The sequence below is a fragment of the Shewanella sp. 0m-6 genome, from assembly GCF_052977325.1.
In genome coordinates this window covers 1-57,671 of sequence record NZ_JBRIMD010000007.1, presented here as the reverse complement: position 1 = coordinate 57,671, position 57,671 = coordinate 1, and the positions used below count along the sequence as shown (strand labels likewise).

Sequence of the window (57,671 nt, the reverse complement as noted above, 5' to 3'; positions counted from 1 at the left end):
TGAAACTGAACCTATGCTGAACCCGAAACAGGCTTTTCTTAATCAATCAACTCTATCGACCTGATTCTTGCTGTACTCGCCATAAATTAGCATAAAGACCGTTAGCCGCAAGTAAATCACTATGGTTACCGGTTTCGACAACCTTGCCCTTACTCAATACTATGATTCTATCCGCATCAACCACAGTTGAAAGTCTATGGGCAATGACTAAACTCGTGTGGCCTTTTGCCACCTCCTTCAGTGCCGTTAAGATTGCCTGCTCCGAATGACTATCTAATGAGGAAGTCGCTTCATCAAACACTAAAATGGGCGACTTTTTCAATATGGCTCTGGCTATTGCGACGCGCTGCTTTTCCCCACCCGACAATTTTAAGCCTCGCTCACCGACTCGAGTTTGACCACCCTCGGGTAAGCTTTCGATAAATTGACTGAGATGCGCCATCTTTATCGCACTGTTGACCTCTTCCATAGTGGCACTTGGTCGACCATAACGCACATTTTCAATCAAGGTATCATTAAATAACACCGTATCTTGAGGGACTATAGCAATAGCCTGCCGCAAACTGTCTTGAGTAACGCTGCGAATATCCTGCCCATCAATACAGACTCGCCCACCAACCACATCGTAAAAACGAAATAGCAATTTAACTAAGGTCGACTTACCCGCGCCACTATCACCAACTATGGCCACTTTTTGGCCCGCTTCAATGGTAAAACTGACATCATCTAAAATAGTCCGAGAGTCATATTGAAAGCTTACATTTTCAAATGATACTCGCCCTTGCGTTAGTGCTTGAGCTTTGGCATTCGCGGCATCGTTAATCATAGGAGCCCTGTCCAATAGAGCAAACATACGCTCAATATTGGCAAATGCGCCTCTGATCTCTCGATACACAAATCCTAAGAAGTTAAGCGGAATAAATAGCTGCATCATAAAAGCGTTAACCAACACAAAGTCACCTATGGTCATATCGCCTTGAACAACATCGAAGGCCGCCATGCCCAGCATCAATGTCATCGCAACGGAGATGATACAAGCTTGCCCCGCATTTAACGCAAACAGGGATAAGCGATTCTTGCGCTTAGCCTGTTCCCATTGCGCCAATGCAGCATCATATTGGTTAGCTTCGTATTGCTCATTATTAAAATACTTCACTGTTTCATAGTTAAGTAAACTATCAATCGCCCGTGTACTAGAGATTGAATCTGCTTTTGCTGCGTCACGAACGTAGCCAGTACGCCACTCGGTAGCCACGATAGAATAGGCGCCATAGGCGATAACCGACAGTAATGTCACGCCAGCAAATGCATAGCCATAGTTATAAAATAAAATCCCTACAACCAAAATGATCTCTAAAATCGTCGGTACAATATTGAACACCATAAATCGCATCAAGAAACTCATGCCGCTGGTGCCTCGTTCAATATCTCGAGATAAGCCCCCGGTCCTACGCTCTAAATGAAACGCCATATCTAAACGATGTAGGTGCTCAAAGACTGCCATGCCTAATCGCCTAATTGCACGCTCGGTTACCCGTCCAAATAGGGTGTCTCTTACTTCCGAAATAATGGTATTGAGTAATCGAATACCGCCATAGGCGATAACTAATGAGATAGGGACTGCCACAAGCTCTTTCGGTGACGTACTTGATAACCCATCCACCAGCGCCTTAAGTAAAAAAGGCAGCCCAACACTGGCAAGTTTTGCTACGACTAAACACAGTAATGCCAGGCCAACCCTTTGTTTAAATTCTATTAAATATGGCCATAGCATACGCAGAACATGCCAATTTATGTTGCCAATCGGTTCATCAAAATACAGAGAGGGGCGCATTTTTTATCCCAAAGAAAATTTACAATTGACCCACTGACCACGACTCATTTAAATGACAATCAGCGAGTGATCTTAAGTACTATTAAAAAGCCATTAATGTAGCAAAAAAGTTAACAGACTATGACGACTGTCTATGTTATCGTGCAACTTTAGCCTTACTAGGCTAAAGGAGTGGCTTTCTAAATGGGTTAGTTTGCACGTTTTTCGACAAACTTGTACGAATTAACGCAAATTCTGTTAACCCAAAGAAAAGAATTTGCTACTCTCTGCGCAATAAAACGAAGAGTGACAGGTTAAGAGCCAACTACAGCTCTTTCAAGTTAACTAGATAAAGGATGCAAACATGCTTGACTCATCCCAGCCAAAATATCCCCCCTTACCACTCATCCAAACATGGATATGGATGATGACTCAATCAGGAAATCCGGAAATTCAGGAAAAGGGTCAAAACAATCTAATTACTTCGTTTGGCAGCTTAGCTAAAGCCAATGAGTACTTACTTGAGCAAGGTAAGAAGTAATGCTAATCGAAGCTAATTGAATAAATTACTCGATCAAAAAAGGAGGCCTATGCCTCCTTTTTTGTATTGTAAATTAAGCGACTCTGCGCTTAACAACACTATCATTCAATGTTGCCAGCAGCTTTTCACTATCTTGCCACCCAATGCAAGCGTCTGTCACACTCTGACCATAGCAAAGAGACTGCCCTTCAATATGATCCTGACGCCCTTCAACCAAGTTACTTTCAACCATCACACCAAAGATAGACGTATCACCATTAGCCATTTGCGCTCCAACATCATCGCCAACCAACATCTGGCGCTCGAACTGTTTGCTACTGTTTGCATGGCTAAAATCAATCATGATGTTATTCGCTAAACCTGCCTTGTCTAATTGCTTATTAATCGCAGCAACATGCTCAGCGCTATAGTTTGGCTCTTTGCCACCACGCAAAATAATATGACAGTCAGGATTTCCTTTGGTCTCAACAATAGCCGAATGGCCAAACTTAGTCACAGATAAGAAATGATGCGGCGCGCTTGCAGCACCAATAGCGTCAATCGCCACCTTAATTGTGCCATCTGTGCCATTTTTGAAACCCACTGGACTTGATAGACCCGATGCTAATTCGCGATGTACTTGAGACTCGGTAGTACGTGCACCAATTGCCCCCCAGCACATGAGATCGGCAACATACTGCGGCGTGATCATATCTAAAAACTCACCCGCGGTAGGTAAGCCCATGTTGTTTAAGTCTAACAAAAGCTTACGTGCGGTACGTAAACCATCATTTAGCTTGAAGCTATTATCCATATCGGGGTCGTTGATCAAACCTTTCCACCCCACCGTGGTGCGTGGCTTTTCAAAGTAGACTCGCATCACGATTTCTAGCTGGTCTTTATAACGCTCTCTAAGTTCAACTAAACGCTTACCGTATTCAAGTGCTGCGACAGGATCATGAATAGAGCACGGCCCAATAACCACTAATAGGCGGTCATCTTTCTTCGCTAAAATATTATGTATGCTTTCGCGGGCATTAAATACGGTCGCTGATGCGTTCTGTGTTGCGGGAAATCGCTCCAAAATAGCAATTGGAGGTAACAACTCTTTTATCTTATTAATTCGAACATCATCATTTTGGTAATACATGGTAATACTTAGCTCCGTCTAGCCTATGAATACAGATCTCTCAATTGCGATACTGCATTCAATTTATCCAGTATGAACTTAGATTGCAATCAAGTTATGATTATTTCATATAATTATTTTTAACTATTTGTTTAAAAAGAAATTAGAAATTAAAAATTTATATAAAGTGTCAAAGTAAGCTGCAAATAAGCCCACTAAACTGTTAATTATTCCTAAAGATTACAATTTAAAAGCTAAAGCCTGCTGTACGCAAAAAATAATAAAATTTATCCATAAAATAAGCCTGTACGGCTTGCCCGCGAGCCAATTTAAAGCGCAGTAGGCTCAGCAGTAAGTTCACCCTGTCAGTGAAACAAATGGACTCAATTAAGCTGCTTGGCGAGATAGAGCGAGACTATTAAGCGAAGCAGTTAAAGCGAAGCGAAAAATAGTCTAGCAATATATGTGCGCTGACACTTGGCAGGACTCAAGATGAATCCCGAGTAACTCCTAAACTGCCGCGATGCATATACTAACAATACCTAAATCGAACGATTAGCGCAGTTGCTCTCAAGGCCTCAAGCTCTAATCGAGCGGTACCTTAGCGCCCTGCTCTTTAGGAGAGTCGATTTGAATAAAAAGCTCCTTATTTTGGTAAGCATAAGGTCTGTAAAATAAACCTTGGCAGGAAAAGTATCGATAAGGCATTGCGAAAGGCACACAACCAAAAGGTAAGCTTTGTAATATTTGGATCTGTTGCTGATAACGCAGCGCTTCACGCCATGCATGCTGCCTTTGCACTTCATCCCTAACCGCAAATGCATCAAACGGCTCACTGGACTTTCGCACTATAACTTGGCCAGCGCTGGCACTTGTCGCCAGCGCCATAAGCAATATAGTGCTCAGTAGTTTCAATGCTTTCATAAAAGATCCATGCTCAACCCGCTGATAACTTACTTTAGCCTAATTCTGTTGAGCCTTAAACTCTCTGATCACATAACAATACATGAAACAAAAGAGCTTATACCCATAGGCATAAGCTCTTTATTTATATCACGGCTTGTAACTGTTGGTTACTCTGAAAGCCTAACTACCACTCTTAACCGATACAAACTCTGGATAAGCATCAATTCCGCAATCAGAAGCATCCATTCCATTATATTCTTCTTCTTCTGTAACACGGATCCCCATGGTCACCTTCAGTGCAAACCAAACCACAGTCGACGCTAAAAATACCCAGCCAAAAATTACGGCCGCGCCATATAACTGGGTCAAGAGTGACGCATCAGCATTTGATACTGGCACTAATACCAGTCCAAGCAATCCTGCAACACCGTGAACAGAAATCGCACCAACTGGATCATCAATCTTGATCCTATCGAAGGCAACAATCGAGAACACCACTAAGCCACCCGCGACAGTACCAATCACACCAGCCATGACTAATGAGGGTGACAATGGATCCGCTGTAATCGCTACCAGCCCAGCTAAGGCACCATTTAAGATCATGGTCAAATCAGCCTTCCCCCAAATCAGTCGACATACAATCAGCGCAGCAATCGCGCCAAATGCTGCCGCCGAATTGGTGTTAACAAATATTTTAGCCACAGCGCTGGCATTCTCAGCATCCGATATCAAAAGCTGCGAGCCACCATTAAAGCCAAACCAGCCCATCCATAAAATAAACATACCCAGCGTTGCCATAGGTAAATTTGAACCCGGAATAGGGTTCACTTGACCGTTAGCGCCATACTTACCTTTACGCGCACCGAGCAGTAATACACCTGAAAGCGCTGCTGCAGCCCCCGCCATATGTACAATGCCACTGCCTGCAAAATCAACAAAACCAGCTTCAGACAGAAAACCGCCGCCCCATGTCCAATAGCCTTCAACAGGGTAAATTACCGCCGTCATAAATACTGAGAAACACAAAAATGCCCATAATTTCATACGCTCGGCAACCGCGCCAGATACAATAGACATTGCCGTAGCCACAAACACGACTTGGAAAAAGAAGTCTGACTCCAATGCATGATCAGCCCCTTCCCCTTGAGAGCCAATTAATGAGCCGAATGAGGGCAACCATCCCCCTTCGGCATTACCAACATACATGATGTTGTAGCCCACAATCAGGTACATCACACAAGCAATAGAATATAGACACACATTTTTAGTGAGAATTTCAGTGGTATTTTTAGAGCGAACTAACCCGGCTTCTAACATGGCAAATCCTGCAGCCATCCACATGACTAGTGCGCCTGAAATCAAAAAATAAAATGTATCTAGGGCAAAGCGTAACTCTGTTACCGTCAGTCCCAACTTAGTTAAATCATCCATCAGCTTTCCCCTTACAGTGCTTCGTTATCAACTTCGCCAGTTCGAATACGGATAGCTTGCTCAAGATCCGTAACAAAAATTTTGCCATCGCCTATTTTCCCTGTTCTCGCTGCGCCAGTGATCGCTTCGAGTAACAGTTCTAGCCTGTCAGCTTTGATGGCAATTTCTAATTTCACTTTTGGTAGAAAATCCACTTGGTACTCTGCGCCACGATACAGTTCGGTATGGCCTTTTTGACGACCAAAACCTTTTACCTCTGTAACCGTCATCCCCTCAATGCCCACTTCAGCTATCGCTTCTCTAACATCGTCTAATTTAAATGGCTTAATTATCGCGCTTACCAATTTCATGGTTATCTCCCCAATTACATTCCCTATTTGCTTAAACATAATTCAAGCATTAGGCCAAAGTTATTAACCATTTAAATTCAACAAGATAAGATTTTACGCGCAATTAACACTGCATATTAACGCACCAAACAAGTGCAAGCATGCAGGGGCTGCACAAAGATAAAGCAGCAATATCGAGCCAGATTAGACCTATTTCTAATTGGATAAACCAAACAGATCCGCTTTACTGAACAATTAACTCCCCTTGCAAAATAGAGAAGCCTAAGATGCTAAAAGCAGAAGAATGTGTATTGGTTGTGGTCGATGTACAAGGTCAACTCGCACGGGTTATGCACCAAAGTGAGCAACTGCATCGTAAGCTAGAGATATTAATTAAGGGGATACAGCTATTTGATATTCCAATTTTGTGGCTCGAACAAATACCACAGAAGTTAGGACGGACAAGTGAAAACCTAGCCCTGGCGCTGGCAAAAACCACAGAATCTATCGTCAAGGATCATTTTAGTGGTTGGCAAGCTGATACATTTAGAGAAAAGCTCAGCTCGATGGAGCGTAAGCAGGTTATCTTAGCGGGTATTGAAACTCACGTGTGTGTTTACCAGACCTGCAGAGATCTGTTAGATCACGGCTACCATGCTCATCTTGTAACTGATGCGATGTCGTCAAGAGAAGAGAGTAATAAGGTAAGCGGATTAGAGATGATGTTAAGTTATGGTGCAATGCAGACCAATGTTGAGTCACTACTGTTTGAGTTACAACATCAAGCTAATGGCGATCGTTTTAAAGCCTTGCTTAAACTCATCAAGTAAAAGCCAAAAAAAGCCCTCCGAAGAGGGCTTCTATGCTAAAGACTTATTCTAGACACTTAACTTGTAAGCACTTAACTTATAAGCACTATATAGTGTCAGTGTCAGTAGACTTATTTGTAAGTCGCTTCACGCTTTTCAGCTTCTGCATCCCACTTAGGTAGCACAGTCTTCTTGAATTCAGCTTTATCAGCATTCATCTTATCCATATCCATACCTAGAGCCGCTTGCGCCTTAGCTTTAGTAGAGATATCTGGAAGAGCGATAGGCTGTGGTACGCCTTTCTTAGCAAGTAGTTGAGCTAGCTTAACGCGAGCATCAGCAGCTTTGTTTAGTGCAGTACCTAGTACACGTAGCGCTTCATCTGGAGCATGAGATGCTACACCATGAGAGGCGATTGCATAATCCCAGCGCCATTGACCGTGACGGATATCCAATAAGATTGGAGCCATTTCAGCTTCTGTTGCGCCGGCTTCCCAAGCTGCACCAGCTTCGAAGTGAGCTTTAACTAACTGCTCTTCAGCTTGAAGTTGGATCTGCTTAACCTTCGCTTTACGCTCGTTATCTAGGTTAACCATGAACTCTTTGCTTTGATCATGACAAGTACCACACGTTTCTTCGAAACGATCGAACGGGTTACCCACTTTGTGATCGGTAAACTTACGACCTTCAGCATTCTTAACTTTAGGCATGTGACAGTCAGTACAACTTACGTTGTTTTTACCGTGCATACCTAGCTGCCAAGTTTCATAACCTGGGTGCTGTGCTTTTAGCATTGGCGTCTTAGAAATGGCGTGAGTCCAATCTGCGAAATCGATAGCATCATAGTATGCTTCCATATCTTCTACAGTTGTGCCCTTGTCCCATGGGAACTTAACAAAACCTTTCTTATCAGCAGTTTTTTCGAAGTAGTACTCTACGTGACACTGACCACAAACCATTGATTGCTTGTCTTTACGAGAAGCTTCATCGAATGGTGTGCCAATTGCTTCCATACCGCGCTCAGCGAATGGACGAGAGATGCGTAGCTTAGACTTGCCTTTTTCGTGACAATCAGAACAGCCGATAGAGTTAACGATTTCTGGACCGCCTTTAGACCACTTACCTTTAAAGTAACCGTCTTCACCTTGCTCTTCGATCATGCGAGGTACATCTGGGCTCTTACAAGACCAACATGCCATTGGCATTGGACCATCTTCAGCAGTCTTTGGTGCACCAGAACGTAGTGTATTACGTAAATCTGTCACTGCGTAAACGTGACCACGAGCTTTGTTATAATCTTTAGCAAAACCATAACCCGCCCAAAGAATCACTAGATTTGGATCTTGCTCAAGTGCATCAATAATTTCTACACTTTCAGATGTGTCATGCCAAGTTTTATATTGGTTAGAAAATTTATCTTTATAAACTTCGTTACGCGGCTCAGTTTTATCACTTGCGAATGCACTGCCCGCCATTAGGCTTGCTGCTACGATTGCACTCAGTGCAAAAGACTTTTTAGTTAATGTTTTCACCATCTCATCTCCATGTTACTTTTATAATATTTATATAGTCCCACCTATTTCTAGGTCGAACTTAATCACTTCCAGTTAACAAAGACATACCCCTAAGGGGGTATCCGTGGTGAAGTTTGCGTTAGATCAAATTGTGAACGTGTTGTTGCTCACACTTTTGCATTTTTGTTAATGTAATCAAGTAACCACTAATGTAGAACCGCTACCAATGAATAACTCGAATACCATAACGATGAGATTTTATAAATGAAAAAAGGCAGACTCACTTCAGCGATTTGGGGCTTCATGTTAACGCTAATTTTGCTGTCGAGTGGACTGGCTATTTTTGCGATTATCAACCTGTCTTATAGCCTTGGGGATGCTAGAGCTATAAACGCTTCAGGTTCACTTAGAATGCAGAGTTATCGCTTAATGTTCTACGCCAATTCAGGTAGCGAAGCGGCTAATGAAAAAATTAAAGAGTTTGAAAATACATTAAATTCTCAGGCTCTTAAGCGCTCACTTACCTGGTATACCCCTCAAGATCTTAAAAACAAATACCTTACGGTTATCGATAAATGGCAAGTGATGCGTTACTACATAAAAACAGAAAATTCACGCCTCTATGCGGAATCGCTTAAAGACTTTGTCGATACGATTGATTTATTTGTACTCGAAACCGAACAATACGCGGCACTCAAGCTCAAAATTTTGGCCATCAGCCAGATAGGTGGATTGGGCTTAATGTTACTGATTGCCTTTATTACCGTCAGAATTGCCAAACGCAAAGTTGTTAAACCGCTGCAACAATTAATGCAAGCCGCCGATACTATTTCACAAGGTGATTTTAATGTAGAGATGCCTAAAACAGAGTACCTAGAATTAAGTGCATTAAGCAGCGCGCTAGACTCAACCGTAAAAAAATTAGCCAGTGTATATCAAGGACTCGAAGAGCAAGTCCAAGAAAAGACCATAGCCTTAACTCGTGCCAACAATGAGCTAACCTTACTTTACGATACGTTAGTGATGCTGCACTCGAGTAAACTCGATAGTTACACTTTGACCCAAGCGCTCAATCAACTTCAGGCGCATGAAAAAGGCATACGCTTACGCCTTGTTCTAGTTCAAGACGCTGATGTAGTCGATATTATTGCAGCTGAAAGCACAACAGATTGGCCACTGCATAGCGAAAACAGCAAACAATTTCCGGTTAAATTTGAAAACAACAACTTAGGTTACCTTGAAGTCGTTTCCTCTAACGCCTTCTCTTTTCCTCTGTTTAATAACTTTGCCATCATGCTTGCGCGTTCAATGGTGATCTACAATGCGGGTGAACAACGTCAGCAACTGGCCTTGATGGAAGAGCGCGGCGTCATTGCCAGAGAGCTACACGACTCTTTGGGTCAATTGTTATCTTTCTTAAAAATTCAAGTGAATCTGCTTTCTAAAGAGCTAGATAAAACTTCAAAAAGCCCACGAGCTGCCGAGCAGTTACAAGAGATAAACGAAGGTGTTAATACCGCATACGTGCAATTACGAGAATTATTGTCTACGTTCCGTCTAACCATTAAAGACCCTAATTTAGGCCATGCTATGGAAGCGATGATAGAACAGCTACGTGGTCAGTCCAATGCCAATATTACGCTAGACTACAAGTTACCCGCACAGCTCTTAGGTGCCCACCAACATATTCATATTTTGCAGCTCACCCGTGAAGCGACATTAAATGCAATAAAACATGCAAGTGCGAAGCACATACATATTAGCTGCCAAACAATTTCCGATAAAAAAGTCGTGATCAGCATCAGTGATGACGGCGTAGGCATTGAAAAATTAAAAGAAAGGGATCAACATTTTGGCTTAGGAATTATGCACGAACGCGCCAGTCGCTTGTCGGGTGTGGTAGAATTTAGCCAGAATAAAAAAGGTGGGGCCACAGTGACCCTTAGCTTCTCTCCCCAACAGGAGCCAGCTGAATAACGATAATCGCTATTCCCGCTTGCTTTTTTAAGGGAATAGCATGATTTTATTAGCTGTTTTACTTAGTCGCACATACCTCAGCAGGAGGCCTAAAGATGGGCAAACCCTATTCAGTTCTAGTTATTGATGATCACCCACTACTACGGCGTGGGATCTGTCAACTTGTCACTTCGGACTCAGACTTTACCTTATTTGGTGAAGCGGGAAGTGGCCTAGATGCATTATCAGCGGTTAGTGATAATGAGCCCGATATTATATTGCTCGATCTTAATATGAAAGGCATGACAGGCTTAGATACACTGAACGCTTTAAGGCAAGAGGGCGTCACTTCACGTATCGTTATTTTAACCGTATCCGATGCAAAACAAGATGTGATCCGTTTAATGCGCGCTGGCGCAGACGGCTATTTATTAAAAGATACCGAGCCAGACTTACTGCTTGATATGCTCAAAAATGCCATGCTTGGCCACCGTGTGATAAGCGATAATGTTCAAGACTATCTATCGGAGTTAAATACTTCGGTCAATGAACAGGAATGGATTGAAAATTTAACACCTAGAGAACTTGAAATTTTGCAGCATCTCGCTGAAGGTCAAAGCAACCGTATCGTTGCCGAACAACTTCATATTAGCGAAGGCACAGTAAAAGTGCATGTGAAAAACTTACTGCGCAAAGCCAATGCGAAATCACGTACAGAAATGGCAGTACGCTATCTCAATCAGTGATCCTGCTTAGACAATACAAATCAGTATTATGATAGAGTTTTAGATCAAAAAAGCAGCCAAAGGCTGCTTTTTTGGATTTATTTGTTCAGAAATAAATCTGAAGATCGGCAATCATTTTTCGTCTAAGAAATGACGCCAGCTGACAAGGACCTCATAAAAGTCCTCTAAACCACAAAACGCTTCGGACTCTCCGTCATAAAATGACATCGACTCATCGAGTTCTTGATCTTCGTTATCTTCAATATCATTAGCAAATATTCTTGCCTGCTCAGTATCAAGCTCAAGCGATAGCGCTTTACCTAGCAAACGCCATTCATTGCCCTGACCGTTTTGCAATCGCTCGATTTGCTGGCAGATCTCAACATACAACGGCCTATTATCGGCAAGCTCTTCCGATAACCAAAAACCTACCGCTTCATGATCCATACTAAAACGGGCAAACACCGTGTCAGTAATAGTATTGCGTAAAAATTCGTATTCCATAACTTGGCTCAAAATTAAAAATCACTCTCAGTGTTCATTTTAACGCACTTATACCAATCAGCATAAGAAACTGATCTACTCAGAGTGAATTTGGCAAACTAATTCAAGGCAAATAGATGGCACAATGGTTATCCCCTTGTGAGTCTATTCAACGCAGAAGTAGACAATTGCAGACGTAAAAAAGGACGCATCTGCGTCCTTTTTAAATTTGCTGAGATTAGCGTTACCTCCCCCGATATAAAGGAGTCGATAGCAATAACCTACAAATTAGTGTGCATGTTCAGCAGCTGGAGCCGCCTTTTCGATATCTAGCAGTTCAACTTCAAATACTAAAGTTGAATTAGCAGGGATAGTACCGGTATCACGATCGCCATAAGCAAGATTTGCTGGGATAACAAACTTGTACTTAGAGCCGACAGGCATCAACTGAACGCCTTCAGTCCAACCTGGAATAACGCGGTTCAGTGGGAAAGTAGCTGGCTCGCCACGTGCAACAGAGCTATCGAATTCAGTGCCGTCAGTCAATGTGCCCACGTAGTGAACTTTAACAGTATCTTCAGCAACAGGCTTGTCACCCGTACCTTCAGTGATCACTTCGTACTGTAGACCAGAGTCTGTCGTCACAACGCCTTCTTTAGCCTTGTTCGCATCGAGAAAAGCTTGGCTTTCAGCTGACGCTTTCTCAGCCAATACTAGCGCTTGTGCTTGACGCTTTTCATTTAGCTTCTCGTCAAGCGTTTGCAAAATTGTTTGCATCTCTTCTTGAGTCAGCTTTAACTCGTCGTTCAGGCCTTCGCTAAAACCAGTAACGATTAGACTTCTATCCACATTTAGACCAAGCTCTTCTTGCTCTTTAATGTGACCTGCCATGTAAGTACCAATAGACGCACCAACGCTGTAAGCTTCTTTTTGCGCTTCAGTTTTTAATTCTACAGGAGCTGTCGCAGCTGCTTGCTCTTGATTACAAGCAGTTAGACCAACTACGGCCAAAGCCACTAGTGAATATTTATAAATCGATTTCATGAAAGCTTCCTCAGCATTTACACGTGGTTACACAAACCTAATACTTTTATTTAGGCGAACCACTTTATACTAGTTAAATAGGTTATTCCAATCTGATTAATCAAATGCTTATCAACTGAAATTAAACGTACTTTTTCAATACATATTATGACAGTAGCGATGATTACGGTTTTGACCTACTAACTTAGCAATGATTATCTTATTAGTCATCTAACAGACAACAGAAATCAGCGTGAGTTCATTCACTTTGCCATACTAAACACGCTTTTATCAGCTTTCATTCTGCTTGCTGACTATTATTGACTTTGCGCCTAGTGCTTTTAAAAAGCGAGTTTCCATAAACCTAGGCAGGCGTTGTATACTCATACTCACCAATAGGGTCGCCCATTGATCCTTATGTTCCATTAAGCGGTGCACTCACATAATGAGCTCACCCTATCCATCAGAGGTCAATTTGGATAATTTAGAAAGCCGTGTCGAAGAATTAGAAATGAAGATTGCGTTTCAAGATGGCACCATTGAAGAGCTAGATCAGCAAGTTATCAAACTGAACCAAGCACTTGCCTTACAACAAGAGCAACTTAAGCTCTTAATCAGCAAATTTCAGTCGGTTGAGCCGAGCAATATGGCAAGTCAAGCAGACGAAACACCACCACCTCACTATTAACCGCCACACCTTTATAATGAGTCGTGTTAATCAAAGCGTAAATAGTACAAGATATCGAGTACTATTTACGCATAGGTTTACAGTATTCATGTTACGTTCAGCTTTCAAACGCTATAAAAGCCTTGATATAACCATGAAATATTGTAAGTTTTTATAGATACACTCTTGAGTAAACTTTTATCAACCTATAATGAATTGAAACACTCGGCTGATCCAATAAGGCTAAGAGCCTGTCGGCCTAACACTGTTAGCACTCAAGGAAGGCGATGCAACTAACGCAAATCAAAGAGAACCGAGAATGAGACGTTTGCTACTGCTGGCTACAATAATGCTCAGTCTAAGTGGCTGCGCGTTTAACAGTATCTTTATTAATTACCCTTCTCAAATTGCCCCAGTTAAGGCTCAGCTAAACTCGCCGACGCCGCAAAATGCAGCCAAAATAGTCGAATCTGAAACTAATGGTGCCGATGGACTCCTCTATGCGCAGGAGGCTGGACGAAGTGCACAGATTGCAGGCAACTTTGAGGCCAGTAAAAAATACTACCAGCAAGCCGTATCGGCCTATAAAGCTTTCGATGATAAAGCCAAACTCAGCCTTAGTGACGCAGGCGCCACTGCCAGCAGCCTACTAATCAACGATAACGTTATCCCGTACCGCGGCCCCGGATACGAACGTATCATGCTGCATCAGTATCAGGCCCTTAATTATCTATTTGCTGGCGATCCACAAGGCGCATTAGTCGAAGTTCGCCGCAGTAACGAGCTACAAAGCCAAGAGCAAAAGCGCTACCAAAAATCGAATAAGTCAGTGCAAGCTATGGCCAACGGCACCATTGACGCTGAAATGGACAAGCTCAGCAAGGCCGCAGGCACAACCACCAGCTCATTCTTAAATGCCTACAGCTACTACACAACGGGCATGTTACATGAGATTTTAGGTGAGCCGAATGACGCCTATATCGATTACCGCAAAGCTGCGCAGATCTCGCCTAACAATCCATACCTGCAAAAAGACTTAGTCAGGCTAGCCAAACAGTTATCAATGCCGCAGTACGAAGAGTTTAAGAAGCGTTGGGGTGATGCTATAGAGCCTAAGAAAGGCGAAGGCCAGGTCATCATCATGCTAGAGCGTGGTTTCGTCCCTGAAAAGCAAAGCTTCACCGTGCCTTTTACCATTAACGGTAATTGGCAAACCGCGTCGTTGGCAACCTATTACCCCAATAGACAACATGTCAGACCGGGGCAGATCCAAGGCTTAGGCACAGTACTTAAAACGGCACCGATTGCCAATATCGATGCCCTGGCCATCAATGCATTAAAAGAAGAGTTACCGGCAGCCCTCGTTAGGCAAGCGGCACGTATCTATGCTAAATCAGAGATGGCGCAGAGCGTTGAAAGTAAAACAAAAAAAAGAAACAATGATATCGATTATGCCTCTATCGCCATGCAGATTTTTAACGTGGTTTCAGAGCAAGCCGATAGACGCAGTTGGCTTACGCTACCTCAGCAGGCACAAATAGCTCGTGCATACGTAAAACCAGGAAAATATTCATTAATGCTGGACAATGATCCGGCTGACCCCATTGAAGTTAAGAGCGGACGTACTACCTTAGTCTGGATAATTGACACTGGTAATTACACCCGTTTTTATTCAATAATCATTTAGCAATCACTTGTATGGAACTTACTATGAAACATTTAAAAGTCGTTTTTATTCTTGCAGCAGTAATAGGTTTATCAGCCTGCCAATCAAAAGTTGAATACGGTGATGCCACAGAAGTGGAAACCGTTAACGAAAACTTTGGCTCTACCGATCTACAGGCTATCGCCGCTAAGATGGTCGATAGCATGCTGACCTTCCCACCCGTTGTTGCCATGACAGCCAATGACCGCCCAATCATCTTCGTCGATAAAATTAAGAATAAAACCTCTGAGCACATCGATACCGAATCTGTTACCGATTCAATCAGCAATAAGCTACTTCGTTCTGGTAAGTTCCGCTTTATCGACATGACAAAAGTGGACTCAGTACGTAAGCAGCTAGACTACCAAAACAATTCAGGCATGGTTGATCCATCGACTGCGATTAACTTCGGTCGTCAAATTGGTGCTCAGTACATGCTATACGGCAACCTATCTAGCATCGTGAAGCAAGATGGTAGCACTAAAGATGTTTACTACAAGATGACCATGCGTTTAATGGACTTGGAAACGGGTCTTATCGAATGGTCTGACGAAAAAGAAATTCGTAAGGTTAAGTCTAAGTCTTTCTTAGGACTATAATTCTTTAACGAATTTTCTCGTCATAAATAAGCCAGCATCACGCTGGCTTTTTTATTGGCAAAAATTGAAGCGCGTTAATACTTTTTCGCTAACTAGAAATAAGGTAACTTATGGCCTTGCTGCTAGGATTAGACTGCAATTGCGTCACCAGCAGAGACTCTATTTAAAAAATAATAAACGCTAAGGCTCATTAGCTTTGATATTAAGGATGCTGTTTTGAAGTTGCTGCATATCGGTTTAACCGCTTTATTTTGTTCTGTGATTGCCGGAAATGCCAGCAGTAAACAAGTCAATATCCCGCGGGATAATACGCCCTATATCAGCCAAGAGGTTGCTGCGCAGCGCTCTGCTGTCATATCTGATGTGCATTATGATCTCGATTTCACCTTAACCGATCAGCAAAGCTTTAGCGCTACAAGCAAAGTTAGTTTTGAGCTTAGCGATACAGATCAACCGCTGAGCTTAGATCTCAACCAAGCAACCATTAACAGCTTCATTATTAATGGTACTAAGGTCTACCCCAACTATAACAACAGCTACATCAGCCTAAATCCACGCTTACTCAACAGCGGTAGCAACACCATTGAAGTGGCATTCACGCGAGATTACAGCAGTAATGGCGAAGGCCTGCACCGCTTTGTCGACCCTGTCGATGGTCAGGTCTACCTCTATTCTCATTTTGAGCCCGCTGCTGCGCAGCAGATGTTTGCCGTTTTCGACCAGCCCGATCTTAAAGCCCGTTACACCTTAGCGGTGACAGCTCCAAAAGAGTGGACGGTGATCAGTGCGATGAGAGAAACCTCAGTTAGCGACCAAGGAAAGCTGCGCCGCTGGCTATTTCCTGAGTCTCCTAAACTTAGCCCCTATAACTTCTCCATGCACGCAGGCCCTTATCACGAATGGCAAGATAACTCAGGCAAGTATCCACTGCGCTTATTTGCTCGACAATCAGTAGCCAAACAAGTTGATGAAAAAGACTGGTTTACCTATACCCAGCAGGGACTCACTTTCTTTGATAACTACTTTGGGATCCCGTATCCATTTAAAAAATACGATCAAGTTTTAGTGCCGGATTTTCTTTATGGTGCAATGGAAAACGCCGCAGCAATTACCTTTAGTGAAAGTCGTTTTCTCACCGATGGTGAAATGAGCCGCGTGCAACAACAACGGCTAGCCAGCGTGATCATGCACGAAATGGCCCATCAATGGTTTGGTAATCTGGTCACCATGAAATGGTGGAACGGTTTATGGCTAAATGAAAGCTTTGCCTCATTTATGGGGACACTTGCCACCAGCCAAGCCACAGAATTTAGCCATGCCTGGCGCAGCTTTTACGCCAAAAACAAACAGAGTGCTTATCATCAAGATAGCTCTGCCAGCACCCACCCTATAGAAGTGCCCGTTGCATCGAGCCAAAACGCCTTCGATAATATCGACGCTATCACCTACTCCAAAGGCGCATCGACACTTAAGCAGCTCAACTACTTGTTAGGGGAAAAAACGTTCCAACAAGGGGTTCAACATTACTTAACTCAGTTCAGCTATCAAAATGCTGAGTTAAAAGACTTTATTACCAGCCTTGAACTGGCCGCTAAACGCGATCTTAGCCAATGGAGCCAAGATTGGTTGAATCATGCGGGAGTCAACACCCTGCAAGCTGAGTTTAGCTGCAACAATGGCCGCATTAGCCGTTTTAGCCTAAAACAAACGGCTCCGAGTGGATTACCCACCTTAAGAGAGCAAAAAGTGCTGCTTGGTCTATTTACCCAGGGCCGAGATCGCTTACACCACAACATTAGTGTTCCCGTGATCTACAGCGGTGAAACCACAGAGGTTAAACAGGTCATCGGCCTGCACTGCCCAGCTCTAGTTTATCCCAACTATCAAGACTGGGGCTTTGTCAAAGTCAGTCTTGATAAAACATCATTTAACACTGCGCGCACGAACTTATCATCCGTAGATGACCCATTACTTCGATCCATGTTGTGGCAAAGCCTATGGGACAGTGTTGAAAACGGCGACTTATCGCTAAAAGACTACATGGGCACTGTGCTCATCAACTTACCCGGCGAACGCGACCTGATCATCTTAGATCAAGTGTTAACAAGTCTGTCTGATACCCGAGTTTATCTTGATAAAATGGAGCCTAGCCACCAGCACTACGCCAAGATGGCCATACGAGCGATTGAACAGATGAGTCTGCGTAAAGTGATGGTCAATACAGGCAATCATGATATTCAGCGGCGCTGGCTTGATACCTACATCGAATTTAGCCGCAGTAACAGTGCCTTAAATCATATCGATTCACTATTAAAGCAAACCGCCAATATTAAAGGCATAAAGATAGACCAAGATCTTCGCTGGAAAATGGTCATCCACCTCAATCGCTATGGGCACCGTAACGCAGGCTATTGGCTCAACAAAGAACGCTCTGCCGATAACTCTGATAGCGGCCAAAAATCGGCAATCGCCGCAGAGGTCATTCGTCCAGAACCGGGGAGCAAGCAGCTATGGTTAAGCCGCACGCAAGGTGTTACCAACCTGCCTTTTGCTAAGGTGCGCACCGTTATGCAAAACCTATATCCAAGTGAGCAGAAACGCCTTAGCGCCACGACCGCAGAGCAGCGCTTAAGCGCACTTATAAAGCTCGACGTAAATAAAGGCCCAGTGTTTATGCGAAGCTATAGCGAGACACTGATCCCACAAGACTGTAGCTACGGCAATGTTGTCACATTAAAGCAGATTATCGAGTCTGAAACGTCACTGTCGGCGCTCGCTGTGCGGGCATTAAAAGATGCGGTGCAGCAAGAACAAACCTGTTTACGGATCAAAACTAAGTTAGCGTTGGACGGGAAATAAGGTTCTAGGGAAAGCTAAGACCAATCAGTATAAGACGATAAAAGCCGGAAAAGCCAAAACGAAATCCAAGGCTAAGATGTAACGCTGATGGCTGCTATACCTAGGACCTGCTCTTCCAAAGTCCAAATCATACTAAGTCCTCTTTTAGCACTATAATTGAGTTGCACTATTACTCATCAAGGAGCGACATATGGGGCCCTTTACGGTTGCCGCGCTAGCTATTATAGGTGTTTTTTCTTTCGCCGCATTTAAGGAATACAACAAAAATAAAGGGCGGGTCGAACTCGATGAATTAACGAACGTTAAAGCCGAACTTATCGAGCTTAAAGAGCGAGTTGTCACCCTAGAAAAGATTGTCACCGATAAGTCTTATCAACTTAAAGATGAGATAGATAAGCTTTAGATGCTAAGAAAGGCAGGAGAATCAGGTCCTAGGTCCTAGGAAAATGCTAAGACGGGATAAGCAGGAAAAACAAAAAAGCCATCTATCCAGCTCAGCGAGTAACACTTTTGCCCTTTTTTTACTCCTAGAACCTGCTTTCCTAGGGCCTTTTTTATAATGTAGGTCGGTATTTATGCCGTCATCTTTGATGGGCTAAAGCCCAACCTACATTAAAAAACACAATACCCTCTTTTGATTTTATAGCAGGACGAAGTCCACTCTCAACGCAAAGCGTGCTAGGTGCTAGGTGCTAGGTGCTAGGAAAGTAAAAAATGGGAAAAACGGCAAAGCAAAAGATAACAGCTTGGCTTTTGCTTTGCCTAGCAGGGCGAAGCCCGTTCTCGCAGCGAAGCGCCCTAGGAACTAGGTCCTTCTTTTAAAATAACAAAGCCACCTGTCGGTGGCTTTTTACTACTTATTCAAGCTAATGCAGCTCAGTTCAGTCCTGCTCAAGCTCTAGTGAACTGACACTGAAACAAGCTTAAACGAATAGGTGTTTAATGTTCTTTAAGTCACCTTTGCCTTCGGCAAGTTCTTCTGCCGACAGACCAGAGACTTCATGCGGGAATACCAACCATTCATCTGACTCATGAATGAAGTAGTCAGGCTTTAAAGGTACGGCGGTATTTTGAGGCTTATAGTATGGGCAGGCAATACGCACATCTTTTGGCATATTTAAGCGCATAAGGTCGCTCAAGTTTTCCATTAGTGCATGGATACTACGACCCGAATCAAACACATCATCAACAATCAATAGGCCATCACCGGCATTAGCGTTTTCTACAATGTAATGTAGGCCGTGCACCTTGATCTGCTTACTCTGCTTATTAATGCCATAGTAAGATGAAGTACGTACAGCAATATGGTCAGTTTCAACTTCCTTGAAATCGAAAAACTCTTGCACCGCAATACCGATTGGAGCACCACCACGCCAAATACCCACGATGAACTGTGGACGGAAGCCACTCTCGTAAACTTGTGCCGCTAAGCGAAAAGAATCTTCTAGCAACTCTTGCGCAGTAATAAAGCATTTCTCTGACATCTGACCGTCCCCATCTTGTTATTAATATCTAAATTAGGTCTTATACCTTTCATAACATCAATTGATCTATTTACAGCAACACTCTGACGAGGAGAGTTACAAATTAGATTATAAAAACAATAAGTTAATTTAAATAGTGTATTTCCACTAACTCACTGTCATCCAATAAGAATAGATCAAAAGTAGTTTAGCTGATTAGTACAAAAAGGCAGGTGATGACATCTATTCCAAGATCTGGAATGGGGCCTGTTAATCGTCAAAACGAATTAACCGCTCAAAGTCTAAGCACCCACCGGATTTTGGAGGCAAATTTTATACTAAATTAATCTGTATTGCTGCAAAAAAGCAGAAAACTTATATCGTTATCACTAAAAAAGGCCACCTTAAAAGGTTGGCCTTTTGTTTATCATTACAATTAAGACTCAATCAAATGCGAATGTTGACAGACTGAGCTCATAACGATTAACACCTTATCGCGTTAATGCTCAGCTCTGTTAAGCGTTAACCACTTCAAGTGCATGGCTACCCGCTTTCGTCACCATAGAGAAGTTTCGCTCAGTATCTTCTGTAAAGTCGCGAGTATAAATCGTATCCACATAACGCCAATCGCTACGCACCTCTTCATGAGTAAAGGTCAGGGTCATTAAGCCTCGATTCATTAGATTCGCATAAGCAAGGTTATCGACTAAATCGATAATCGCCGCTTCAGTCGCTGGAATATCTTTAGCATCGATGCCAAGGTAATACTCAAGCCCAGGTGACGATACAGAACTCGTCGCGAACTCAACCCCCACACCATCTCCAGCGGCATCTTTTAGCTCATTCGCCCAGGCATTATGAGTATCACCAGCTATCACCACTAGGTTTTTGGCTTGTGACTTCGCGGTCGCCAAAATAACTTCACGCTCATAGGCATAACCGTCCCATGCATCGAGGTTATAAGGGATTGATGGCAGCTGTAACAGTGCCATCGCCTGCGGCGTTAACTTATCGCCGTAAAAGGCTAAGTACTTCAACTCATCTTCAGTCAGAGTCGGATCGCCCGCCGCTTTTCTGGCTGCAAACTGGGCTAATGCGGCTAACTGACCAAACTCAGGAATAGACAACTGCTGAGTCGCAATCGCCGCAGGTAGCATCATCTTCCCCATCAATACCTGTTGCCCCAAGACCTGCCATGTGGCCGTCGACGTCAGTAGCGCCGTTTGCAGCCAAGCCTGCTGTTCTTGGCCTAGCATAGTTCGATTTGTATCTGTGATATCTGCCATAAAGCGTGCGCTATCTAAGCCACCAGCGCCATTCATATATTCAACGTAATCGAGCGGTTTATCACGGCCTATCAGGCGCGTATCTAGCATATGTAAATCGACTAAGTCGCCAAACTGGAATGAACGATAGATCTCCTCGTGATTTCCTTCTCGCCACGGACGAATAGGTAGCCACTCGAAATAGGCTTGCAATGCCGCCTCTTTGCGCGCATCGAAATCCCCTTCGCCATCATTGTGATTTTCAGCGCCGTCACGCCAGCTATCATTCGCCACTTCATGGTCATCCCACACCGTAATAAACGGCGTTTTACCATGCAGCTTTTGCAAGCTAATATCACTACGGTATTGGCCATAACGAGTGCGATAGTCAGACAGACTCATAAGCTCGCCTTCAGGTAAGACTTCGCGTCCTAATGCCGCTGCGCGCTCGCTAGCATATTCACCACGGGCATACTCGTAAATGTAATCGCCAAGATGAATAACCGCATCAAGATCATCCATTCTTGAAGCCATCTCGTAGACATTAAAATAACCAGCTGGGAAGTTGGCGCAAGACACCACGGCAAACTTAGCACTATCGATAGCGCCCTGTGGTAAGGTTTTAGTCATTCCTGCTTGTGAAGTTTTATTGCCGGTTTTAAAGCGGTAAAAATACTGAGTACCAGCCTCGAGCCCCACGGCGTCAACCTTAACCGTATAGTCTCTATCGCTGTTAGTGATGGTTTCGCCATTACTCACTAACTGGGTAAATGCGGCATCGGTCGCCACCTCCCACGACACCTTAATGTCACCATCACTTTCTGGCGTAACGCGGGTCCAAAGTATCACCGCATCATGGCTAGGATCGCCACTAGCAAGGCCATGGAGAAACTCGGCATAGATGTCATTGTCATCATCGCTGCTACAGCCCATCAGGCCATAAGATACAACTGCAGCGCCCACACCTTTAGCAGACATGGCTAAAAAATCTCTACGAGTAACAGGTCGTTTCATTGTTATTATTCCTTTAATATTACGTTCTAGTTCTACTTATGTGGTACGAGGTCTAATCAGATGGAATGCTAAAGCACCACCATGACACGAAGAAGACAAAGATGTAAACCGATTGTTAAATATCAATTAATTTAATCGGCAGGTTATTGCTGTCAGCAAAGCATCAAAAAAATTTAGTGGTCTTCCACCTAAAAAGAACAAAGGATAATGTGTAGGGCTATTTCAGTATTGGCAGTATTAATTACGTTACTTAGCGGCTGTAGCAGCACAGAGCAAAGCGTGATCTTTGACGAGTTAGAGCAAAGAGGTGGTGTTATCTACTATCAAGACGCTCTCTATACTGGGATATTTTTAGATAAGGACAGCCAGCAAAGAGTTAGGGCTAAAGGTTACCTTATCGACGGTCTACTCCAAGGAGAAGTCATAAGCTATGACATCTATGCCAGAGTAACAAGAACCGAACACTTTAAAGATGGCAAACCGCATGGGATCATAACCAAGTTTTATGAAGATGGCACAGTAGAAGAACAAGGCCAATTTGAGGCGGGCGAAGCAGTCGGGAAATGGCTGCTTTATTATGAAAGTGGCGCCTTAGCTCGTGAATCTTTTCACAAAAATGACCGACCTACTGGACAGTGGACATATTTTAATGAAGATGGAAAAATCAAAGAAACACGAGTCTATAAAGACGGTCAGTGGATAGAATAATACCAATAAGTATAAAGATTTGGTCGCTCAGCGAGAATTTAGCGGTTCTGATGCAAGGCAACGAGTGAAGAGCATAGTTGAACTAGGGTTTAGCTCCCTCTTGTTCATTAAGAGTCGCTGCAGCTGAGCCGCTAAAACTCGCCATTCTGGAGCGTTTTTGGCTGCCTACTTCAGCGTTGAACAGCTTTACAAGGGAATAGCCATTCTTACAGCTATTCGCCTTGAATTAGTTTGCCAAAAACCGCTCTGAGTAGATCAACTTCTTATACTGATTGGTATAACATCTCTACAAAGCCAGCTTTAGCATTAGCGCCTAATGCGTAAGGTGCAAATAACTGGCGCGTGGTCGCTACTTTGGCTATCACGCTCAAAGCTTGGGTTCACTAAGTGCCTGTCTTCGGTGTGATAGTCACAAACTTCGGCAACACTATTATCAAAGCTTGGGTCAAAGTCTGCCGAAAGTAATATGTAATCCAGCACATTACCTGTAGCGCCGTAGTAATGAGTCGGCGCTCTCGATGCCCGTGCTTTAGCCAGCATTAACTCTTCCTCTACAGCGACATCAACAAGACTTTTATCTGCAGTCTCCACGCCAAATAGATCCTGCAAACCTTGTTGAAACAGTTTGTAAGCATCCGTCAGCGGGAAATTCGCTAGCTCGCCCAGCCCCTCTTTTTCAAAACGTAGTTCGCGGTTAGTTAATGGCGATAATACCGAGCTTGTGAGCTCTTCATTAAAATCGCCCATTAACACCATTGGCTGATTGGTCTCAATCCGTCTTTGTAGCATGGCATGCAACAGTAACGCTGCTTCACTGCCTCGCTGAATGCTCGATGCCCACTGACCTAGACTGTTACGCCCTAATAACTCACCAAAGTTAACCAAAGGTGCGCTAGAGCCAGCCTTCTGCAGTGAAAGCTTAGGTTCTGAAAGTTTTGGTTCTGAAAGTTTTGGTTCTGAAAATTTTGGCTGGGGCAATTCATCCAGGTGCGGGCGCTTAGATTTAAAGTGCACCACGTAAATGTCGCAAAGGCCAATCTGCGGCAACTGCACTGTCGCGCGAAGGGGTTTACGGCTAAATGCAAAGTTAGGGTTTAGCCCAAGCGCATGAATATACTCAGGCTCAGCTTCAATCGCGGTCACTTCTGTGAAAGGATATTTTGAGGCAAGAGCGACAACCGGATCGCGGCAAATATAATCGTCAATCACGGTTGGTTCACCCACTGTGGCAAAATGCGCATAGCCCACAGCTCGCATCTGCTCAGCCAAGGCTTGAGCCGAAAACACCTCTTGCAAGCCAATAATATCGGGCTGATGCTGCGCTAAAAACTCAGCTAACCAGCCCTGCTTTTTATGCCATTGTTCTTTGCTATAGATATTCTCAAAATCGTAATAAGCCAAAGGTGGCTCAATATAATTAAACAGGTTAAAGCTGGCGAGTTTGAGCCTGTTACTCATATTACTTGACCTACTCTTTGACATTGGGTTTTGTACCTAAAAATTACGTTATTTATCTGAGACACCCTCTATTTAACGGTTTTTTTATCGCCTTTTAGCTTCATAAACAGTTCCATCAGCAATACCGCTAACGCACCAGCGATGACACCAAAAATCGCGTTTAAAATACTTGGTGTGATGAAGGCAACCACAGGTCCTACAAATTCAAAAGCCGCGATCCACTGCGCCGCATGAGTGATCTGCCCACCCACCCAATGCCAGCCGTGAGTTAAGATCCCGCCGCCCACCATAAACATGGCAATAGTGCCAACAACCGATAAGGTCTTCATCAGATAAGGTGCTGAATTTAATAACATCATGCCAAAGCGACGCTTAAAGCGTGCCCATAACCCCTCGCCAGGACGCTGACTTAAATAAAGCCCCGCATCATCGAGCTTAACAATCCCAGCCACTAAACCATAAACCCCAATGGTCATAACTATCGCGATAAAGCTCAAGGTGAAAAACTGCGTACTTAGACTCTTTTCGGCCACAATACCTAAAGTAATCGCAATAATTTCGGCAGATAACACAAAGTCAGTGCGTATCGCGCCCTTAACCTTATTGGCTTCATATTCCTTGAGATCGACAATCTCCTCTGCACTTGCCTCGGCTTCATCTATTTGATGGTGTTTTTTGGCGTGATAGCTGTGGTAAATTTTTTCGAAACCTTCATAGCAAAGGTACAGACCGCCAAACATAAGCAGCGGAGTAACAGCCCACGGAATAAACGCACTGATCAGCATCGCCGCTGGCACTAAGATACACTTGTTTTTAAACGAGCCGACTGCCACAGCCCAAACAACCGGTAGCTCCCGGTCGGCACTCACGCCTGTCACCTGCTGTGCATTTAGTGCCAGGTCATCACCAAGCACACCAGCCGTTTTGCGGGCTGCAATTTTACTCATTGCGGCGACATCATCTAAAATCGTCGCGATATCATCTAACAAGGTTAATAAACTCGCCCCTGCCATATCGACTCCTTTAATTACCCAAGACACTCCAAGAATGCCAAAATTCCGTCTAATACCAATCTAAATCACATTCATACTATAGCGGCTATTGTGAATAAGCTCATGACAATAAACTGTTAACTGCATCGAAAACTGCCGTTTTATCCACGGCAAATAAACGCCTTACCAATTATGCGTCACTTTTAAAGTAAATTTCAGGCACGTTCAGTGGCTTAAACGAGTATACTATCAGCAATATTTTTAACCTTTTCTTTAACATTTTCTTTAACAAGGGATTTCATAATGACTCAAGATGAAATGAAAAAAGCCGCCGGATGGGCAGCACTACAGTATGTAGAGAAAGACAGTATTGTTGGTGTAGGTACTGGCTCAACGGTTAATCACTTTATCGATGCACTCGCCACCATGAAGTATGATATCCAAGGTGCGGTATCAAGCTCTGAAGCATCAACAGAGAAAATGAAAGCCTTAGGCATTGAGGTTTTTGATCTTAACAGTGTTAATGAGCTATCTGTATACGTTGACGGTGCAGATGAAATCAACAGCCAAATGCACATGATCAAAGGCGGTGGCGCTGCGCTGACTCGTGAGAAAATTGTAGCTGCAGTTGCTGAAAAGTTTATCTGCATTGTTGATAACACTAAGCAAGTTAGTATCTTAGGTGAGTTTCCACTGCCAGTCGAAGTGATCCCTATGGCACGTTCATACGTGGCTCGCCAAATTGTTAAGCTTGGCGGCGATCCTGTTTACCGCGAAGGCTGTGTGACCGATAACGGTAACATCATCTTAGATGTGTACAACATGAAGATCATGAAGCCAACTGAGTTAGAACAGCAAATCGACGGTATTGTTGGTGTTGTCACTAACGGTCTATTCGCTAAGCGCCCTGCAGACGTATTGCTAGTCGGCACCCCTGAGGGCGTTAAAACCGTTACTTACTAACGGTTATATTAATACCTGAGGCATCAATACTTGGAACATTAATATCAACGATATTAATGTTCCAGACATGCAGCCCAGTTTAAAGCCACTCGATTGAGTGGCTTTTTTCATTCTTAAACCGACATCAATCGCAACTCTATTAGCTAGCCTGTATGGCGCTTGGCTCGGTATTTATGCCTTAGAGCCGGTAACGCCTCAAGTAAGCACAGCAGTAATCCGGTCCAGATCAGCGCCAAGCTCATCGCTTTTATTTGGACAAAATACTCGTTAAACACCATAAAAAAACGAAAAATCAGCAAGCGCATAGCCTTTAAATGAAAGCGTAGCATGGGTAGCTGTTGAGGGTTGCAAAGAAAATTTACAAGAATGGATAGAAAATTAGAGTGGGACTATTGTCGCATTTCAGCGGCAATAAAGCGTGATATATCATCCTATTTACCTGATTAACTCAAAGTAGTCATATATCATTCCAACACTTTATTGTTCGCCTGCAACGAACAGTGATAGGTTAGAACAGTCTCTTACAAAGAGAGCAACACGGAAGATTTTATTTAAAGAAATCACTTAAAGGAGTAAACAGTGAAGCAGATTATTATTGGGCTCAGTATCGTCCTAGCAACAGCATTTACATCGACACAAGTGTCAGCCCACACCTATGAAGGTAATTGGTATTTTGTTGAGGGTGAATACAAAAAACCAGATGGCACCATTCTCAAAGCCGACAACAGCACTTTAGTCGCAGTCAAATCAATCAAGGGCGATATCTTCTCGCTAACCAACACCGAAGACGGCGTGTTTCTAGGTTACCTAGCAGGTGATTTCATAGTCGATGGCGACAACTACACCGAAGCGGTAAAAACCGGCACTCGCGCCAAGCACCACGGTAAAAACTACCACTTTAAAGGCTGGCTAGAAACCCGTGAAGAGAATGGCAAAACAGTCACCTACTGGCACCATGAAGGCGAAGTAGAAGGCATCAAAGAATACGAAGTATGGCGCAAGCTGCTCTAACCTATTCGCCGCGAGAGATATTAGATTTTATCTGAGCAAGCTAAAAGCTTGCTCTATTAGATGGTAAAGCCGCGTTGTTAAGCGTGTGCAATTTAGCCCTCTGACTGTTAAGCACTCTTACCATTAACAAGCTGTTGCGACTCAAGCTAGCCCATAGCAACTAACGCCGCCAGCGAGCATACCGCTTCATCATTCATATCAACAAATTCAAGCTGCTCAATTTCAGCATCAGGCTGTAACTCACCGCTAAAATCAGCAAAGTAGCAGGTCAATTTAACCGACACGCCCTCAGCCTTACCATCCGCCTGCGCGGTAAAGGTGTTCATATATTCAATAGTGCTCGGCTTAAGCTCTACAGACAGCTCTTCTTTAATCTCACGCACTAATGCCTGCTCATCACTCTCACCCGCCTCACGCTTACCACCCGGCAGCCACGTTCAACCTAGAAGTGCACCACTTATACTTTTTAAAGATTTAGGAGGTGATGATGGGACAGCAATATAATCACGAAACAAAGCCAACCGCTTTGTTCCGCTAAAGGCCTTGCTAGCTTTCTCGTATGTAAAACGTAGGGCTTTCATAATAGAGATAATTACCGTTATGCGTACTAAATAGAAATGAAACTGTTTTACGAATATATTGGTTTTCAATATTTTGCGTTACATATTCTTTCACCAAATCAGCATAACCACTCAGTAATTTCGAACCGCAATCAGTATGAATTCCTGCAACTAATGCAATATTAATTAGGACTGTAAACATAAATATCAGGCGAAAACTTTGCTTTTTATTCTTATGACGAAGTTTTTGCTGGGCGATTATAGCTCCAGGCCAACCAAATAATAATGAATATAGATGAAGTGTGTTTTCAGAAGTGCGCCATTCATCATTTTGAGCAGCCCTTTTATCTTTTGCATAAATCAAAAAAGTAAAAATACTAGCGATAATGAATATTAAAAGAACAATTGGCGGTAAATAACCTAAATAAAATGATCCACATAGAGCAATCGTTAAAGCGTAAATTGGTAAATAGTGAAAACTCATAGTTAATCTCTGAAAGCTAACGTCTTATTGAACAGCAGCATCGATAACATTTTTATCGGTGCTGTATCTTTAAATATTATCTGTGTTTCTCGATAATATTCAGCATTAGAATATAACCTATTGTTTTAATGGGTAGTAGTAAAATAGATCGAAGATTGCCGAAACACTGCCGCTCAGTAAAACATCAAGTTCTACTTCACTTTTTATATTAATCAAGGGGTAGAGTTCATAGCCAAATGTACAGAAAACACCAACTCCCTATCGAAGTTACCGAAGTACGTTGGAAACTTTTTATAAACAGGAGTAGCGTGATGCCACACGGATGTGGGCATAGCATTCGTTCTAACCTAGTGTAGATACAGCTGAGGCCTTCGATGGCATGGATGCCATCGCAGAGCTTACAGGGACGTACTGGCAGCGTGTCTCAGAAGTATCTGCACATTCGCCGGCCGCAGGCCATTGGAACCACTTTTGTTGAATGCAACTCCTAGCCTAAACATATATCGAGTCTTTGCGGTTATGTTATCAAGTGAAGCCTGATGCCCCACGTGTAGGGCATCAAGCTGCGACTTTAATTGTTAGACGCAGTCTAACCCAAAGCCCAAGCGCAGCTTGATTACCCAAATTGCTAATCAGCAATTACCTCCCCATGATTACATAAATGCCAACAACGGTGAGATACACAACAAAACACCCGTCACAATAATCAGGTTAGTTGCCCAGCCCTTATATTTGTTCAAGTGTGGCACCTTGTACACCAAGTAAGCCGGAATTAAACAACCCACCAAACCAAAAATTGGGCTACAAATAGAGGTGAATGAAAGGATTGGCGCGTTTAACGCAATTGCAGACCAAGCCAGTAAAATAATGAACACAGTGATTAATTTATTCACTAGCTCTTTATTAATCTGTGACTCTTTACGGCTACGCAGTAGCACGTTCATCGCTAAACCGCGGCAAGCCTCTTGGAACGCTAAGAACACACCAAAGAATGATGTAACCACCGCAAAGATGTTAATCACAATACCGGTCACTGTCGCCCATGACCCAGGGAAGTACTGCGCAATAATCGCCAGTGCTGAGATATTTTGATTCATCGCCTCAGTTGCTTGCGCTTGGCTAATGGCAAAAGTAAACGATATCGCAAAGAAGAACACCACGACAAACAGAATAGAGAAAGCAATTTTCATTGCGCGCTCAGCCTTGTAACGTGCGACCTCAATCGACTTCTCGTGTGAGCGATATGAGATCACCATTGGGCTTAACGACTGGATAAACAGAATAGAGGTTAAGGTAAATGGCAGGGTAATAATGGCATTTTTCAGCATTGGGCCAAACTCACCCATGCTTGGAATATTCGCCATATCCCAACGAGCCATCAGTAACACAGCCATTACCGCCACCAATGTCAGCACGGTCACCGCCATAAAACCTGACAGTTTAAATAGCAGCTTTTCGCCTTTTGAGCCGATAAAGGCTAGTACGCAGATTAAGCCTAAACCGTAGAATACATTGTCACTTAGCTTGCCCTCTGTTACGCCAAATGAATGCAGGTAAGAGGCACTGTCGTTAGTCACGGCTAACGAATAAACCAGCACCCAAATAACCAACATCAAGAAGTACAGCACACCTAATGCAATACCCCAGTTTTTGCCAAGATAGTTTTCAATCACGCCAGGATAATCGGTACACTTTTTTGACTCAGCTAAGGTATTAATGAATAACTTTTGGAATAAATACATTGCTGGGTAGCCAATGATAGATGACAGCAAAAATACCCATAATCCCATTACGCCAACCTGAACAGGTAAAAATACAATACCGGCACCGATAGCCATACCTATGCTCATCACTATCCAGCCAAGGTCAACACTGTCAAACTTGGTTGCTTGCTGCCATTCGGCCTTAGTCATATTGGCGCGTTGGTGTAGGGGTTGCGCTTGAATATCACCACTTGGTGTGCCTTGAATTACTTCACTCATTAGTCAATTCCATTAAATTTGGCCATAGCCACTGACATGAAAAAATTATAATTATGTTTATAGGAAAACAGCATTTTTATAGTGTTTACTTGGCCTGAGCATACCCAAGGATGGAGAGAATATTTTTATTTAAATTCATCGCTATTGGCGTCGATTTAGCAAAAAATACTCTCAATCTAGCGATTTTTTCACATCGTTTTTTCGTACTGATCCAGATCAAGAGTTAATCACTTTTAAACGCTCAATAGTTTGATGTCCTTCACCTTATTAGTCATTAATCATCCGCTAACAAGCCCTTAAAAGTGTGATTTATTTCAATGTTTTAGATTTTAACTTAGAGAGGTGTGGCGCACATTTCTCGAATTAAAGTGATAGCCACAACTAAATTAAATCGATGTGTGAGCCAAATCACTAGTCAGCAAACCATATAAATAAGTATAAAAATCAACCAACTAGACGAGTGTTTAGTCTGATTATTTAAAGCGAGAGAGAGTTTGAGGCCCGTAGATGACGAAATGCTGACTTGATGAGCAGTTCAATCTATAGGGATAACATGGACAGATAAATAATCAAAAACAGAGAAGTTGAAAGGGAAAGAGAAAATCTTACGAGTGCTGCTAGCAATGATTGAGGTGAGCATTCTCTTGAAACTAGCGGTCTTAAAAATAGCCATCTTGAAAATGGCTTTCGTGTGTTGCTTTATCGCATAGAGAAACTAAAAAGCCAAATCGGCATTCTTAATTAAGAACCGATTTGGCTTGAATTTTTTACTTTAAGTTTAAGCTTCAGGCTTATGCTTTAGGTTTATGCTTTAAGCTTGAGCTTATTGATAAGGGCTATTGATAAGAGCCATTTCTAAGCGCTATTACTAAGCTTCATCGAATACTAGGCTTTATCAAAATCTTGTCTTATTTGTGCATCATAATCTCTAAGATTTGCACATCGGTTTGGGTCATAGAGCCATTGGCTAATGCTGCAAGATTTCGGATGGTTTGATCAACATCATCAGCAACAATACCTTCAGTGCCCGTTACCCGAATACCATCAATGGCCATTAAGGCAGATTTTACCGCAGCTCCTGCCGATGAAGACACTTTCATTGCACAGGCTGTCTTTGCACCATCACAAATAACACCACTCACATCACCAATCATGCTGCAAATGGCTGCACTGACTTGCTCAATCTCACCATCAAGCAAATAGGTTATACCTGCTGCGGCCCCCATAGCTGCAGTTGTTGCGCCGCATAAGGCTGAAAGCTTGTTTTGATAGCTTTTAATATAGATAGCCGTTAAGTGCGACAACATGAGTGCGCGGATGGTTTGCTCCTCAGTTGATTTAAGAAAATCTGCACTGACAACAACAGGCATGGTTGCCGCAATACCTTGGTTGCCAGAGCCTGAATTACTCATCGCAGGCATCATAGCGCCATCCATACGCGCATCAGACGCCCCAGCGGTACGAGTTAATACGTCGGTCAGTAAGCCACCAGATAATAGGCCTTTCTCTTGGTTTTTAACGAATGTCGCCCCAATTTTCAAACCATAATTACCACTTAGGCCTTCAATGGATAAAGCATCATTTAGGCTTTTAGCCTGCATAATAAAACGTATGTCATCCAAAGGTATATGCATGGAAAAATCATAAATATCTTGCAGTTTTGCCTCGGTAAACGGGTTAGTTTTATCGCTATTATCATTAACAGTCGCCACCTGTGGAACAGATAAACACTGCTTACCATTTATTTCTATCGCGACAACCTTGGTGTGGCTATCGGCAATGGTGACACTCGCCGTTTGCTGCTGATAATAAACCGTGACTTTGGCGTATAAGACATTAGCCACATCAGCGACACCGACTGTCACTTGATTGTTTTCAAGCATCAATTTAGCAACTTGAACGTCGCCATTGGTGAGATTTTTTAATACTTCAAGACCGGCATGACGTTCACCTGCTACCGCGCCAATTGCGGCCGCAATTGGCAGGCCAACCATCCCCGTACCCGGGATCCCCACACCCATGCCGTTTTTCATTAAGTTGGCAGAAACAGCAACCTCTAGCTTAATGCTACTGGCTTGGTCTTTTATCCCTAGCTCATCAATAGCAATTGCGGCAGCTAATGCCACAGAAATTGGCTCGGTACAGCCAAGGGCTGGGACGACATCGCGTTTAACTGCTTCAAGGAATAAAGGCCATAAGTGTTGTTTCATCGTTGTACTCACTTCTAGTAATCGACACTATTTGGAAAATAGTCATTGCAATCTTTGATTCATTGTAATGGATTAACTGAAGAATTATTTTTCCATTTTTTCTACCAACAAGGCAGAAAAGAGAAAGTTTTTCTATTAAAGTGCAATTGTAAACTATAATAATGCTTAAATAAGCAACGGCAGATAATCTCAGTAAGGAATGACCTTGTGGTTGAAAAAGTAAAACTAGATAAAGTAGACCGACAGCTGCTCACCATGCTACAGCACGATGTCACCTTATCGCTTAACGAGTTAGCCAAAGCCGTTAATTTAACGACCACGCCTTGCTGGAAACGCTTAAAGCGTTTAGAAGAAGAGGGGGTTATTAACAAGCGAGTCGCCCTGCTCAACCCAAGTAAGATAGGCGTTGATTTCACCGCATTTGTGCAGGTTAAGACCTGTGACCACTCCCATGCTTGGTATGAGACATTTATTGAAGCGGTTTATGCCATGCCTGAAGTGATGGAGTTTTACCGCATGGCTGGGGAGTATGATTATATGATGCGGGTACAAGTTGAAGATATGGCGGCATTTGATCACTTTTATAAACGCTTGGTCAATCAAGTGGCAGGCTTAACCAATGTCACTTCAACCTTTGCGATGGAATCATTGAAATTCAGCACCGTTTTACCATTAAAGCCTGCGTAACTAGGGCTCATTGCCTACCCGCTTATTTAAACAAGTAAAGAGCCAGCCTTCGGAAGAAGGTGGTTCTCCTCTTAGTTGTGGCTCGGACTCACAGAAGGAATCTTTCCTACCGTGCTTTAGCAAGACGCCGTAAATATATCCCTATTGGCTCTGCTAAATCGTCCCTGATTTAGAAGCTTGCAAAGTACTTAAAGCAAACCTTCCATTAAACCTACTTAAGGTAAGTCTACTCAAGGCAAACCTAATTAACGATACTGCCCTACAAAAGTTGAGGGTTAGGGCTAAAAACAAAAAGAATGCAACCAGTGCATCCTTTTTGTTCGGCTAGATAAGGGCAACTGCCTACTTAGGCTCTATCTGCTCAACCATCAGCTGCAAAGTCTGATTGCCTCTAAACTCATTCACATCAAGTTTGTACACCACCTGAGCATACTGAATCGTCGCATCGGGCCAGGTCTTCAAGTCCACATTAAACGCTATCGCATCGAGCATCACCCGGCCGCATTCGGTTTCTAGGATCAATTTTAAGTGCTTCTCACCCACAATGCGCTGTTGAATAACCCTAAAATAGCCATCAAATAACGGCTCCTGAAATGACTGCCCCCAAGGACCGGCATTTCTAAGCTCAGTGGCAAGCTCTAGCTTAAACTGCTCGGGAACCAGTTCGCCATCTGATACTAACTCACCGGTTAACAATTCTGGAGCTAAGATTTCACGTACAGCTTTATCATAAGCATCGGCAAACAAAGCAAACTGACCCGCTTGAATCGATAATCCTGCAGCCATAGCATGGCCACCGAACTTAATAATTAACCCTGGATGACGGCTATTAATTAGTTCTAACAGATCACGCATATGCAGACCTTTAATCGAGCGCGCCGAGCCTTTTATCTCGCCCTCGCCCGCTTCAGCAAAGGCGATCACTGGGCGGTGATATTTATCTTTAATGCGTGAGGCCAAGATACCAATCACGCCTTGATGCCAATCGGCTTGAAAAATAGCAATTCCCCACGGCAGCTCGGCTTCATTGAGCTCAATACTCTCTAAGCTCTTAAGCGCTTCTTGCTGCATATCGGCTTCTAAATCACGGCGCTCTGCGTTAAGCCCATCGAGCTCTGATGCCATACGACGAGCGAGCGAGATGTCGTCACACAATAAGGTTTCGACACCGAGTGCCATCTCATCGAGCCGGCCTGCGGCGTTAAGTCTTGGACCAACGGCAAAGCCAAAATCTGATGCGACAATACGTGACGGTGTTCGCTTAGCCACTTCCAGTAAAGCGGTAATACCAACGCGGCAGCGGCCAGCTTTAACTCGCTGCAGACCCGCCTCGACTAAAATACGGTTATTCGTGTCCAGCGATACCACATCGGCAACGGTACCCAACGCCACAATATCCAGTAGTTGAGCAAGATTAGGTTCGCTAATGCCTTGTTCTTGATACCAGTTACGGCGCCTTAGCTCAGCTCTCAGCGCCGACATCAAATAAAAAGCCACACCAACACCTGCGATGGATTTACTCGCAAAACCACAGCCATCTTGATTCGGGTTCACGATAGCGTCGGCATCCGGCAAGGTATGGCCCGGTAGATGATGGTCGGTGATAACAACTGTCATGCCCAGCGCTTTGGCTGCGGCGACACCTTCGATAGATGAAATGCCGTTATCAACGGTGATCAGCAGCTCTGCATTTCTACTGGCCGCAACCGCTACAATTTCAGGGCTTAAGCCGTAGCCATAGTCGAAGCGGTTTGGGATCAGGTAATCCACCTTTTGGGCGCCCATCATTCTCAGCGCAAGCACGCACACGCTGGTAGAGGTTGCGCCATCGGCATCGAAGTCACCCATAATGAGAATCGATTTTTGCGTCGCTATACCGTCAGCAATAATGTTAGCGGCCTGCTCAAGCCCAGCCATAGTGTCGGGGCGGAGTAATTTAGCTAAGCTTAATTCGCACTCAGATGCACTTACACCGCGGCTGGCATAGATCTGTTTTAAGATTGGCGAAAACGTATCAGGAAGGTGACTATCATCCACTCTCGGGCGGCGAACTATCTTATGGATCACGTTGGATTAAACCCTCATATAAATAATGTCAGCATATAAACCCTGCCAGCATAACAAAGACTGCTGCCAAATGGGCACAAAAAAGGTGAGCCTAGACTCACCTTTTTGACTATAACTTTTTACACTCGCGGCTTTGAGATTACTGTGCCGACTCAAGCGTACGCAATAGTGCCTTAGGTGGCTGGTAACCTGGAATTAAGGTACCGTCTTCAAGAATAATTGCAGGCGTACCATTAATCCCAAAGGCTTGTCCTAACTCATACTGCTCTTTGATTTTGGCGTCACATGAAGCTTGTTTAACCGCTTTGCCATTTTTCGCTGCACCCATGGCTTTTAATGGGTCAGCTGCGCACCATACTGATTCCATTTCATCAGCATTGGCTGAGGGAATACCTGCACGTGGGAAAGCTAAGTAACGTACAGTAATACCTAGATCGTTATACTCTTGCATCTCGTTATGTAACTTACGGCAATAGCCACAGCTAACATCGGTAAAAATAGTCACCACGTTTTTTTCATTCTTGGCTTTATAAACCAACATGTTTTCTTCAAGAGGCTTCATCATACCAACGCGAGGACCAGCCATAGCCGCTTCAGTTAGGTTCTTCATGCCCTTATTAAGATCATAAAGATTACCGTGAAACAGTTTTGAGCCATCTTTAGTAATGTAAAGCACACCACGATCGGTAAAGGCTTCATAAAGCTCTGAGATAGGTGATTGCTTAATAGAAATCACTTCAACGCTTAGCGTGTCACTTAGTTTTTGCTTTAACGCAGCGGTTTCGTCACCAGCGCTGTTTGATGCTGCAAATCCAGCAGGCGCAATCATCATTGCAATCATCAAAGAAAATGTTCGGGTGAACTTCATTGGTATTCCTACTCTCTGTAAGGGTCAGACTTATGGGTATAAACGATTAGACCTAGTTTGGAGCTGAAAAGTTACAGACTCAGCCAAGTTAAAGCAAATAATTTGCTGTAACTAAATCATTCAGACGTGAAACCCATCATATATTTTAGGAAAGTTTAGAATTGTTGAAACAATTTAACCAGTCAACAACTCTCAGCCTCAGCTTAAATCCGATTGAACTTAACCCTTGATTTAAGTGTGTTACGGCGAAGATTTATGCACATGCTATTTAAAAAATTTACAACACTAATCCTGAAAACTAAGCCTGAAACTAAACCTGAAACTAAGTCAGAAACTAGCCCCTTGGGTGATGCTCGCTATGAAGCGTCGCTAGCCTTGCCGTTGCCACATGGGTATAAATTTGCGTGGTCGACAAGTCGCTATGACCAAGTAGTAGCTGCACCACACGTAGATCTGCCCCATGATTAAGCAGATGGGTAGCAAATGCGTGTCTTAAGGTATGTGGCGATAGATCTGTACTAATTCCAGCTCTTAAGGCATATAGCTTGATGCGGTGCCAAAAGGTTTGCCGTGTCATCTGCTGCGCCCGTTTTGAGGGAAATAACACATCGCTTTGCTTGCCTTTTAATAGCTCGGCTCTGGCAAATTTAAGGTAGGCCTCAATCTCAGTCACGGCCAGCTCTCCAAGCGGCACTAAACGTTCCTTGCCACCTTTACCGGTAATGCGCACTAGCCCTTGGCGTAAACTTAACTGCTCCATGGTCAAACCCACCAACTCAGAGACACGAAGCCCTGTGGCGTATAACAGCTCTAGCATCGCTTTATCACGGCATTCGATTGGATCGTCATCAACGGGCTCAGCCAGTAAGCGGTCGATATCCTCTTCGCTTAATGAGTCCGGCAGTTTACGTGCCAGTTTAGGCGACTCTATTAATGCCATAGGATCGGTATCGATGCGCTTTTTGACGATAAGGTAACCATAGAAGCGTCTAAGGCTGCTCATCATGCGCGCGCTACTGGTTTTAGCGCAGCCCATATCGAAACGCTCAGCAAGATAGTCTCGCACCTCAAGTTGCGAGCAAGTGAGTAACTCTGCGCCCTGTTTTTGTAAGTATCGGTCGAGGTGGCGCAGGTCGGTGCGATAAGCGCTTAAGGTATTATCGCTAAGCCCTTTGGTTGACCAAATGTCGTCTAAAAACAGATCGATTAAACTATCGGGCGTGTACTTATCGGCCACTTATTATTCCTATTTAAACCTAACTCGATATTATGTTTTTTATTGTAGGTTGGGCTTTAGCCCATCAAAGATGACGGCATAAGCGCATTATCGTTGCATTTCCGTCTTTTGTCTTTCTGGCTCTACCGTCTTAGCTTTTCCTTGCTCCTAGACCTAGATCCTAGGGCGCTCGCATACTCGCTGCGAGGACGCTTCGCGGCTAGAGCGGACTTCGTCCTGCTATACAGTCAAAAGACGGCATTGTGTATTTAATGTAAGTTGGGCTTTACCCATCATCAATGACGGCATAAATGCCAACCTACAAAAGCATTATGCTGTGGCATTTCCGTCTTTTGCCTTTCAGCTTTACCCGTCTTGCATCGTCTCAGCTTGTACCGTCTCTGCTTTTCCTAGAACCTGCTTTTCCTAGAACCTTCTTTTAAACCTTCTTGCCATAAAAAAGGCGATGCTTCTTAGAAACATCGCCTCAATATTATGTCATCGAACCATTTTGCGCTATACGCAGTCGCTCGACAATCTGCTTTCTCGCTTTAATTAACCGCAAGCTGCTCAGCAGGCTTTTTTACAAACATACAAGCAATAATCACGATAGCTGTAGGCAGTAACCATGCCATACCTTCGTTGTGTAAAGGCATGAAATTAAAAATGCTTACATCAACTTTAGCCGCTTTAAAGCCATCAATAATACCGAAGAACAGCGCCACACTAACGACCAGGCGATGCGCGGTTTTTGGATAAGCAAAACGTTCAGTTAAGAAAGTTACTGCAACCAATGCAATTGCGACAGGGTAAACCGTCATCAATACTGGGACACTAATGTCGATTAACTGCGCTAAACCAACGTTAGCAACGGTTGCACAAACAACGCTCACCAATACAACAAAGCGGCGATAAGATACCTTGGGTGCTAACTCATTAAAGTACTCACCACAGGCACTGATAAGGCCTACTGAAGTTGTTAAACAAGCAAGAGTAACAACTGATGACAACAATACCATGCCGCTCGCGCCAAATTTAGCGATAACGTAGTTAGTTAAGATCACGCCACCATTTTCAGCACCGGCAGCTAAGTCACCCGCTGTCGCACCTAGATAGAATAATGATACATAAACAAATGCCAAACCACTTGCTGCAATCAAGGCCGCTTTAATCAAATAGTTAGTCTGTGCTTTTGGCTCTGTAATGCCTTTCTTGCGTAGAATGTCGATGATCAACATACCGAAGATTAACGAAGCCAAGGTATCCATGGTGTTGTAGCCTTCCAAGATCCCTTTCGTTAGCGGGTTACTTTGATATTCACCAACCGCAGCGCCAATGTCGCTACCTGGGATCACAATAACTGAAACCGCTAGACCCATTAATAGTAAAATAAGGATCGGGGTTAATACTTTACCAACACTATCTAGTAGCTTACCAGGGAACAGTGCCAGCACCATTGAAAGCCCAAAAAACGCCAGCGTATAGAATAGTTGCGTGATGTTTAACGTTAAGCCTGCAAGCATAAAGGTTGCCGACGTATCTTCTAAAAATGGCTTAAAGCCAACTTCATAAGCAACTAGGCCGGTTCTTGGTGCTGCAAACGCAGGCCCTATAATGATGAAAATCGACACGGCGAGTGCTGTTGCTGCGATGGGAGGCAGCAACTGCATAATTTTACCGTTTGCTTTAGCGACAGCAATCAAAGTGATCAGTGGTAGGCCGACAGCTGTAATAAGGAAACCGAACATGGCAAGGGTGAGATTTTCACCAGCCATAAAGCCCGCTAAAGGCGGAAAAATTAGGTTGCCCGCGCCTAAGAAGAACGCGAAGGTCATGAAACCTAACCCTAACGTATCTGCGATACTCATTTGATTGTTTTGCACTTTATGCCCCATCTAGATTTTATTTTAGTTAACTATTTCATGCCATCACGCCACTAAGGCACCATATTTGGATGACAACAAAAATGCGTAATGATTAGTTTACACGGCTCCGTGGTAAATACGGCCTATACATGGCGAGTTTATGAACAGCAGCGGAAATATTATCGCTTAAATTGCTTTAAAACTGTTTTACCTTCTCTAAAACTGGGCTTTTACCGAGTAAAGAGGGGCATACTATTATCAGAGTAACTTCTAATAAACAAGCTGACATACCTAATAAAACCCAATCTCGATACAGATAACAACAAGGAGTTAACAGTTAATTTTCATAACTTACATTCACCCTATTAGCACCCACAAGCAGACACATTCGCGTTAATACCCAGCAAGCACTCTAAAGCTAGTAACCACTTACCAGCATGAATTCGCAACACATCCAAAAACATTAACAACAGATCATTTTTAGTAGATTACCGCAGAGGTTTGATTAGCGTACAATTAAGTTAACTGTTCAAACTGACCCTGTTGCAATGCCATTTACCTTTAAACAATTTCATATTGATGACAATCGCTGTGGTATGCCAGTAAGTACCGATGGAGTATTACTTGGTGCTTGGGCGCCCTTAAGTCAGGCACAGACTATTTTGGATATTGGGGCTGGCAGTGGCCTATTAAGTCTGATGGCCGCTCAGCGCAGCCAAGCTAAAATCACTGCAATTGAACTTGACGACCAAGCAGCACTCGACTGTCAGCACAATTTTAATGCCTCAGCCTGGTCAGATCGCTTAGAACTTATCTGTTGTGATATCCAGGCCTATTGCCAAAACGGCCACAGCAAGCAGTTTGAGCATATCATCTGCAATCCGCCCTATTTCGCTAACGGACCGCAGTCGAGTAGCGCTTCGAGAGCGACGGCGCGCCATACTGACAGTTTAAGTTTTGAGGCTTTATTAGCAGCGATTAAGCAGCTATTAGCGCCCGAGGGGCAAGCTAGCCTCATATTACCGACTGAGTCAGTCAGTCTGCTGGAAGCCATTTTGGCGACGCATAACTTGAGGTTGTGCCACAAACTGCTAGCAGCGAGCGTTGAAGGTAAAGCGCCGAATCGTCAAATACTGGTGCTTACCCATGATTTAACAGCAAAAAATATTATCGATTGCGATACAGATATACAGACGGCTTCTCAACAGCAGCTTTATATCCGAGAGAAAAATGGTCAGTACAGCAAAGCCTTTAGTCAGCTGAGTCAGGATTTTTATTTAAAGCTTTAAGGATCTGGCGATCTAATCGTTTAAAGTCTCTGCTATAAGCTTTATAATGTCCGGCTATTATTTATTGAGATGCCACGCATGCAATTTGAAGATCTCCAGCTTGACCCTCGTTTGTTAGAGTCACTGAAAGCAATGGGTCATAACAAGCCCACTACCATACAACAACAAACAATCCCAGTTGCCATGGAGCAAAGAGATATCTTAGCTCGTGCGCCAACGGGTACTGGCAAGACTGCAAGCTTTCTTCTGCCTGCGTTGCAACACCTTCTCGACTTTCCACGTCGATATGGCGGCCGCGCACGTGTATTGATCCTGACACCGACTCGTGAGCTTGCTAGCCAAATTCATCGCTATGCCAGCCACCTTGCTACAGGCCTAGGTTTAGACAGCGTCATCATCACAGGTGGTGTCCCTTACGGTCCTCAAGAAGAAGCGCTACAGAAGAACGTTGATATTTTAGTCGCCACTCCTGGCCGTTTAATGGAATACCTAGACAAAGGTCATTTCAACGCGGAAGAAGTAGAAGTACTGATTATTGATGAAGCCGACCGCATGCTAGATATGGGCTTCTCTGCCGTTGTTGAAACCATTGCAATCGAATCGGTCGGTCGTAAGCAAACCATGCTGTTTTCTGCCACGCTTGAAGGCAGTGACGTAGGTCGTTTCTCGCATCAGCTGTTAACGAATCCCGTTAAGCTTGAAGCTGAAGCACCACGTAGCGAAAAAGCCAAAATTCATCAGTGGATCCACTTAGCCGATGACAAAGCCCATAAATTTGCCCTGCTGTGCGCACTGTTAAAACAAGAAGATGTGCAACGCACCATCGTCTTCGTCAAGACACGTGAAGCGGTCGCTAGCCTTGAAGGCTTGCTACAAAAAGAAGGGATTACTTGTGCATTTATGCGCGGTGATATGGAGCAAAAAGCGCGTTTCCAAGCACTGGGCCGTTTCACCAAAGGTGAAGTGAATATCTTGCTAGCAACAGACGTTGCTGCACGCGGTATCGACGTTGACGATATTACCCATGTTATTAACTTCGATATGCCACGCTCAGCAGATACTTACGTTCACCGTATCGGCCGTACTGGTCGCGCTGGCGCTAAAGGTACAGCTATTTCGCTAGTTGAAGCCCATGACATTCGTGTTGTTGGTAAAATCGAACGTTATATCGAGCAACCACTGAAGCGTCGTTTCGTTAAAGATCTGCGTCCAAAGAACAAAGAAGCGAAACCGCCTGGAAAGAAAAAGCCGGGTCCAGTAGGCAAAAACTTCAGTAAGAAGAACAAAAAGAAAAAGAAGAAGTAATTCCCTTAGGGATAAGAGCGCTTCTTTCACATCAAAGGGACACGTTTTCGTGGCCCTTTTTTTTATCCCTTTACACTGGTATATGCACACCTAAACTACGCAATAAATGGTAATACGCCGTAACGGTTACAGCCCCCATACCGACAACCAAAATGACCCGATATTTAAAGCCATGCTGATGGTGTTTTACTCGGTCTTTATGCGTCACGACATCCATCATCTCGTCGCCAAAATAAACCGATAAGAAGGTACCAACAGCGCTGATTGCGAGGATGCTCCAATAAGGAATAGGTTGAGTCAGAATATGTTCGAGTAATCGGGTGAGAAACGTCAGTTGATAAGTACTTTCAGAAAAGCTAATAAAGTAAACATTGACCCCTACAGCAATAAACCACAGCACGACTTGAGTCGTTGCCATCTTGACTTTAAACAGTAAACGCACAGGAAAGGCGATGAGAAACCCACCATCAGCAACGGGTGTGCACAGTACAAAAAAACTCCAGCTTAATATTGCTAATGCAAAACCTGTAGACGCATTATATTTCCAACTCATATACCCAAAATAAGCAACGATAATGACAAGTAAAGCCAGAAACTTTATCAGCGTTTCTTTGTGGGTTTCATGACTCGGATTAAATTTGTTGTTCATTGCGTTAACCATAATGACTCACTATTCATTGAGATCTAAATATTTAAGTATCTGAGTATCTGAGTATCTATTTATCAATACCTCACTCACATCAAATAGAAGCTAAGCAAACTTGTGTTGTTGCTAGAGTCACCGCTAGATAATTTGACTTATACAATGTGAGTTGGATGATGCTACCCACAACTTTAGTCATTGGATCGACATGGCGCCAAGTATTCACGTTTGATGCTCGATGCCTTATTAAGCAATTACAGCGACACCCATAAAATGAAACAAATTTGTTACAAATAAAGATTCCACCTTAAGTCTGACTCTGGTAATTTATGCAATAAGAAGAAGTCTTTGCACGGAAAAGCAGGATCAGATGATAACTAAAATAAAAACCATTCTTCGGAGAATGACACCTCTCTTTATTCTTTTCGCCTTCGTTGTTGCGGCTCAGCTCTTGATCAACACCAAGGAAGCACCTGAGCAAAAAGATGATGAGGTCCCGCTCCCGATTGTTGATGTCACCGAGGTTAAGGTGCAAACCGTTTCGTTAAACCTCCCCTCTTACGGTATCGTGAGCCCTAAATATAAAACTCAATTGGTCACCGAAGTCCAAGGGCGCATGCTGTCTATCTCAAATAACTTTGTTGCCGGTGGCGTAGTCAAGAAGGGTGAGGAGCTGGCCGTTATTGAGCCATCTGATTATGAAGCAGACTTAATGCAAGCTCAGGCATCACTCGCTCAAGCAAAAGCGGCGCTAGAAGAAGAGGTCGCTAAAGGTGAAGTGGCTAAGAATGACTGGAAAGGCTATGACGGTGGCATTCCACCTGAATTAGGCCTGCGTCTACCGCAACTAAAGCAAGAACAAGCTAACGTAAAGTTTCAGCAAGCCGCTCTCGCCCGCGCACAACGTAACTTAGAGCGCACCGTAATTCGCGCACCTTTCGATGGCATTATCAAGGGCCGTAACGTCGACCTTGGGCAATACGTCACTTTAGGCACAAACCTAGGTGAGCTCTACGATACTCGCATTGCCGAGGTGAGATTGCCGCTATCAAATAACGACCTTGCCTATCTTGAATCCGTCGATAACCCCGATACAGGCGTAACCTTAAGTGCTGACTTAGCGGGTAAGACCGTAACCTGGCAAGGACAAATTATTCGCAGCGAAGGCGTTATAGATGCTGAAAACCGCATGGTTTACTTGGTCGCTGAAGTCAAAGACCCTTACCTTCGAGGTCAACGCAGCGAAGGTCAGTTACCGCTTAAGTATGGTACTTTTGTTACCGCTATCATTAAAGGCCGCACTGTCGAGGGGATCGTCAAACTGCCTCGTCATTTGGTTCGTGACAATCAAGTGACTATAGTCACTGACGATAACAGCATTGAGATCAGAGACGTTAATGTTGTCAAAAGCGATCTCGAAAATGTCTACATTAAAGACAGCCTTGTCGACGGTGAGCGTGTATCACTGACTAATCTTACCAATCCTGAAAATGGTCAGGTGGTTAAAGTCTTAGGTGAAGAGGCTAATTCAACTCAAGATACTGATACCGATAGCAATGACAACAGCGAAGAGCAACTTGCTAATGCAGGTGCACAATAATGACCACTGAAAATGAAAACCAAAAAGGCTTAATTGCCTGGTTTGCCAAAAACAATGTGGCATCCAACCTATTGATGTGGATTTTAATCATAGGCGGCTTATTCAGCACCTTAATTATCAATAAAGAAATTTTCCCATCATTTGAGCTTAACTATTTACAGATCTCTGTTGCCTATCCTGGCGCCGCCCCTCAAGAAATTGAGGAGGGGATCAATATAAAAATTGAAGAGGCCATTCAAGATATCAATGGTATTAAAAAGGTCACCTCTATCGCCAGTGAAGGCGTCGGCCTGGTAACCATTGAAGTCGAAGACAGCTACGATCCACAAGATATTTTAGATGAGGCCAAGCTGCGCATCGATGCCATCTCAACGTTTCCCGTTAATATCGAAAAACCTAATATTTCTCGTATAAAGCCAGAAAACAACGTCATTTGGATTTCAGTTTACGGTGATCAGTCTCTGCAAGAGATGAAGGAACTGGCGAAAACAATTCGTGACGAAGTCGCCGCACTCCCCGCCGTCACCCGCGCTCAGGTTACTGGCGTACGCGAATACGAAATTGCGATTGAGCTCTCAGAGAATAAGCTCAGAGAATATGGTCTGACGTTCTCGCAAGTGGCTCAAGCGGTACAAAACTCCTCTATCGATCTACCGGGTGGCTCTATTCGCGCAAAGGATGGCGACATCTTACTGCGCACTAAAGGGCAAGCCTATACCGGTGAAGACTTCTCGAAAATTGTGGTGAGCACTCGCCCTGATGGAAGCCGCGTGATGCTGCCACAAGTCGCGACCATTAACGACAGTTTTGAAGAGCGCCTTGAGTACACTCGTTTCAACGGTCATCCTGCTGCCATTATCGAAGTGCTAAGTGTTGATGATCAAAATGCACTGGATATTTCAGCTCAAGTCAAAGAGTACATAGAACAAAAACGCGATGCATTACCAACCGGGGCTAAGTTAGATACCTGGGGCGATTTGACCCATTACCTTAAAGGTCGCTTGAACATGATGCTGTCGAACATGTTCTATGGTGCTTTATTGGTGTTCCTCATTTTGGCGTTATTTTTAGAAATAAAACTGGCATTCTGGGTGATGATGGGACTGCCTATTAGCTTCCTTGGTGCCATGCTATTTATGCCACTGGAGCCTTTCTCACTGTCAATCAACCTGTTAACCCTATTTGCATTTATTCTGGTGCTAGGGATCGTGGTGGACGACGCCATTGTCATTGGTGAGAGTGCCTATAGTGAAATAGAAAAACATGGTCACTCGTTGGAGAATGTAGTCAAAGGTGCGAATAAAGTCGCTATGCCTGCCACCTTTGGTGTATTGACGACCATTGCCGCGTTTATGCCAATGCTAATGGTATCTGGCCCGCAAGGGATTATCTGGAAATCCATCGGTATGGTGGTCATTTTATGCCTCATATTTTCCCTCATTGAATCAAAACTGATATTACCTGCTCACCTGGCCCATATGAAACCGCGTAAACCTCGTGAGCAATTAGGTTTATTAGGCCGCCTAAAGGCAGGGCTCAACGATAAGGTACAGTACTTTATTCACAATATGTACCGTCCGTTTTTAGAACGTTGTATCGTGCAGCGCTACAATACGGTGGCGGTTTTTGTCGGCGTGCTTATCCTTTCTATCGCTTTGGTCATTAGCGGACAAGTGCGTTGGGTTTTCTTCCCGGATCTGCCATCAGATTTCATTCAGGTCCAACTTGAGATGGACGAAGGTAGCTCAGAAGAAAACACCTTAAAAGTTGTGCAAGAGGTTGAAGAAGCCTTATACGCAATGAATGAAGAGATGGAGCAAGAGTTTGGCTACCCAGTCGTAAAGCACAGCTTTATCAATATGAGTTCTCGCACTTCAGCCTTCTTGTTCGCCGAACTCACCAAAGGTGAAGATCGCGATGTCGATGGCGAGACGATTGCCAGTGCCTGGCGTAAACAGTTACCTGAACTCATCGCAGTCAAAAAGCTTAACATTAATGCCAGCACCAATGATGGCGGTGATATCTCTTTTAGATTAACCTCGAGTAATCTCGAGCAGTTATCGCAAGCATCTGAGGAGCTAAAGCTAAAACTTCGCAGCTATGAGGGTGTTTATGATATTGCTGATAATTTCTCCTCAGGTAGTCAAGAAATTAAGCTCAAAATCCGCCCTGAAGCCGAAGCGTTAGGCTTAACCTTATCAGACCTTGCTCGCCAGGTACGTTATGGCTTTTATGGCTATGAAGCGCAACGTATTTTGCGCAACAAAGAAGAAGTGAAGGTGATGGTGCGCTACCCACTTGAGCAGCGCCGCACTGTGGGGCATCTTGAGAATATGCTCATTCGCACCCCAAGTGGTGTTGCGGTGCCATTTGCAACGGTTGCAGAACTGCAATTAGGCGACTCCTATTCATCAATCACTCGTGTTGATGGCCGCCGTGCAATTACGATTAATGCCAATGCCGATACCAACAAAGTTGAACCATCGAAAGTGGTCAGTGAGATCCAAGAAGAGTTCTTGCCGCAACTGCAGGCTAAGTATCCCAATATATCAACTGCACTTGATGGCGGTAGCGCCGATGAGCAAAGCGCGTTAGTGAGCCTGTTACAAGGTTTCTTCTTCGCACTGTTTACTATCTACGCGTTAATGGCCATTCCGCTAAAATCTTACAGCCAACCTTTGATCATTATGTCTGTTATCCCATTTGGTATGATTGGCGCGCTATTTGGTCATTTTATCTTAGGCTTAAACATGAGCATTTTAAGCTTGTGTGGCATCGTTGCATTAGCAGGGGTTGTGGTAAACGACTCATTGATCTTGGTCGATTTTGTTAACCGTGCGCGCGCCGAGGGCCACAGTATTGTGAGAGCGGCTGTCGACTCAGGTTGCTATCGCTTTAGAGCGATTATCCTGACCTCACTTACAACCTTTGTTGGCTTAGTCCCTATTCTGTTAGAGAAAAGCCTACAGGCGCAGATTGTGATCCCGATGGCGGCGTCTTTAGCCTTTGGTATTTTATTCTCTACCGTGGTAACACTGATTTTAGTGCCGATCCTTTACATCATCTTAGATGATGTTAGGCGCGGCCTAAGCCGCTTCTACCATTGGTGGTGGCAGCCAAAGTCAGACCAAGCATCGGTATAACCCATGTTTAATAAAAGGGAGGCGTTGAGCCTCCCTTTTTAATGCTCTGCTTCGCGCTGAACAGATCGTAAAGGGATGCCAAATACCACGCAAATACACCCAGTCTAAGGCCATCAATATAACAATCGGTATAAGCCATAAACAGCTAAATATTAGCCCTGTCGTGCTCAGCTAAAATTGACCACATACTGAGTTTAGATAACTCGATCCAGTAAACAGATTTAATTAGCCTAAAGCATTATCCTTTGCCGATAGCAATTCTAGATAGGCGCGATGATGACTGTTTGCCAGCCCACACTTGTGTACGATATCCGTAATAGCCGTTACCTTAATATTACCGGTCGCTGCACCTTAAGGTGTCAGTTTTGCCCTAAACACAATGGTAGTAAGCAGGTGCATGAGTATCAACTCGATCTTAACCGCCAACCCAAAGCCGACGAATTAATCGCGCAGCTTGGGAATGTGTCTCAATTTGATGAATATGTATTCTGCGGATATGGCGAGCCCACGCTAAACCTAACCACTTTGCTCGATGTCGCTAAAGAAATTAAGCTCCAAGGAGGTAAAGTGCGCGTCAATACGGATGGACTCGGTAACCTATTCCATAAACGCAATATTCTTCCCGAGCTAGCCACTTGTGTTGATAGCCTATCGATTTCACTCAATGCCGATACCGAAACACTTTACCAGCAACATTGCCGCCCCAAGTTAGCTGGAGCTTACTGGGCATTGCTTGATTTCATTAAGCTTGCACCTCAATTTGTTAACGACGTGCAAGTGTCAGCGATCAATGGTCTCGAAGGCGTCGATATCGAGGCATGCCGCAAACTGGTGGAAAACAGAGGCGCTCACTTTAAGCAAAGAGAGTTAGATATCGTCGGCTAGATAGCGGTTTAACTCTGGGGGAAAATACTGAATTAAATTGATGCTTTGCATTGCACAACATGATTAACAAACATTATCTCAAATGTTAATTCATGTTAGTATGCGAGGCATAATAACTGTAATAAATATCAATACATGCTAACCCGCAAACAACCTTTATTAATCAGTGCTCAAGGGATCCGTTGGTCTCAAGCACGTATCTTAGCCGCCGCGAGCCAGCTCTGTATGCTGTTGGTTTCGATCATCATTCTGACTAATATCATTATCACCTTAGGTGAAAGGCGTTTGCAGGAAGACTGGGCAACCCAACGTTACAGTGAGCTACAAGCGGTTGGCGCACTAATCTCAGATAAAGTGTCATTCCAGCAGTTTAGAACGCAGATGTTTGCTAAAGCTGAACTGCTTAAACATTACCTGAATTTACCCTCTTCAGATAATCAGCAACAGCTGCTTAATAACTGGGACATTCTAGTCGATAACGTCCCTGAATTATTGGGTATTGCCCTTTACGATCCTCAAGGCCAACATAAGTTTGCCACCAGCAACGATTTTGGTAATGAAAGCCTGCCCCCCGCGTTACTCGGTGGAGCTAGAAATATGGGGGGAAATGAAATCTACACCTCGCCATTAGAATTTACTCCGATTGATGGCCAGCTTGAGCCCTTTCTATATCAATTTGCTTGGCTAGAAAATCCAGATCAGAGTATTCGTGGCTACCTTGTTACCTATAACTCTATGTCTAAAATGCTTAAAAGTATTAAACCTGCTTATTCAAGCAAGCAAGCCCCCTTGATGATGCTAGATACTCAAGGTTTGCTTTATGCCGGTGCACAACAGAGCACGGGCGTGACTCGGCTCCCCGAAACCATGGGCGGTAGCTTAAAGCAGTCTTACCCGGCCCTTTGGCGTAAAATGGCGATGAGTAATTTTGGTCAGTTCCATGGCGATGTGGCCACCTTCGTTTACTTGAAAGTAGAGCTAACCACGCAATATGAAACGCGCAGAGAATACTTTTTGGTGTCTTATATTAAAAATACGGACATCGCAGCTAACTTTTCTCAATGGCGTAATATTCTTATCATCGGGTCAGTCCTGATCACACTATTAGCCTCTTTAGTGATTTTCTTAACTCACTTATATCGTATAGAGCAACGTTCCCGAGAATTCAGTATTGATATGACTAATCGCCTATTTGATAGCGAACTAGGTTGTATCATCGCCAACGATAGTGGTCGCGTGTTAACGGCGAACTCTTCAGCATCAAAATTACTTGCCTTGCCTATCGATGAGCTCTCCGATCGTAGTTTGCAGCGCATTCTCAATTTGAATGATGACCAATATCTAGATTTTATTAAGACAGTTGATGAAACAGAGCATTGGCAAAGCGAGCTATATACAGATACCACTCCCCATATTTGGCTGAAAATCAGTGTGCGCATAGAAGTCAGTAAGGATGAAAATCGCCGCTTTATGCTGGTAACCTTTGAAGACATTAGCGAACTTAAACAGATCCAAGAAGAGGCGATGTTGAATCGTTTGCTCCACAATGGCCCAACAGCCAGCGTACTCACCGATGCAAAAGGCGTTGTGGTCAAATCAAACTCGGCTTTCAACACGCTATTGCAAGTGGAAGACAGCACCAAACTCAATGTTATCCATCTTTTAAGTGAAGAGTTTAGTCATCACTGGCCTCAAATTTCCCAACAGCTACAGATCCAAGGTAGCTGGAAAGGACAGGTTTTTGCGATGATGAATCATGTACAAGACAGTTGCTTACAAGCCACGTTACAAGGCTATTTAGATAATTCAGGAGAGCTTGAGTATATACAATGTAGCTTTGAACAAGCCATAGTTAAGCACTCAAATAAAGATGGCCTTAATTCAGTACCAAAGCGAAGTACCATCTTTAACCACAAAGATGATTTAGAAAGATACTTCAATAACTTAACTCAGCACTGCAAGGACTTTTCTAGCCTGCTCATGATAGATATCAGTGCCGAGGATATGCTAAGCCATATGAGTGATATGGGCCAAATTGAATCTCGCCAAAAAGAAGTGGAGATCCATTTGTTACGCGATCTGCCTCACCGCTACCAGATGTCCCATTGGCAGTTAGGCAAGTTAATCGTTGTATTACCCGATACCGACTCCGATCAGGCCCATTATTTTGCCATTGAGACCTTAAATAAGCTCAATGATAACGGTCTAGGTGAAGGGATCTGTATCGGTATTGCCTCTTATCAAGCAGAGCAAAGCCTTGAGCAACTGATTGCCAATGCTGAAGTCGCGCTAAAGCGTGCTAAGCAAACCGGTCAGCAGCAAATCTGCCAGGCTTATACAAGGCAGCTTATTTAGTCTTCGCGTTAACACTTTTGAGTTAATGCAAAGCCCCTTCACTTACGCAGGGGCTTTAAGCTCCTCCTTAAAAGGCGCTTCCTCCATGGTCGTTACGCCTGACGGTAAATCACTCTCTGTGATCTCAATAATGGCCGAACGATTCATGGTGATTTTATAGCGTGCATATTGTGGCACCTGTTTACCATCTCGCAGAGCCAAGATCAGGTTTACTTGATAACGACGCTCAACGGATTCATTACTGATCTTTCCATCTTGCTCTTTATAGATCCTATCCTTACCACGCTCTAAGTTGCGGGCAAAAGGTGCAAAACTAAAGTTCACTTGCTCCTGAATAGTCGAGTATCCTGCTAAGAAGTCTTTCTGCGAAACCCGGGTATGGATGCCGTAGTGAAGAATCTCGGCATCGATTTTGTTTTGGCTATGTCGTTGAGTCAGGATCTGCGACACCATATCTGGCAGTTCTTTTTTACGCATAAACTCAAGCCAAACAAGTTGCCTAGCGACAATACTTTTACTGGTGGTATCACTTAGGAGCCGGCTCCAACGTGGTCGGCCTTTTTGGATAGCTCGCCACATGGCGTTACGAATATCGTCTTTAAAGATTTCACGAAAACCGTAAATCACCGCCAGCGTCAGCACTAAGGCGATGGTTAATCCGCTAAAGAAGCCTTGAGCTTTAATAATCAAGGCTGACACCACAAGCATCACCATGCCCGTGGCGATACCCGTGGTCATTTTCTTAAGCCCGACACCTAAGGTTTTTAAATCTTCTTTAAGGACGACACCTTGTTGTATAAGGCGTCTTAATAGCAGCATCTTATTGGCGATACGGTTTGGGTCTTTAACTGTTTGCGACGAGTTATAGCTACGCTCTTGACGATAAAGCGCCTCAGCGCGACAAAGTGCCACGACTCTATCGTTAATTTCATTAAAATCACTGGTTCTGGGCGCATGAGCGAGCAATTTTAGTAAGCGTTGCTCACATAACCAGGAAAGATAGTTATCGGCGTTTTCAAAGTAGGACTTCCACTTTTCATCACTGGGCTCATTACGTCTAAAACGCTTAAGCAAGCTCGTCACTTGTTCACTTAACTCATCGAGTGAACTATAAAACTTTTCAAAATCTTCAGTCTGAGCTAACTCTTTACTGTCGGTCTCAATGGCGACGGCAAACTGGTAGGCAAACAAGTTCAAGTAGAGCCTAAACTCCTCGACTGTACGTTTCTTTTGGCTGGCAAAGCGGCTTTGCACTAACGGCAGGTGCAGGCCGGAAGAATAATAGGAGCGACGACCAATTATCGAGGAGTGGAAATACTCCTCTTCATTTAGGCTTTGGGGATTAATCCCCATCTCTTTCGGAAGGAAAAAATACAGGTCCAGCCGGCGGCTATCACCCACCTCCATCTGGTGAAGAAATTTAATCGACAGTGCTTCTTCCTGTTTTATTCTGACTTTAGACACATACACCTTTTATATAACGAAGAAAATGACGCGGTACTGACAATATTGAACTTTCTGGTATGGGGAACGCAACTCGCATCGACACGATAGTGTTAACGCTATCACAATTAACAATGACCTGTAATCGTATTAGAAATCATGCTCAATAAGTAACATAGACCTTGTTAAGTCTAACCGATATTGACACTTGTTGTGATTAAGCTTAGCTATTAAGCTTTTTTATTAAAATTAGCCATTAAGATTGCTCGCTAAGATTGCTCACTAAAATTTCCACTCCTGCTTGGAAACTCTTATTTCCCCTCCAGACTAGCAAGTCTTATTGGCAACTCTTTTAGCAATGCAGCTTAGGGATAGCTCTCTTTAGACGCGCCGCAAGACAAACCTCACCTAAAAAGAGAGTGATTAATCCAGTTTACAAGCCCATAGATGATTACCAGGATTGATTTGAATCGTCACGACTCCAGCCGCTTTATTCATCTCTAGCACCCTTATTTGAAAGGGTTTACTTTGCTCATCAACAAGGTGTTCTTGTGCTTGCGTTATCGCCGCTTGTAATGACTCACTATAATCAGTTTGCAATAAGCCTCGTAAATACTGACCCTGTGCCAATTCAACTTCATAGGTAAGAATAGGCGCCTTAATGGGAGTAACCGTCCCGTTCGCCATAACTTTATGGGTTAACTTATCCCCCTTGAAGAAGCTTAACGCTATATCAATACCCTTTTGAGTGTTAGTCATTTCGAGTCGTTGAGTCGCTTCAAAACCGGTGCCAACACGGTAGGAACCCGAGGTACAAGACAGGCTTGAATTATCATCAGGCTCAATGGCGTGATCAAGTAGCAGACATAAACCAAAGATAAAGGTTAATGTTGCTAGAATTGGCGTAGTTTTGAAGCCTGAAAATGGCCCGCAATTTAATCCTTTACTCACAGAACCCAACCTCTTTTAGCCATGCTTCATCAATAAAGCGCCAATCATTAGCCACATTATTCACTTTTAAATTATTACAAGCCTGGCCGTCATCGGCTAAATTATTCATCAAGAACTCAAGTCGACTGCCATCACTCGACGGCGCAATATAAACCCGCTGCCACTTCAGCTTGTCACAGCTCGCCAACTGCAGCGACAACTCCTTAACTCTACTGTGAAAATTGTCTTTATCTTTATCGCTTGTATATATAGGTACGAGTATCGACTCGGTTCCTGCAATTTTTATTCTATCGGGTATCGACAAGCTAATATCCGATGTTGTTTGCAGATTAGTCGCTAAGAAAATGATCAGTAAGATCCCAAGAATGATGCAAAGCACATAGTTTTTAATTGAAATAGAATTGAGAGTGCAGTTAAACATCGGCTTTTCTTGTGCCTTAACATGCAATAGATAACCCTGCTTATTAATCGCTTCAATCCAGCTAGCATGTTCTGCACCAAGAAAACGTTTAATGTTTTGTACCGCGGTAGCAATGTCGTGATGGGTCACTACTGTAGGCAAGCATTCTTCGCACATAAACTCAGTAGATACAACTTGGCCTCTTGATGACATCAATTGATGTAATACCAAAAACTCAATGTTGGATAACTTGAACCCGGGCGCTGACTTTAAGCGGCTATGAACCAACTCTTGCAGTGTGAGATCAAATCGGTATGGACCTATATACACGTTAACGACTCTTACCTAATAATTGTATCCAGTTTACTGTGAATCCTCGGCGGAGTCCGTGATTAAATAACGCTAAAGCAGAGCTGATGCTGCTTTCGTGAGTTCTAGCACATAAAAATTATCGTTATTTAACAAATGCAAGTAACAGCCTGTTACGTTAGTAAGTCAAAGGTTGCAATGACTGATATTTTAAATAAAATGCTGCGCAAAACATCACCAACAAAAAACAAAAAGGGTACCGGATAGGTACCTTTATTGACAAATATTTACAGTTACTAAGCAGTAGTACTCATTTAAAGCATCGAGTTCAGTTGCTTGTCAACGCCTTTAAAAGGCATATAACAGAGTCATGTTTGTCTCAGTATCTGTACTTTCTTTATCATCTAACGGCTTATCGTTATAACGTACGATAACGGCAAATTTCATTGCCAAGGCACCGATAATATTAGCTGTAATAGCAGTTTCAGAACGACCTTCTAAGCTATCGCCATAATCAGCAACAAATAACTGCGTGAACTTAGAGCTTTCGCTAATATCATAAGTGAAGTTAACCGCACCATGGGCAATAACACTGTCTTCATTATCAAAACCTAATAATGCAGACTGTTCTTCGTCGAGCTTCTTAAAAATATAACCAGGACCGATTTCGGCACTGAGGAACATGTCGCTGCTATCGATGAACTTATGACCATAACCCGCCGAAGCGACAGCTTTATAATCGTAACCCGTAAATGGGTCAACTTCGTAGTTAGCAGTGATGTACATGTAGTTCTTTTCATCGAACTTGTAGTCTCCCTGAATACCGCCATAGTAACGCTCAGCGGTAACATCACCCGTATCTTCCTTGTACAACCCTTCGAACAGATACTGGTTTTCCCAGTTACCCAGCTCTTGAAGCATGTTCAAGCGACCTTTCACTGAAGACGTTTCAGTGTTACCCGTGGTTAAAGTCGCACCCAGCTCAGCTTCACCTGCGAAAGTCTTATCGCCTTCTACAAAGTCAGCACCTGCGTGCGCAGCAAAAGGAGCAGCCATTACCACTGCCAAAGCTGTAAGCATTTTTTTCATATTATTAGTACTCCGTTTACCATATTCCCTAAAAATCGGCGCAATATTAACATTTTGTTCTAACAATTGAAAACGGGTAGTACACCATTCACCTAATAGCAAACTGAATATTTCTAACCATAGACTTAGCTGTTTAGATAGCGACTTAGATAGTGGGCTTAAATAGTTGGCTTAGTTGTACATTTCAGGCAAAAAAATACCTGCACATTGGCAGGTATTTTTAATCAAATTTATTCGTTAATGCTTACTTGATTTGTGGATCAAGTTCGCCAGACTGGTAAGCTTTATACATAGCTTGAAGTGACTTAGGCTTGATCTTAGAGGCCATTCCAGCACAACCAAAGGCTTCGTAACGTGTAGTACAGATATCAGCCATCGCTTCCATTGACGCCTTCAAGAATTTACGTGGATCAAATTCAGTAGGGTTCTCAGCAAGGAACTTACGTACTGCGCCAGTCGATGCTAAACGCAAGTCAGTATCGATGTTAACCTTACGCACACCGTGCTTAATGCCTTCGACGATCTCTTCTAGTGGTACGCCGTAAGTTTCAGGGATAGCACCACCATACTGGTTGATGATCTCTAGCCACTCTTGCGGTACTGAAGATGAACCGTGCATAACAAGGTGAGTGTTTGGAATACGTGCATGGATCTCTTTGATGCGATCGATTCGCAGTACATCACCGGTAGGCTTACGGCTAAACTTGTAAGCACCATGGCTTGTACCAATTGCAATCGCAAGTGCATCAACATGAGTGTCAGCAACAAAGCGCGCCGCTTCCTCTGGTGTTGTTAGCATCTGATCCATAGTCAGGATCCCAGCAGCGCCAATCCCATCTTCTTCGCCAGCTTCACCAGTTTCTAGGCTACCTAAACAACCGATTTCACCTTCTACTGACACACCACATGCGTGAGCAAAGGCTACTGTACGGCGAGTTACGTCAACGTTGTACTCGTATGATGCTGGCGTCTTACCATCAGCCATCAAAGAGCCGTCCATCATCACTGAAGACATACCTAACTGGATAGAACGCTGACAGATATCAGGGTCGGTACCATGGTCTTGGTGAATACATACAGGGATATCTGGATACTGCTCAAGTGCAGCAGCCATTAGGTACTTAAGGAACTGTGGACGAGCATACTTACGTGCACCAGCTGATGCCTGAACGATGACAGGGCTATCAGTTGCTTCAGCAGCTTGCATAATTGCACGCATCTGCTCAAGGTTATTCACGTTAAATGCAGGTACACCATAATCGTGTTCTGCTGCGTGATCTAACATTTGACGTAGGGAAATTAAGGCCATTTTTTACTCCAATAATAGGGTGAGTTGCCTCACCGAGGTCGCTATCGTTTGGATGGATTTTTATGCTCTAACGTTGCCAGTACCAAACCGACTAACATTAAAACGGTTACTGTTATTTATTATTTTTATATCATTTGCTGTATCGGATTTTTAAACTGCTTGGATACACAACGTTTATCACTGTTTTATTGGCGGCTAGTGTAACTCCGACAAATGTCGATTTAAAGCCCGCCAACAAACAGTTTGGTAATTTTTTTGTTGCTTCTTATCGATTAGAGTCAATTTGAGTCGATCACCGATAAATAGAGCCGATTACGCGCCGCGACTCTCAAGCATTGCCACTGCAGGCAGCTCTTTTCCTTCTAAAAACTCAAGGAATGCACCGCCACCCGTTGAAATGTAAGACACTTTATCTTCGATACCATACTTATCAACCGCCGCTAATGTGTCACCACCGCCAGCAATAGAGAAAGCATTAGATTCAGCAATTGCCTGAGCGATACGCTTAGTGCCTTCACCAAATTGATCAAACTCAAATACACCAACCGGTCCATTCCAAACCACAGTTCCGGCATTTTTGATGATTTCAGCAAGTGCTTCAGCGCTGTCTGGACCGATATCGAAAATCATGTCAGTGTCTGAAACATCGCTTACATCTTTCAGTGTTGCTGTCGCTGTAGGGCTAAACTCGCTTGCTACAACTACATCTGTAGGTACAGGAATATCGCCACCACGGCTTTGGGCATTAGCCACTAAACGCTTAGCTTCTTCAATCAAGTCTGCTTCATAAAGTGACTTACCGACTTGATGACCCGCAGCAGCAACGAAAGTGTTAGCAATACCGCCACCAACAACAAGTTGGTCAACTTTTGTCGATAGGCTTTCAAGTACAGTCAGTTTTGTTGACACTTTTGAGCCACCAACAATGGCCACCATTGGGCGTGCAGGGTTATCAAGCGCCTTGCCTAAAGCTTCTAGCTCACCGGCTAACAATGGGCCAGCACAGGCGATTGGTGCGTGTAGACCAACACCATGCGTCGATGCTTGTGCGCGGTGCGCAGTACCAAATGCATCCATCACGTACACGTCACAAAGTGCCGCCATCTTCTTAGATAGCGCTTCATCGTTCTTCTTCTCACCGACGTTAAAACGCACGTTTTCAAATACAACCACTTCACCAACAGCAACTTCGATACCGTCTAGGTATTCGCTAGCAAGACGCACAGGGCAATCTAGCGCCTTTGTCAGGTAATCAACCACAGGTTGCATTGAGAACTCAGCGTTGAACTCGCCTTCAGTTGGACGGCCTAGGTGAGACATCACCATTACCGCGGCGCCTTTTTCAAGGGCTAGCTTAATCGTTGGCAATGATGCACGCAGACGGGCATCACTTGTCACTACGCCATTGCTTACTGGTACGTTAAGATCTTCACGAATAAGCACACGCTTACCTTGAAGGTCCAGATCTTTCATATTAAGAATCGCCATTTTCATGCTTCCTTACTATCTAAGTTAAAATTAAAGTTAAAAAATTTAAGTTGAGCAAAAATTCAATAAAACGGTATCGATAGACCGCCGGGACACAACACCAACGTTCTAGGTTCTAGGTTCTAGGTTCTAGGTTCTAGGTTCTAGGTTCTAGGTTCTAGGTTCTAGGTTCTAGGTTCTA

46 protein-coding genes are annotated in these 57,671 nt (G+C 43.7%); 19 read left to right on the top strand and 27 right to left on the bottom strand.

From position 1 onward, the window contains the following. Positions 1–52: 52 nt before the first annotated feature. Complete coding sequence (locus tag ACVBJC_RS07415; protein WP_447160238.1) at positions 53–1,834, bottom strand: ABCB family ABC transporter ATP-binding protein/permease; 1,782 nt, start codon at positions 1,832–1,834, stop codon at positions 53–55. Between the two features lie 343 nt (positions 1,835–2,177). Between ACVBJC_RS07415 and ACVBJC_RS07410 the strand changes: the two genes are divergently transcribed. Then, positions 2,178–2,354 carry a hypothetical protein gene (locus tag ACVBJC_RS07410; RefSeq protein WP_447160237.1) on the top strand — a complete coding sequence of 59 codons (177 nt, stop codon included), beginning with the start codon at positions 2,178–2,180 and terminating at the stop codon, positions 2,352–2,354. A 73-nt stretch (positions 2,355–2,427) separates the two neighbouring features. On the opposite strand, the gene aroG is transcribed toward ACVBJC_RS07410, so the two are convergent. The 4 genes from aroG to ACVBJC_RS07390 all read right to left on the bottom strand — a co-directional run bounded on the left by aroG (position 2,428) and on the right by ACVBJC_RS07390 (position 6,149). Then, positions 2,428–3,483: a 3-deoxy-7-phosphoheptulonate synthase AroG gene (aroG, locus tag ACVBJC_RS07405; RefSeq protein ID WP_447160236.1), complete on the bottom strand. Its 1,056-nt coding sequence runs from the start codon at positions 3,481–3,483 to the stop codon at positions 2,428–2,430. Between the two features lie 564 nt (positions 3,484–4,047). After that, complete coding sequence (locus tag ACVBJC_RS07400) at positions 4,048–4,386, bottom strand: hypothetical protein (protein ID WP_447160235.1); 339 nt, start codon at positions 4,384–4,386, stop codon at positions 4,048–4,050. A gap of 162 nt (positions 4,387–4,548) precedes the next feature. Next, on the bottom strand, positions 4,549–5,799 hold the full coding sequence (locus ACVBJC_RS07395; RefSeq protein ID WP_447160234.1) for an ammonium transporter: 1,251 nt from the start codon (positions 5,797–5,799) through the stop codon (positions 4,549–4,551). An 11-nt stretch (positions 5,800–5,810) separates the two neighbouring features. Continuing rightward, positions 5,811–6,149: a P-II family nitrogen regulator gene (locus ACVBJC_RS07390; protein WP_447160233.1), complete on the bottom strand. Its 339-nt coding sequence runs from the start codon at positions 6,147–6,149 to the stop codon at positions 5,811–5,813. A 266-nt stretch (positions 6,150–6,415) separates the two neighbouring features. Between ACVBJC_RS07390 and ACVBJC_RS07385 the strand changes: the two genes are divergently transcribed. Beyond that, a complete protein-coding gene (locus tag ACVBJC_RS07385; RefSeq protein ID WP_447160232.1) occupies positions 6,416–6,958 on the top strand; it encodes an isochorismatase family protein in 543 nt (180 codons plus the stop codon). A gap of 110 nt (positions 6,959–7,068) precedes the next feature. Here ACVBJC_RS07385 and nrfA read toward each other — a convergent pair whose 3' ends face one another. After that, positions 7,069–8,472, bottom strand: a complete 1,404-nt coding sequence (gene nrfA, locus ACVBJC_RS07380) for an ammonia-forming nitrite reductase cytochrome c552 subunit (RefSeq protein ID WP_447160231.1) — start codon at positions 8,470–8,472, stop codon at positions 7,069–7,071. 243 nt (positions 8,473–8,715) lie between these two features. Between nrfA and narQ the strand changes: the two genes are divergently transcribed. Both narQ and ACVBJC_RS07370 read left to right on the top strand, forming a co-directional pair. After that, a complete protein-coding gene (narQ, locus tag ACVBJC_RS07375; protein WP_447160230.1) occupies positions 8,716–10,428 on the top strand; it encodes a nitrate/nitrite two-component system sensor histidine kinase NarQ in 1,713 nt (570 codons plus the stop codon). A 95-nt stretch (positions 10,429–10,523) separates the two neighbouring features. Beyond that, the gene (locus ACVBJC_RS07370) at positions 10,524–11,153 is read left to right on the top strand and encodes a response regulator (protein WP_447160229.1); all 630 of its coding nucleotides are present in this window, start codon (positions 10,524–10,526) and stop codon (positions 11,151–11,153) included. A gap of 111 nt (positions 11,154–11,264) precedes the next feature. On the opposite strand, the gene ACVBJC_RS07365 is transcribed toward ACVBJC_RS07370, so the two are convergent. Next, positions 11,265–11,636 carry a YacL family protein gene (locus ACVBJC_RS07365; RefSeq protein WP_447160228.1) on the bottom strand — a complete coding sequence of 124 codons (372 nt, stop codon included), beginning with the start codon at positions 11,634–11,636 and terminating at the stop codon, positions 11,265–11,267. A 267-nt stretch (positions 11,637–11,903) separates the two neighbouring features. After that, a complete protein-coding gene (gene fkpA, locus ACVBJC_RS07360) occupies positions 11,904–12,659 on the bottom strand; it encodes an FKBP-type peptidyl-prolyl cis-trans isomerase (RefSeq protein WP_447160227.1) in 756 nt (251 codons plus the stop codon). A 424-nt stretch (positions 12,660–13,083) separates the two neighbouring features. Here fkpA and ACVBJC_RS07355 point away from each other — a divergent pair, with 424 nt between their 5' ends. The 5 genes from ACVBJC_RS07355 (at position 13,084) to ACVBJC_RS07335 (ending at position 18,871) form a co-directional block, all read left to right on the top strand. Next, a complete protein-coding gene (locus ACVBJC_RS07355) occupies positions 13,084–13,326 on the top strand; it encodes a SlyX family protein (RefSeq protein ID WP_447160226.1) in 243 nt (80 codons plus the stop codon). A gap of 298 nt (positions 13,327–13,624) precedes the next feature. Next, positions 13,625–14,992, top strand: a complete 1,368-nt coding sequence (locus ACVBJC_RS07350) for a COG3014 family protein (protein ID WP_447160225.1) — start codon at positions 13,625–13,627, stop codon at positions 14,990–14,992. A gap of 23 nt (positions 14,993–15,015) precedes the next feature. Continuing rightward, on the top strand, positions 15,016–15,609 hold the full coding sequence (lpoB, locus tag ACVBJC_RS07345; protein ID WP_174208590.1) for a penicillin-binding protein activator LpoB: 594 nt from the start codon (positions 15,016–15,018) through the stop codon (positions 15,607–15,609). A gap of 216 nt (positions 15,610–15,825) precedes the next feature. Further along, positions 15,826–18,468: an aminopeptidase N gene (gene pepN / locus ACVBJC_RS07340; protein WP_447160224.1), complete on the top strand. Its 2,643-nt coding sequence runs from the start codon at positions 15,826–15,828 to the stop codon at positions 18,466–18,468. 190 nt (positions 18,469–18,658) lie between these two features. Continuing rightward, entirely contained in the window at positions 18,659–18,871 is a 213-nt protein-coding gene (locus ACVBJC_RS07335; RefSeq protein ID WP_439267534.1) for a hypothetical protein, read from the top strand. Positions 18,872–19,391: 520 nt separating this feature from the next. On the opposite strand, the gene ACVBJC_RS07330 is transcribed toward ACVBJC_RS07335, so the two are convergent. Together ACVBJC_RS07330 and ACVBJC_RS07325 are read right to left on the bottom strand one after the other, a co-directional pair. Continuing rightward, the gene (locus ACVBJC_RS07330) at positions 19,392–19,952 is read right to left on the bottom strand and encodes a phosphoribosyltransferase (RefSeq protein WP_447160223.1); all 561 of its coding nucleotides are present in this window, start codon (positions 19,950–19,952) and stop codon (positions 19,392–19,394) included. Positions 19,953–20,446: 494 nt separating this feature from the next. Beyond that, the gene (locus tag ACVBJC_RS07325) at positions 20,447–22,210 is read right to left on the bottom strand and encodes an alkaline phosphatase D family protein (protein WP_447160222.1); all 1,764 of its coding nucleotides are present in this window, start codon (positions 22,208–22,210) and stop codon (positions 20,447–20,449) included. 228 nt (positions 22,211–22,438) lie between these two features. Between ACVBJC_RS07325 and ACVBJC_RS07320 the strand changes: the two genes are divergently transcribed. Beyond that, positions 22,439–22,918, top strand: a complete 480-nt coding sequence (locus tag ACVBJC_RS07320; RefSeq protein ID WP_447160221.1) for a toxin-antitoxin system YwqK family antitoxin — start codon at positions 22,439–22,441, stop codon at positions 22,916–22,918. 306 nt (positions 22,919–23,224) lie between these two features. Here the strand turns inward: ACVBJC_RS07320 and ACVBJC_RS07315 are convergent, their stop codons facing one another. Both ACVBJC_RS07315 and ACVBJC_RS07310 read right to left on the bottom strand, forming a co-directional pair. Beyond that, entirely contained in the window at positions 23,225–24,376 is a 1,152-nt protein-coding gene (locus ACVBJC_RS07315) for an endonuclease/exonuclease/phosphatase family protein (RefSeq protein WP_447160220.1), read from the bottom strand. Between the two features lie 68 nt (positions 24,377–24,444). Beyond that, positions 24,445–25,389: a DUF808 domain-containing protein gene (locus ACVBJC_RS07310; RefSeq protein ID WP_447160219.1), complete on the bottom strand. Its 945-nt coding sequence runs from the start codon at positions 25,387–25,389 to the stop codon at positions 24,445–24,447. Positions 25,390–25,671: 282 nt separating this feature from the next. Here ACVBJC_RS07310 and rpiA point away from each other — a divergent pair, with 282 nt between their 5' ends. Together rpiA and ACVBJC_RS07300 are read left to right on the top strand one after the other, a co-directional pair. Further along, positions 25,672–26,331 carry a ribose-5-phosphate isomerase RpiA gene (rpiA, locus tag ACVBJC_RS07305; RefSeq protein ID WP_447160218.1) on the top strand — a complete coding sequence of 220 codons (660 nt, stop codon included), beginning with the start codon at positions 25,672–25,674 and terminating at the stop codon, positions 26,329–26,331. A 579-nt stretch (positions 26,332–26,910) separates the two neighbouring features. Then, a complete protein-coding gene (locus ACVBJC_RS07300; protein WP_447160217.1) occupies positions 26,911–27,342 on the top strand; it encodes a hypothetical protein in 432 nt (143 codons plus the stop codon). A gap of 146 nt (positions 27,343–27,488) precedes the next feature. Here ACVBJC_RS07300 and ACVBJC_RS07295 read toward each other — a convergent pair whose 3' ends face one another. From ACVBJC_RS07295 to ACVBJC_RS07280, 4 genes are all read right to left on the bottom strand, one after another. Next, complete coding sequence (locus tag ACVBJC_RS07295) at positions 27,489–27,773, bottom strand: NUDIX hydrolase (RefSeq protein WP_447160354.1); 285 nt, start codon at positions 27,771–27,773, stop codon at positions 27,489–27,491. Positions 27,774–27,888: 115 nt separating this feature from the next. After that, positions 27,889–28,386 carry a DUF1294 domain-containing protein gene (locus ACVBJC_RS07290; RefSeq protein ID WP_447160216.1) on the bottom strand — a complete coding sequence of 166 codons (498 nt, stop codon included), beginning with the start codon at positions 28,384–28,386 and terminating at the stop codon, positions 27,889–27,891. Positions 28,387–29,039: 653 nt separating this feature from the next. Beyond that, positions 29,040–30,368, bottom strand: coding sequence for a hypothetical protein (locus ACVBJC_RS07285; protein WP_447160215.1), 1,329 nt, complete (start codon positions 30,366–30,368; stop codon positions 29,040–29,042). Between the two features lie 908 nt (positions 30,369–31,276). Then, on the bottom strand, positions 31,277–32,578 hold the full coding sequence (locus tag ACVBJC_RS07280) for an L-cysteine desulfidase family protein (protein WP_447160214.1): 1,302 nt from the start codon (positions 32,576–32,578) through the stop codon (positions 31,277–31,279). A gap of 207 nt (positions 32,579–32,785) precedes the next feature. Between ACVBJC_RS07280 and ACVBJC_RS07275 the strand changes: the two genes are divergently transcribed. Then, a complete protein-coding gene (locus ACVBJC_RS07275; protein ID WP_345773631.1) occupies positions 32,786–33,265 on the top strand; it encodes an Lrp/AsnC family transcriptional regulator in 480 nt (159 codons plus the stop codon). 342 nt (positions 33,266–33,607) lie between these two features. Here ACVBJC_RS07275 and recJ read toward each other — a convergent pair whose 3' ends face one another. From recJ to brnQ, 4 genes are all read right to left on the bottom strand, one after another. After that, on the bottom strand, positions 33,608–35,332 hold the full coding sequence (recJ, locus tag ACVBJC_RS07270) for a single-stranded-DNA-specific exonuclease RecJ (RefSeq protein WP_447160213.1): 1,725 nt from the start codon (positions 35,330–35,332) through the stop codon (positions 33,608–33,610). Positions 35,333–35,471: 139 nt separating this feature from the next. Further along, positions 35,472–36,200: a bifunctional protein-disulfide isomerase/oxidoreductase DsbC gene (gene dsbC, locus ACVBJC_RS07265; RefSeq protein WP_447160212.1), complete on the bottom strand. Its 729-nt coding sequence runs from the start codon at positions 36,198–36,200 to the stop codon at positions 35,472–35,474. 334 nt (positions 36,201–36,534) lie between these two features. Then, positions 36,535–37,437 carry a site-specific tyrosine recombinase XerD gene (gene xerD, locus ACVBJC_RS07260; RefSeq protein WP_447160211.1) on the bottom strand — a complete coding sequence of 301 codons (903 nt, stop codon included), beginning with the start codon at positions 37,435–37,437 and terminating at the stop codon, positions 36,535–36,537. Between the two features lie 530 nt (positions 37,438–37,967). Beyond that, a complete protein-coding gene (gene brnQ, locus ACVBJC_RS07255) occupies positions 37,968–39,311 on the bottom strand; it encodes a branched-chain amino acid transport system II carrier protein (protein ID WP_447160210.1) in 1,344 nt (447 codons plus the stop codon). 518 nt (positions 39,312–39,829) lie between these two features. Here brnQ and ACVBJC_RS07250 point away from each other — a divergent pair. Further along, the gene (locus ACVBJC_RS07250; RefSeq protein ID WP_447160209.1) at positions 39,830–40,570 is read left to right on the top strand and encodes a tRNA1(Val) (adenine(37)-N6)-methyltransferase; all 741 of its coding nucleotides are present in this window, start codon (positions 39,830–39,832) and stop codon (positions 40,568–40,570) included. A gap of 78 nt (positions 40,571–40,648) precedes the next feature. Beyond that, positions 40,649–41,875, top strand: a complete 1,227-nt coding sequence (gene srmB, locus ACVBJC_RS07245) for an ATP-dependent RNA helicase SrmB (protein ID WP_447160208.1) — start codon at positions 40,649–40,651, stop codon at positions 41,873–41,875. A gap of 70 nt (positions 41,876–41,945) precedes the next feature. On the opposite strand, the gene ACVBJC_RS07240 is transcribed toward srmB, so the two are convergent. Then, a complete protein-coding gene (locus tag ACVBJC_RS07240) occupies positions 41,946–42,524 on the bottom strand; it encodes a hypothetical protein (protein WP_447160207.1) in 579 nt (192 codons plus the stop codon). A 364-nt stretch (positions 42,525–42,888) separates the two neighbouring features. On the opposite strand from ACVBJC_RS07240, the gene ACVBJC_RS07235 reads away from it, so the two are divergent. The 4 genes from ACVBJC_RS07235 to ACVBJC_RS07220 all read left to right on the top strand — a co-directional run bounded on the left by ACVBJC_RS07235 (position 42,889) and on the right by ACVBJC_RS07220 (position 50,501). Further along, on the top strand, positions 42,889–44,118 hold the full coding sequence (locus tag ACVBJC_RS07235) for an efflux RND transporter periplasmic adaptor subunit (RefSeq protein ID WP_447160206.1): 1,230 nt from the start codon (positions 42,889–42,891) through the stop codon (positions 44,116–44,118). Next, complete coding sequence (locus ACVBJC_RS07230) at positions 44,118–47,261, top strand: efflux RND transporter permease subunit (RefSeq protein ID WP_447160205.1); 3,144 nt, start codon at positions 44,118–44,120, stop codon at positions 47,259–47,261. Before ACVBJC_RS07235 ends, ACVBJC_RS07230 begins: the two co-directional genes overlap by 1 nt. Before the next feature lie 276 nt (positions 47,262–47,537). Continuing rightward, positions 47,538–48,146, top strand: a complete 609-nt coding sequence (locus ACVBJC_RS07225; protein ID WP_447160204.1) for a TatD family nuclease-associated radical SAM protein — start codon at positions 47,538–47,540, stop codon at positions 48,144–48,146. A 135-nt stretch (positions 48,147–48,281) separates the two neighbouring features. Next, positions 48,282–50,501 (top strand): PAS domain-containing protein, encoded by a 2,220-nt coding sequence (locus ACVBJC_RS07220; RefSeq protein WP_447160203.1) that lies wholly within the window; start codon positions 48,282–48,284, stop codon positions 50,499–50,501. A 42-nt stretch (positions 50,502–50,543) separates the two neighbouring features. On the opposite strand, the gene ACVBJC_RS07215 is transcribed toward ACVBJC_RS07220, so the two are convergent. The 6 genes from ACVBJC_RS07215 to ACVBJC_RS07190 all read right to left on the bottom strand — a co-directional run bounded on the left by ACVBJC_RS07215 (position 50,544) and on the right by ACVBJC_RS07190 (position 57,490). Then, the gene (locus ACVBJC_RS07215; protein WP_447160202.1) at positions 50,544–51,965 is read right to left on the bottom strand and encodes a hypothetical protein; all 1,422 of its coding nucleotides are present in this window, start codon (positions 51,963–51,965) and stop codon (positions 50,544–50,546) included. Between the two features lie 402 nt (positions 51,966–52,367). Next, complete coding sequence (locus ACVBJC_RS07210; protein WP_447160201.1) at positions 52,368–52,895, bottom strand: hypothetical protein; 528 nt, start codon at positions 52,893–52,895, stop codon at positions 52,368–52,370. Continuing rightward, a complete protein-coding gene (locus ACVBJC_RS07205) occupies positions 52,888–53,625 on the bottom strand; it encodes a winged helix-turn-helix domain-containing protein (protein WP_447160200.1) in 738 nt (245 codons plus the stop codon). Before ACVBJC_RS07205 ends, ACVBJC_RS07210 begins: the two co-directional genes overlap by 8 nt. A gap of 327 nt (positions 53,626–53,952) precedes the next feature. Beyond that, entirely contained in the window at positions 53,953–54,693 is a 741-nt protein-coding gene (locus tag ACVBJC_RS07200; RefSeq protein ID WP_447160199.1) for a DUF481 domain-containing protein, read from the bottom strand. A 244-nt stretch (positions 54,694–54,937) separates the two neighbouring features. Then, positions 54,938–56,002, bottom strand: a complete 1,065-nt coding sequence (gene fba / locus ACVBJC_RS07195; RefSeq protein WP_447160198.1) for a class II fructose-bisphosphate aldolase — start codon at positions 56,000–56,002, stop codon at positions 54,938–54,940. A gap of 312 nt (positions 56,003–56,314) precedes the next feature. Continuing rightward, positions 56,315–57,490 (bottom strand): phosphoglycerate kinase, encoded by a 1,176-nt coding sequence (locus ACVBJC_RS07190; RefSeq protein WP_447160197.1) that lies wholly within the window; start codon positions 57,488–57,490, stop codon positions 56,315–56,317. Positions 57,491–57,671: the final 181 nt, after the last annotated feature.

Coding starts and splice junctions, on each gene's coding strand:
- ACVBJC_RS07415 (WP_447160238.1), bottom strand. CDS start 1,834: ATGCGCCCCTCTCTGTATTTTGATGAACCGATTGGCAACATAAATTGG.
- ACVBJC_RS07410 (WP_447160237.1), top strand. CDS start 2,178: ATGCTTGACTCATCCCAGCCAAAATATCCCCCCTTACCACTCATCCAA.
- aroG (WP_447160236.1), bottom strand. CDS start 3,483: ATGTATTACCAAAATGATGATGTTCGAATTAATAAGATAAAAGAGTTG.
- ACVBJC_RS07400 (WP_447160235.1), bottom strand. CDS start 4,386: ATGAAAGCATTGAAACTACTGAGCACTATATTGCTTATGGCGCTGGCG.
- ACVBJC_RS07395 (WP_447160234.1), bottom strand. CDS start 5,799: ATGGATGATTTAACTAAGTTGGGACTGACGGTAACAGAGTTACGCTTT.
- ACVBJC_RS07390 (WP_447160233.1), bottom strand. CDS start 6,149: ATGAAATTGGTAAGCGCGATAATTAAGCCATTTAAATTAGACGATGTT.
- ACVBJC_RS07385 (WP_447160232.1), top strand. CDS start 6,416: ATGCTAAAAGCAGAAGAATGTGTATTGGTTGTGGTCGATGTACAAGGT.
- nrfA (WP_447160231.1), bottom strand. CDS start 8,472: ATGGTGAAAACATTAACTAAAAAGTCTTTTGCACTGAGTGCAATCGTA.
- narQ (WP_447160230.1), top strand. CDS start 8,716: ATGAAAAAAGGCAGACTCACTTCAGCGATTTGGGGCTTCATGTTAACG.
- ACVBJC_RS07370 (WP_447160229.1), top strand. CDS start 10,524: ATGGGCAAACCCTATTCAGTTCTAGTTATTGATGATCACCCACTACTA.
- ACVBJC_RS07365 (WP_447160228.1), bottom strand. CDS start 11,636: ATGGAATACGAATTTTTACGCAATACTATTACTGACACGGTGTTTGCC.
- fkpA (WP_447160227.1), bottom strand. CDS start 12,659: ATGAAATCGATTTATAAATATTCACTAGTGGCTTTGGCCGTAGTTGGT.
- ACVBJC_RS07355 (WP_447160226.1), top strand. CDS start 13,084: ATGAGCTCACCCTATCCATCAGAGGTCAATTTGGATAATTTAGAAAGC.
- ACVBJC_RS07350 (WP_447160225.1), top strand. CDS start 13,625: ATGAGACGTTTGCTACTGCTGGCTACAATAATGCTCAGTCTAAGTGGC.
- lpoB (WP_174208590.1), top strand. CDS start 15,016: ATGAAACATTTAAAAGTCGTTTTTATTCTTGCAGCAGTAATAGGTTTA.
- ACVBJC_RS07335 (WP_439267534.1), top strand. CDS start 18,659: ATGGGGCCCTTTACGGTTGCCGCGCTAGCTATTATAGGTGTTTTTTCT.
- ACVBJC_RS07330 (WP_447160223.1), bottom strand. CDS start 19,952: ATGTCAGAGAAATGCTTTATTACTGCGCAAGAGTTGCTAGAAGATTCT.
- ACVBJC_RS07325 (WP_447160222.1), bottom strand. CDS start 22,210: ATGAAACGACCTGTTACTCGTAGAGATTTTTTAGCCATGTCTGCTAAA.
- ACVBJC_RS07315 (WP_447160220.1), bottom strand. CDS start 24,376: ATGAGTAACAGGCTCAAACTCGCCAGCTTTAACCTGTTTAATTATATT.
- ACVBJC_RS07310 (WP_447160219.1), bottom strand. CDS start 25,389: ATGGCAGGGGCGAGTTTATTAACCTTGTTAGATGATATCGCGACGATT.
- rpiA (WP_447160218.1), top strand. CDS start 25,672: ATGACTCAAGATGAAATGAAAAAAGCCGCCGGATGGGCAGCACTACAG.
- ACVBJC_RS07290 (WP_447160216.1), bottom strand. CDS start 28,386: ATGAGTTTTCACTATTTACCAATTTACGCTTTAACGATTGCTCTATGT.
- ACVBJC_RS07285 (WP_447160215.1), bottom strand. CDS start 30,368: ATGAGTGAAGTAATTCAAGGCACACCAAGTGGTGATATTCAAGCGCAA.
- ACVBJC_RS07280 (WP_447160214.1), bottom strand. CDS start 32,578: ATGAAACAACACTTATGGCCTTTATTCCTTGAAGCAGTTAAACGCGAT.
- dsbC (WP_447160212.1), bottom strand. CDS start 36,200: ATGAAGTTCACCCGAACATTTTCTTTGATGATTGCAATGATGATTGCG.
- brnQ (WP_447160210.1), bottom strand. CDS start 39,311: ATGGGGCATAAAGTGCAAAACAATCAAATGAGTATCGCAGATACGTTA.
- ACVBJC_RS07250 (WP_447160209.1), top strand. CDS start 39,830: ATGCCATTTACCTTTAAACAATTTCATATTGATGACAATCGCTGTGGT.
- srmB (WP_447160208.1), top strand. CDS start 40,649: ATGCAATTTGAAGATCTCCAGCTTGACCCTCGTTTGTTAGAGTCACTG.
- ACVBJC_RS07240 (WP_447160207.1), bottom strand. CDS start 42,524: ATGAACAACAAATTTAATCCGAGTCATGAAACCCACAAAGAAACGCTG.
- ACVBJC_RS07235 (WP_447160206.1), top strand. CDS start 42,889: ATGATAACTAAAATAAAAACCATTCTTCGGAGAATGACACCTCTCTTT.
- ACVBJC_RS07230 (WP_447160205.1), top strand. CDS start 44,118: ATGACCACTGAAAATGAAAACCAAAAAGGCTTAATTGCCTGGTTTGCC.
- ACVBJC_RS07225 (WP_447160204.1), top strand. CDS start 47,538: ATGACTGTTTGCCAGCCCACACTTGTGTACGATATCCGTAATAGCCGT.
- ACVBJC_RS07220 (WP_447160203.1), top strand. CDS start 48,282: ATGCTAACCCGCAAACAACCTTTATTAATCAGTGCTCAAGGGATCCGT.
- ACVBJC_RS07200 (WP_447160199.1), bottom strand. CDS start 54,693: ATGAAAAAAATGCTTACAGCTTTGGCAGTGGTAATGGCTGCTCCTTTT.
- fba (WP_447160198.1), bottom strand. CDS start 56,002: ATGGCCTTAATTTCCCTACGTCAAATGTTAGATCACGCAGCAGAACAC.
- ACVBJC_RS07190 (WP_447160197.1), bottom strand. CDS start 57,490: ATGGCGATTCTTAATATGAAAGATCTGGACCTTCAAGGTAAGCGTGTG.